General features: G+C 48.5%; 59 protein-coding genes and 1 riboswitch (2 of these 60 cut by a window edge). Of the genes, 41 read left to right on the plus strand and 18 right to left on the minus strand.

Translation table 11 applies throughout. The features are described 5' to 3' along the window. Positions 1–86 carry the 3' portion of a terpene cyclase/mutase family protein gene (locus EDC32_RS02175; protein ID WP_158283194.1) on the plus strand. Its footprint begins 1,789 nt before the window's first position, so only the last 86 of its 1,875 coding nucleotides appear in the window; its start codon lies beyond the left edge, outside the window; the stop codon is at positions 84–86. A gap of 194 nt (positions 87–280) precedes the next feature. On the opposite strand, the gene EDC32_RS02180 is transcribed toward EDC32_RS02175, so the two are convergent. The 3 genes from EDC32_RS02180 to EDC32_RS02190 form a co-directional block, all read right to left on the minus strand. Next, positions 281–1,123, minus strand: a complete 843-nt coding sequence (locus EDC32_RS02180) for a DegV family protein (protein WP_132219840.1) — start codon at positions 1,121–1,123, stop codon at positions 281–283. Positions 1,124–1,299: 176 nt separating this feature from the next. Beyond that, complete coding sequence (locus tag EDC32_RS02185; RefSeq protein WP_132219841.1) at positions 1,300–2,595, minus strand: ABC transporter substrate-binding protein; 1,296 nt, start codon at positions 2,593–2,595, stop codon at positions 1,300–1,302. 209 nt (positions 2,596–2,804) lie between these two features. Further along, a complete protein-coding gene (locus EDC32_RS02190; RefSeq protein WP_132219842.1) occupies positions 2,805–3,581 on the minus strand; it encodes an SDR family NAD(P)-dependent oxidoreductase in 777 nt (258 codons plus the stop codon). A 248-nt stretch (positions 3,582–3,829) separates the two neighbouring features. Between EDC32_RS02190 and EDC32_RS02195 the strand changes: the two genes are divergently transcribed. Next, positions 3,830–4,015, plus strand: a complete 186-nt coding sequence (locus tag EDC32_RS02195; protein WP_022735788.1) for a hypothetical protein — start codon at positions 3,830–3,832, stop codon at positions 4,013–4,015. Positions 4,016–4,110: 95 nt separating this feature from the next. Here EDC32_RS02195 and EDC32_RS02200 read toward each other — a convergent pair whose 3' ends face one another. Both EDC32_RS02200 and EDC32_RS02205 read right to left on the minus strand, forming a co-directional pair. Beyond that, positions 4,111–4,410: a hypothetical protein gene (locus EDC32_RS02200; RefSeq protein ID WP_022735789.1), complete on the minus strand. Its 300-nt coding sequence runs from the start codon at positions 4,408–4,410 to the stop codon at positions 4,111–4,113. A gap of 1 nt (position 4,411) precedes the next feature. After that, a complete protein-coding gene (locus EDC32_RS02205) occupies positions 4,412–4,819 on the minus strand; it encodes a hypothetical protein (protein ID WP_022735790.1) in 408 nt (135 codons plus the stop codon). 139 nt (positions 4,820–4,958) lie between these two features. Here EDC32_RS02205 and EDC32_RS16205 point away from each other — a divergent pair, with 139 nt between their 5' ends. From EDC32_RS16205 to kynB, 5 genes are all read left to right on the plus strand, one after another. Continuing rightward, the gene (locus EDC32_RS16205) at positions 4,959–5,123 is read left to right on the plus strand and encodes a hypothetical protein (RefSeq protein WP_158283195.1); all 165 of its coding nucleotides are present in this window, start codon (positions 4,959–4,961) and stop codon (positions 5,121–5,123) included. 103 nt (positions 5,124–5,226) lie between these two features. Further along, a complete protein-coding gene (locus tag EDC32_RS02210; RefSeq protein WP_132219843.1) occupies positions 5,227–5,721 on the plus strand; it encodes a hypothetical protein in 495 nt (164 codons plus the stop codon). Between the two features lie 153 nt (positions 5,722–5,874). Then, positions 5,875–6,714, plus strand: a complete 840-nt coding sequence (gene kynA / locus EDC32_RS02215; protein WP_132220893.1) for a tryptophan 2,3-dioxygenase — start codon at positions 5,875–5,877, stop codon at positions 6,712–6,714. Then, positions 6,695–8,011 (plus strand): kynureninase, encoded by a 1,317-nt coding sequence (gene kynU, locus EDC32_RS02220; RefSeq protein WP_246026823.1) that lies wholly within the window; start codon positions 6,695–6,697, stop codon positions 8,009–8,011. Before kynA ends, kynU begins: the two co-directional genes overlap by 20 nt. Further along, positions 8,012–8,632, plus strand: coding sequence for an arylformamidase (gene kynB, locus EDC32_RS02225; RefSeq protein WP_132219844.1), 621 nt, complete (start codon positions 8,012–8,014; stop codon positions 8,630–8,632). Between the two features lie 65 nt (positions 8,633–8,697). On the opposite strand, the gene EDC32_RS02230 is transcribed toward kynB, so the two are convergent. The 3 genes from EDC32_RS02230 to mgtE all read right to left on the minus strand — a co-directional run bounded on the left by EDC32_RS02230 (position 8,698) and on the right by mgtE (position 12,936). Then, complete coding sequence (locus EDC32_RS02230) at positions 8,698–9,687, minus strand: zinc-dependent alcohol dehydrogenase family protein (RefSeq protein ID WP_132219845.1); 990 nt, start codon at positions 9,685–9,687, stop codon at positions 8,698–8,700. Positions 9,688–9,946: 259 nt separating this feature from the next. Next, positions 9,947–11,221 carry a M14 family metallopeptidase gene (locus tag EDC32_RS02235; protein WP_132219846.1) on the minus strand — a complete coding sequence of 425 codons (1,275 nt, stop codon included), beginning with the start codon at positions 11,219–11,221 and terminating at the stop codon, positions 9,947–9,949. A gap of 365 nt (positions 11,222–11,586) precedes the next feature. After that, on the minus strand, positions 11,587–12,936 hold the full coding sequence (gene mgtE, locus EDC32_RS02240; protein ID WP_022735798.1) for a magnesium transporter: 1,350 nt from the start codon (positions 12,934–12,936) through the stop codon (positions 11,587–11,589). 95 nt (positions 12,937–13,031) lie between these two features. Continuing rightward, positions 13,032–13,194, minus strand: a riboswitch (M-box (ykoK) riboswitch). Between the two features lie 556 nt (positions 13,195–13,750). Here mgtE and EDC32_RS02245 point away from each other — a divergent pair. Both EDC32_RS02245 and EDC32_RS02250 read left to right on the plus strand, forming a co-directional pair. Next, positions 13,751–15,166, plus strand: a complete 1,416-nt coding sequence (locus EDC32_RS02245) for a SpoVR family protein (RefSeq protein ID WP_132219847.1) — start codon at positions 13,751–13,753, stop codon at positions 15,164–15,166. Positions 15,167–15,350: 184 nt separating this feature from the next. After that, positions 15,351–16,391, plus strand: coding sequence for a C40 family peptidase (locus tag EDC32_RS02250; RefSeq protein WP_132219848.1), 1,041 nt, complete (start codon positions 15,351–15,353; stop codon positions 16,389–16,391). 28 nt (positions 16,392–16,419) lie between these two features. Here the strand turns inward: EDC32_RS02250 and EDC32_RS02255 are convergent, their stop codons facing one another. Genes EDC32_RS02255 through EDC32_RS02275 form a run of 5 tightly spaced genes read right to left on the minus strand, consistent with a single transcriptional unit; the run spans position 16,420 to position 22,088 of the window. Continuing rightward, positions 16,420–16,890 carry a GNAT family N-acetyltransferase gene (locus EDC32_RS02255; RefSeq protein WP_132219849.1) on the minus strand — a complete coding sequence of 157 codons (471 nt, stop codon included), beginning with the start codon at positions 16,888–16,890 and terminating at the stop codon, positions 16,420–16,422. Then, positions 16,872–18,164, minus strand: coding sequence for a YheC/YheD family endospore coat-associated protein (locus EDC32_RS02260; RefSeq protein WP_132219850.1), 1,293 nt, complete (start codon positions 18,162–18,164; stop codon positions 16,872–16,874). Before EDC32_RS02260 ends, EDC32_RS02255 begins: the two co-directional genes overlap by 19 nt. Positions 18,165–18,179: 15 nt before the next feature. Continuing rightward, entirely contained in the window at positions 18,180–19,547 is a 1,368-nt protein-coding gene (locus tag EDC32_RS02265) for a YheC/YheD family endospore coat-associated protein (RefSeq protein WP_158283196.1), read from the minus strand. Between the two features lie 10 nt (positions 19,548–19,557). Beyond that, on the minus strand, positions 19,558–20,655 hold the full coding sequence (locus EDC32_RS02270; RefSeq protein WP_158283197.1) for a YheC/YheD family endospore coat-associated protein: 1,098 nt from the start codon (positions 20,653–20,655) through the stop codon (positions 19,558–19,560). Continuing rightward, the gene (locus tag EDC32_RS02275; RefSeq protein WP_132219853.1) at positions 20,652–22,088 is read right to left on the minus strand and encodes a YheC/YheD family endospore coat-associated protein; all 1,437 of its coding nucleotides are present in this window, start codon (positions 22,086–22,088) and stop codon (positions 20,652–20,654) included. Before EDC32_RS02275 ends, EDC32_RS02270 begins: the two co-directional genes overlap by 4 nt. Before the next feature lie 410 nt (positions 22,089–22,498). Between EDC32_RS02275 and EDC32_RS02280 the strand changes: the two genes are divergently transcribed. The 13 genes from EDC32_RS02280 to EDC32_RS02335 all read left to right on the plus strand — a co-directional run bounded on the left by EDC32_RS02280 (position 22,499) and on the right by EDC32_RS02335 (position 33,572). Continuing rightward, entirely contained in the window at positions 22,499–23,179 is a 681-nt protein-coding gene (locus EDC32_RS02280; protein WP_132219854.1) for a metal-dependent hydrolase, read from the plus strand. Positions 23,180–23,759: 580 nt separating this feature from the next. Next, positions 23,760–24,329: a hypothetical protein gene (locus tag EDC32_RS02285; protein WP_054096088.1), complete on the plus strand. Its 570-nt coding sequence runs from the start codon at positions 23,760–23,762 to the stop codon at positions 24,327–24,329. A gap of 903 nt (positions 24,330–25,232) precedes the next feature. After that, positions 25,233–25,832: a hypothetical protein gene (locus EDC32_RS02290; protein ID WP_132219855.1), complete on the plus strand. Its 600-nt coding sequence runs from the start codon at positions 25,233–25,235 to the stop codon at positions 25,830–25,832. 136 nt (positions 25,833–25,968) lie between these two features. After that, entirely contained in the window at positions 25,969–26,292 is a 324-nt protein-coding gene (locus EDC32_RS02295) for a hypothetical protein (protein ID WP_132219856.1), read from the plus strand. Positions 26,293–26,388: 96 nt separating this feature from the next. Further along, positions 26,389–26,559, plus strand: a complete 171-nt coding sequence (locus EDC32_RS16210; protein ID WP_158283198.1) for a hypothetical protein — start codon at positions 26,389–26,391, stop codon at positions 26,557–26,559. Between the two features lie 80 nt (positions 26,560–26,639). Continuing rightward, positions 26,640–27,602, plus strand: coding sequence for a primosomal protein DnaI (dnaI, locus tag EDC32_RS02300; protein WP_132219857.1), 963 nt, complete (start codon positions 26,640–26,642; stop codon positions 27,600–27,602). A 170-nt stretch (positions 27,603–27,772) separates the two neighbouring features. Further along, positions 27,773–28,366: a hypothetical protein gene (locus tag EDC32_RS02305; RefSeq protein WP_211341882.1), complete on the plus strand. Its 594-nt coding sequence runs from the start codon at positions 27,773–27,775 to the stop codon at positions 28,364–28,366. 213 nt (positions 28,367–28,579) lie between these two features. After that, complete coding sequence (locus tag EDC32_RS02310) at positions 28,580–29,167, plus strand: hypothetical protein (protein ID WP_132219859.1); 588 nt, start codon at positions 28,580–28,582, stop codon at positions 29,165–29,167. 351 nt (positions 29,168–29,518) lie between these two features. Then, on the plus strand, positions 29,519–30,460 hold the full coding sequence (gene dnaI, locus EDC32_RS02315) for a primosomal protein DnaI (protein WP_132219860.1): 942 nt from the start codon (positions 29,519–29,521) through the stop codon (positions 30,458–30,460). A 428-nt stretch (positions 30,461–30,888) separates the two neighbouring features. Next, the gene (locus EDC32_RS02320; protein WP_132219861.1) at positions 30,889–31,503 is read left to right on the plus strand and encodes a DedA family protein; all 615 of its coding nucleotides are present in this window, start codon (positions 30,889–30,891) and stop codon (positions 31,501–31,503) included. Between the two features lie 58 nt (positions 31,504–31,561). Beyond that, positions 31,562–31,747 (plus strand): hypothetical protein, encoded by a 186-nt coding sequence (locus tag EDC32_RS02325; protein ID WP_132219862.1) that lies wholly within the window; start codon positions 31,562–31,564, stop codon positions 31,745–31,747. Between the two features lie 47 nt (positions 31,748–31,794). Further along, a complete protein-coding gene (locus EDC32_RS02330; RefSeq protein ID WP_132219863.1) occupies positions 31,795–32,064 on the plus strand; it encodes a hypothetical protein in 270 nt (89 codons plus the stop codon). A gap of 197 nt (positions 32,065–32,261) precedes the next feature. Continuing rightward, positions 32,262–33,572, plus strand: coding sequence for a DRTGG domain-containing protein (locus EDC32_RS02335; RefSeq protein WP_211341883.1), 1,311 nt, complete (start codon positions 32,262–32,264; stop codon positions 33,570–33,572). A 42-nt stretch (positions 33,573–33,614) separates the two neighbouring features. Here EDC32_RS02335 and EDC32_RS02340 read toward each other — a convergent pair whose 3' ends face one another. The 4 genes from EDC32_RS02340 to EDC32_RS02355 all read right to left on the minus strand — a co-directional run bounded on the left by EDC32_RS02340 (position 33,615) and on the right by EDC32_RS02355 (position 35,108). Then, positions 33,615–33,935: a YtpI family protein gene (locus EDC32_RS02340; protein ID WP_132219865.1), complete on the minus strand. Its 321-nt coding sequence runs from the start codon at positions 33,933–33,935 to the stop codon at positions 33,615–33,617. A gap of 66 nt (positions 33,936–34,001) precedes the next feature. Continuing rightward, positions 34,002–34,190 (minus strand): YtzJ family protein, encoded by a 189-nt coding sequence (locus EDC32_RS02345; protein ID WP_106342030.1) that lies wholly within the window; start codon positions 34,188–34,190, stop codon positions 34,002–34,004. A 47-nt stretch (positions 34,191–34,237) separates the two neighbouring features. After that, entirely contained in the window at positions 34,238–34,777 is a 540-nt protein-coding gene (locus EDC32_RS02350) for a sporulation membrane protein YtrI (RefSeq protein WP_132219866.1), read from the minus strand. Position 34,778: 1 nt separating this feature from the next. Further along, positions 34,779–35,108 carry a YtrH family sporulation protein gene (locus EDC32_RS02355; RefSeq protein WP_022735822.1) on the minus strand — a complete coding sequence of 110 codons (330 nt, stop codon included), beginning with the start codon at positions 35,106–35,108 and terminating at the stop codon, positions 34,779–34,781. A 176-nt stretch (positions 35,109–35,284) separates the two neighbouring features. Here EDC32_RS02355 and EDC32_RS02360 point away from each other — a divergent pair, with 176 nt between their 5' ends. The 12 genes from EDC32_RS02360 to EDC32_RS02415 all read left to right on the plus strand — a co-directional run bounded on the left by EDC32_RS02360 (position 35,285) and on the right by EDC32_RS02415 (position 49,009). Then, on the plus strand, positions 35,285–38,722 hold the full coding sequence (locus EDC32_RS02360; RefSeq protein WP_132220897.1) for a DNA polymerase III subunit alpha: 3,438 nt from the start codon (positions 35,285–35,287) through the stop codon (positions 38,720–38,722). A 90-nt stretch (positions 38,723–38,812) separates the two neighbouring features. Continuing rightward, positions 38,813–39,358, plus strand: a complete 546-nt coding sequence (locus tag EDC32_RS02365; protein ID WP_132220899.1) for a phosphatidylglycerophosphatase A family protein — start codon at positions 38,813–38,815, stop codon at positions 39,356–39,358. Between the two features lie 202 nt (positions 39,359–39,560). After that, the gene (locus tag EDC32_RS02370) at positions 39,561–40,022 is read left to right on the plus strand and encodes a hypothetical protein (RefSeq protein WP_132219867.1); all 462 of its coding nucleotides are present in this window, start codon (positions 39,561–39,563) and stop codon (positions 40,020–40,022) included. A 379-nt stretch (positions 40,023–40,401) separates the two neighbouring features. Further along, on the plus strand, positions 40,402–40,803 hold the full coding sequence (locus EDC32_RS02375) for a hypothetical protein (RefSeq protein ID WP_132219868.1): 402 nt from the start codon (positions 40,402–40,404) through the stop codon (positions 40,801–40,803). Between the two features lie 171 nt (positions 40,804–40,974). Further along, positions 40,975–42,213 carry an NADP-dependent malic enzyme gene (ystJ, locus tag EDC32_RS02380; RefSeq protein ID WP_132219869.1) on the plus strand — a complete coding sequence of 413 codons (1,239 nt, stop codon included), beginning with the start codon at positions 40,975–40,977 and terminating at the stop codon, positions 42,211–42,213. A gap of 15 nt (positions 42,214–42,228) precedes the next feature. Beyond that, positions 42,229–42,906 carry a FadR/GntR family transcriptional regulator gene (locus EDC32_RS02385; protein ID WP_132219870.1) on the plus strand — a complete coding sequence of 226 codons (678 nt, stop codon included), beginning with the start codon at positions 42,229–42,231 and terminating at the stop codon, positions 42,904–42,906. 69 nt (positions 42,907–42,975) lie between these two features. Further along, complete coding sequence (gene accD, locus EDC32_RS02390) at positions 42,976–43,818, plus strand: acetyl-CoA carboxylase, carboxyltransferase subunit beta (RefSeq protein WP_132219871.1); 843 nt, start codon at positions 42,976–42,978, stop codon at positions 43,816–43,818. 15 nt (positions 43,819–43,833) lie between these two features. Further along, on the plus strand, positions 43,834–44,802 hold the full coding sequence (locus EDC32_RS02395; protein WP_132219872.1) for an acetyl-CoA carboxylase carboxyltransferase subunit alpha: 969 nt from the start codon (positions 43,834–43,836) through the stop codon (positions 44,800–44,802). 136 nt (positions 44,803–44,938) lie between these two features. After that, the gene (pfkA, locus tag EDC32_RS02400) at positions 44,939–45,898 is read left to right on the plus strand and encodes a 6-phosphofructokinase (protein ID WP_132219873.1); all 960 of its coding nucleotides are present in this window, start codon (positions 44,939–44,941) and stop codon (positions 45,896–45,898) included. A gap of 28 nt (positions 45,899–45,926) precedes the next feature. Continuing rightward, positions 45,927–47,681, plus strand: a complete 1,755-nt coding sequence (gene pyk, locus EDC32_RS02405; RefSeq protein WP_132219874.1) for a pyruvate kinase — start codon at positions 45,927–45,929, stop codon at positions 47,679–47,681. Between the two features lie 489 nt (positions 47,682–48,170). Then, positions 48,171–48,611, plus strand: a complete 441-nt coding sequence (locus tag EDC32_RS02410) for an acyl-CoA thioesterase (protein WP_022735832.1) — start codon at positions 48,171–48,173, stop codon at positions 48,609–48,611. Between the two features lie 5 nt (positions 48,612–48,616). Then, the gene (locus EDC32_RS02415) at positions 48,617–49,009 is read left to right on the plus strand and encodes an FxsA family protein (protein ID WP_029071719.1); all 393 of its coding nucleotides are present in this window, start codon (positions 48,617–48,619) and stop codon (positions 49,007–49,009) included. Positions 49,010–49,091: 82 nt separating this feature from the next. Here the strand turns inward: EDC32_RS02415 and ytvI are convergent, their stop codons facing one another. Beyond that, entirely contained in the window at positions 49,092–50,231 is a 1,140-nt protein-coding gene (gene ytvI / locus EDC32_RS02420) for a sporulation integral membrane protein YtvI (RefSeq protein WP_022735834.1), read from the minus strand. Between the two features lie 533 nt (positions 50,232–50,764). On the opposite strand from ytvI, the gene citZ reads away from it, so the two are divergent. The 7 genes from citZ to EDC32_RS02455 form a co-directional block, all read left to right on the plus strand. Further along, positions 50,765–51,880, plus strand: coding sequence for a citrate synthase (gene citZ / locus EDC32_RS02425; protein WP_132219875.1), 1,116 nt, complete (start codon positions 50,765–50,767; stop codon positions 51,878–51,880). 88 nt (positions 51,881–51,968) lie between these two features. Next, entirely contained in the window at positions 51,969–53,264 is a 1,296-nt protein-coding gene (icd, locus tag EDC32_RS02430; protein ID WP_102991868.1) for an NADP-dependent isocitrate dehydrogenase, read from the plus strand. Positions 53,265–53,285: 21 nt separating this feature from the next. Then, complete coding sequence (mdh, locus tag EDC32_RS02435; RefSeq protein WP_022735837.1) at positions 53,286–54,224, plus strand: malate dehydrogenase; 939 nt, start codon at positions 53,286–53,288, stop codon at positions 54,222–54,224. Between the two features lie 120 nt (positions 54,225–54,344). Next, a complete protein-coding gene (locus EDC32_RS02440) occupies positions 54,345–54,818 on the plus strand; it encodes a hotdog family protein (protein ID WP_158283199.1) in 474 nt (157 codons plus the stop codon). Between the two features lie 182 nt (positions 54,819–55,000). Then, on the plus strand, positions 55,001–55,714 hold the full coding sequence (locus EDC32_RS02445) for a response regulator transcription factor (RefSeq protein WP_022735839.1): 714 nt from the start codon (positions 55,001–55,003) through the stop codon (positions 55,712–55,714). After that, a complete protein-coding gene (gene pnpS, locus EDC32_RS02450; protein ID WP_022735840.1) occupies positions 55,711–57,468 on the plus strand; it encodes a two-component system histidine kinase PnpS in 1,758 nt (585 codons plus the stop codon). Before EDC32_RS02445 ends, pnpS begins: the two co-directional genes overlap by 4 nt. A 120-nt stretch (positions 57,469–57,588) precedes the next feature. Then, positions 57,589–57,671 carry the 5' end (the start) of a PstS family phosphate ABC transporter substrate-binding protein gene (locus EDC32_RS02455; protein ID WP_132219877.1) on the plus strand. 850 nt of this gene lie beyond the right edge of the window, so the window shows 83 of its 933 coding nt (coding positions 1–83); the start codon lies at positions 57,589–57,591; its stop codon lies off the right edge, out of view.

The raw sequence follows: 57,671 nt of genomic DNA on the forward strand, positions 1-57,671 counted from the left end.
CGGGACAATTTTATGCAACGTACCATAGTTACCCATTGATCTGGCCGTTGCAAACACTGACCCGGTATCTTGAAAAATGGGGCTGACATTTGGGTGGAAAGCGGGTGAGTGAACGAACAAAAACCATCCTTTCTCTCACAGAGATGGATGGTTCAGGCGATAAACAACCCTGACAAAGGGTCTGATATGATATGTGAGCGAAGTGATGAACGAACTGCCTCCCGATTTGCGGAGGTAGGCCTGACCATCCCTTTCGTTCGCAAAAGGCAGAAGGCTTCAGCTATTCTTCGCCTTTGATGACGATGCCGAGCAATCCCGGACCGGCATGCACGGACAAGGCGGGGCCGATGGAGCTGATGTGCAGATGGAGTATGTTCTCGTATTCCTGCAATTGTTTTTTTAACGCCTCCGCTTCTTGTTCGGCTTTGCTGTGCACGATGGCGATGCTTGCTTTGGCCTGTTTGATCTGCTCAGTAATCGGCTCCAACATTTTCTTCAACGCTTGCTTTTTGCCGCGCGCCATGGTGAGCGGGGTGAGCTTCCCTTCATGGTCAAAGGTGATGATTGGCTTAATATTGAGCATGGAACCAAGCGCCGCGGCCACTTTGCCGATCCGTCCGCCTTTTTGCAGATACTCAAGTGAATCGACGATAAAGATGCCTTTAATACGCTCTTTCACTTCTTCCAAACGGTTCAGAATATCCTGGTAATGCCAATTTTCCTGGACGAGCTTGGCCGCTTCCAATACGAGGAAGCCGATGATCCAGGAAACACCTTTGGAATCGATTACATCGATTTTCATGGAGTAATCATTAGCCATCAATCGGAAGGTATTGTATGTGCCGCTTAAGCTGGGGGACACGGGGATGACGATACAATGGGTGAATCCGTCTTGCTCCAATTGTTGGAACAATCGGGCCATGTCTGCAGGCGAGGGCATGGAGGTGGTAGGTATTTCTTGGTCTAACCGTTCTACCACATCTTCAGGAGTAATGTCGATCCCATCACGGTATTCGCCGTGCTGGTAAATGACGCGCAACGGAACAACATGTATATTGAATTTTCTTGCAAATTCTGTCGATAGGTCTGCCGAACTATCCGTCACAACTGCGATTTTTTGCATTAGAATCCCCCTTTTGGTACATCCAGTATACTTCTAGTTTAAGTGGTATGCAAGCGTAATAGAATGGTTTTATTATGAAATATATATTATTATGTGTAAAAATAATAAAAATCGGAAACGATGGGGACAGTGGAAGAAGCCAAAGCGATCCCAATTTGAATCGCTTTGGCTTTTGCTTATTTCGTTGTGCCAATCTGGTTTGCGCGCGCCGCTTGTTTGAAGGCGGAGAGCGCAACGTCTACATCCCCGTCGGCTGCAAAGCGTTGAAGCAATTGGTTCAAAGTAGTTAAAAACGCAGGGGGAACGGCCGATCCATGAGCGAGGCTGGGGGAGAAATGATTCTGTTTGAAATCTTCCATGGCTTGTTTGCTGTAGGCGTCGTACTTTTTCATATCGGCATCCAAACGGGTGGGAATCGATCCTTTGTGCAAATTGAGTGCGTCTTGCCCGTCGATCGACCCAGCCACTTCCAGGAACTTTTTGGTGGCGTCGGGGTGCTTGGCTCCTTTGGGCAGCCCGAAAGCATCCACGACAGCTACGAAGATTCCTTTGGTGTTGGGGGCGGTGGCAAAGCCGATCTCCTCGTTTACTTTTAATTTTAGCTCGTGGGATAAATACGCTTTGGCCCAATCGCCCATGACGGTCATCGCGGCTTCCCCTTTGCCTACCATCTGTACCGAGGCGCGCCAATCACGGGTGGCGTGATCGGGATTGACGTAAGAAAGCATCTTTTTGTAAGTGTTGAATGCTTGTTCGATACGGGGATCATCTAAGGGGATGTGACCGCTCCACAATTTATTGTAATCAATCGGACCCAGGGTACCCACCAGGACGCATTCAAATAGCTGGGTGGCAGGCCACGTCTCTTTGCTACCCAAGGCCAAGGGTGTCACCCCTTTTTGCTTGAGTTGCTCAGCTACCTCGAAGAAATCATCAAATGTAGTTGGTGGTTTCAATCCATATCGGCTGAAAACGGATGCGTTGTACCAAAGCACGTTGCTACGGTGGACATTGACGGGAATAGCGTAGATATTGCCTTCTTTGCTGACCATTTGAACAAGGGAAGCAGGAAAGGTGTCGATCCAGCCCTGTTGAGTGAACAACTCGTTAAGGGGCTCCAGTTTGCCAGCAGCCGCCAAGCCAGCGGTCAGCTCCGCCCCACCATGGACTTGAAAAGTATCAGGAGGATGATTGTTGTTTATGCGGGCAGCGATCTTCGTTTGGAAACCGGTACCCGCACTTCCCGGTACCCCCGACTTGGTTACTTTGACATCGGGATGTTGCTGATTGAACACCTGCAACAAGGCATTTAAGCTCGCTTCTTCGTGTGGTTCGGTCCACCAACTGTACAATTCCAATGCTTTCGACTGCTCAGGTGATTCTGGAGCAGAAGTGGCCGCCGGTTGGCTACAAGCTGTTAATACCAGTGTGAAAGCAACGAGAAGAGCAAGATTGAACTTCACCTTTCGCAAATGAGCACCCTCCTTGTGCGGTTTACTGAAAAGTTTTCAATTATCAAACTAGAATTATTATCTAATATTTCGGAATAAAAGTATATAGTTTTGTTGGTAGGGGCTGATCTGCCTTTGGTCTAAGGCATGCCTAAATAGTTTGGCGCTGATATGGAAAAGATGTCTCCGCCGCCTTGCCTGCGTCAGCTTGCAAGATCATCAGACATATTTTACAGGCGTTGCTTTTGATTAAAGTGGACAATGCGAGCGATCCAACCGCGTGGCAGAAACCGGCAGATGAAGATAAAGAAGCGGTAAGCTAGTCCAGGGATAACCACAGTTTGCCCTTTCATCATGCCATTAAAGCCCGCCTGTGCCACCCGGCGGACATCGAGAGTGCTTTTGTCCACATGCGGTGGGTTGTTCATCTTGGCGCGATGTTTAAATTTCGTATCAGTGGGGCCGGGACACAACGCGGTAACAGTAACACCCGTGCCGCGGAGCTCTTCTTGTAGCGCCTCGGAAAAAGAGAGCACGTACGCTTTCGTCGCGTAATAGACGGACATTAGCGGCCCCGGCATGAAAGATGCCAGCGATGCCACTTGTAGGATGCGGCCGGATCGGGATGCCACCATATGTGGCACAAACAGTTTGGTTAATTGCGTCAGGGCGGTCACATTGACTGTGATCATGTCGGTTTCCACAGACAGGTCGGTGGTTGTGAAAGGGCCTAATAAACCAAATCCGGCATTGTTCACCAGATAATCAATGGCCCACCCGTTTGTTTGGCATGTTCGATACACTGTTTCTGCTGCGTGCGGTTGGCCGAGATCTTGGACAATGATATGTGCTTGAATGCGATAGCTCTTTTTTAAAGATTGGGCCACAGCGTGCAATTTGGCTTGATCGCGCGCAACCAAGACCACGTCATGTCCGGCGGCGGCAAATAGTGTGGCCAATTCTCTGCCAATGCCTTCTGAAGCTCCAGTGATTAAAGCGATACCCATTATCTGTTCCTCCGCTTTGAGGTTTTCTAAATGATGTTGATATGATTCTCGCAGTCATCTTACTACATTTCGCTGACTTTCAACAATTTTCATATGGAGCGGTGTTTACCACATTTGTTGTTGGCGGGTGTAAGGTTTTGTCATCGATGGCGCGAGTCCAGTAACTTACAAAAAATGACAGTTCCCACTTGTTTCCATAATTGTCAGAATGTTATAATTATATCAGGAAAAGCAAGGGGGGAAACGTAATGACAGGCTTAGTGAGATTACAGGCAGTTATTGCGTTTTGGGATCGCGACGGGGTGGGGAAAAAGAAAAAAGTCGACTTGTGTCCATGTTGTCATGCGCCAGGTGGCCAAGTAGAAAAAGTGGGAGAAAAATGGTTGTGCCACATTTGCGAGACGGTAATGAGCGAAACAGAGCTAGGCATATAGACATAACCCTGTGATGTTGTATTTGCTGGTATCAAGCGGGCCAAATTGCTTTCAGTTGACAAAACCCCCTTCACATGCGGGTGAAGGGGGTTTTGTCAACTCCACGTATTGCGGCTCCGGCCGGCTTGTCTGGCGTCGGAGTCACGGGCGAGAAAAGCAGCTTCTTCTTGTTTGGCCAGTTCAAGGCGTTGTTCGGCTTGAATCAGGTCGCGGGTGCATTCGCGGAGTTTGCGTTCCCAACGCAATTGCTCCTGCCTGTGAAAACGTTCGATTTCCGTTTCTCCGTGCCGGTGGGCGCGTTGCATTTCATCCTGATGAAAGGCGATCTGCCGCTCGCAGTCTTGGATATCGCGCTGGATGAGCAAGATTTCTTGTTCAAATCGATGTGTGAACATATCATACCTCTTCCAATTTGGGATAAGTGAAGATTTCTTCTTGTCTTTTGGCGATAAACATGCCACCATATGTATGTTCATGGATCTCATCAAAGGTGAAGCTTGTTAATACTTCAAACTGGGTTGCATGGTCTTTGGTCCAGCAATTCAGGCGCTGGATTTCCCCGCGCCGCCATAGGTCTAACGCATCCCACTTGGTGAAAAGGTGAATTTGGCTGGTTGCATTCGGTTTTTTTTTGCTGATGATAAACAGGCCTTTGTCCGTCATTTCGCCGATGTAGGAAGCATCAAATTCAACCGACACCTCGTAAGGACCGGCATGCTCCTCAGTCCAGGCCGGAATGGCCGAGCCATGGGCGTGCCAGCTTTTCCAGTAATCCCAAGTAGTGAATAAAAGAAGTTTGTTCATGTCTCCCCGCCCTAACATTGGATGGATATCTCTCTAATCCTATTTTAAGTGATAATATCCAAATTATTCAATTTATTTTGGCGAGCTACTGAAGTCGTCGCTATCTGGAGAGAAATTCGCGAAAGAAAAGAGGGAATCGATGGAACGGAGATGGTTTACTTGGTCATTGGTGACTCTGCTCATCTTGCTCATGCTGGTGATGAAGTTACTGCGCCTCAGCGCGTTTCTAATTTTGTTGTTGCTCTTGGTTATTGGGGGAGGCTGGATCATTGGCCGACTATGGAGCAGTGGCAAACGGAAATAACAGCGGGGTCGGCAGGGCAGCTACTTCAATATGGACATCTTGGGCTTGCCTTTCATTATAATGGAGAGAGAAGACAGAACGAACAGGAAGTAGAAGTGATACTGTGTGGAAAAAAGAAGCGTATCTGTTGCGGCGGTTGTTTGTGTCGGATGTGGAGATCCCTTTTTTGTTTGCACAATTGATCTATGACTACAAAGAGCGGTCGGGACATGTGGAAGTGTTGTTGGACGAAGTGACAGATCAGACCCAAACCGTCCTAAGTCATCAGGAGAAGTTTAAGCTGCCTGTTGCCTGCGTTACGCAAGAATTTTACCGGATCAGAGGGTTGGCGCGGTGCATGGAGATGTACGACAAGCGTTACCAGTTGCAGTTTGCGTTGGAGACGCCGCTGGAGAAGAAGCCGTTTGCGCTGGGGGAATTAGTGAAACCTTATGATATGGTGTCTGTTGAATATGCTGGGACGGTGGTGAAAGGGTTTATCGTCAACTTTTCCAATGACGGGAGTTTTTTGGCACTTCGGGATCCCGATACGCTTCAAATTCAGCTTTTTCCGGTCGCTCAATGTAAAATCACGTTGCTGGATTCGGGGATCAAGTGACGTAAAGGGGAGCGTTGCCGCTTTAACGTGTCATCGCCTGTGTTTGGAGGGAATGTTGCCAATATTGTAAAATAGGGTGGAGCGTAGCATAGCGTAGTTGATGGAGAACGAAGAGTCAGTGGAAGCTGAGTGATGAACCGGGGAGACGAAGATATGGAACACAGGGAGCGACATACGTTGGACGAACAGATTGTCATCGACTTCAGAGAGCGCATGACTTATGGAGAATATCTTCGATTGGACCGTTTGCTGTCCAGCCAGACTCCGTTGTCGGAGCATCATGACGAAATGCTGTTCATCATTATCCATCAGACCAGTGAATTATGGATGAAGTTGTTTTTGCACGAATTGACATCAGCAATCACCCGGATCAATGAGGATGACTTGGCCACCGCTTTCAAGATGTTGAGTCGCGTATCCAAAATCCAGTCACAAATTATCTACGCATGGGATGTGCTGTCCACCTTAACGCCGACCGAATATCTGGCGTTTCGCGACAAATTGGGTCAAGCGTCGGGATTTCAGTCTTTTCAGTATAGGGAAATCGAGTTTCGCTTGGGCAACAAAAACGCCGAACTATTGCGGATATATGAGAAAGACCCGGCGTTGCTGGAACGGTTGACCCAGGTTTTGCACGACCCGTCCATCTACGACGCGGCGATTGGGGCTTTGGCACGAGCGGGATTTTCCATCGATCGCGCCGTGTTGGAGCGGGATGTCACTCAGCCGTATCAAGCAAACCAGAGCGTCGCTGCCGCCTGGATGGCCGTGTATCAAGATGTACAACAGTATTGGGAGCTATATGAGTTGGCGGAAAAATTGATGGATGTGGAAGACGGATTGCAGCAATGGCGCTTCCGCCACATGAAGACAGTGGAGCGCATCATCGGCTTTAAACGGGGAACCGGTGGATCATCCGGGGTTCCTTATCTTAAAGGGGTACTGGAACAACGGATTTTTCCGGAGCTGTGGGATGTTCGGACACAATTCTAACGAGCGGGGTGATCGCATGGCAAGAGATCCGCTGACACGCGAATGGGCGGAGAAAATGGATCAGACAGACGAGCTGTCCAGCTTTCGCCAAGAATTTTACATCCAAGAAGGCACCATTTATCTGAACGGCAACTCGTTGGGGCTGATGTCCAAACGGGCGGAAGCTTCCTTGCATGCCCAGTTGGAGTCATGGCAACGCTACGGCATTGACGGTTGGACGCAGGGCAAACGACCTTGGTTTTTCCTGGCTGAATCGTTGCGGGGCGGCTTGGCTCCCCTCGTCGGTGCCAAAGAGCATGAAGTGATTGTAACCGGATCGACGACGGTGAACATTCACCAATTGCTTGCGACATTTTACCGCCCACAAGGCAAACGTACCAAAATTGTGGCCGATGCCCTCACGTTCCCTTCGGACATTTATGCACTACAAAGCCAACTGCGGCTGTTTGGGTTGGACCCTGAAACGCATCTGATTCAAGTCCAAAGCAGGGATGGCCGCCTGTTGGATGAAGAGGAGATCATTCGCCAGCTGACAGATGAGGTGGCGTTGGTCTTATTGCCCACGGTTTTGTATGGGAGTGGTCAGCGTTTGGACATCGAGCGGGTGACAAAAGCGGCGCATGAGCGGGGAATCGTGATCGGGTGGGATGCTTGCCATTCCATCGGAGCCATGCCGCATGAGTTTCACCGCTGGGGTGTCGATTTCGCTGTCTGGTGTTCGTATAAATACTTAAACAGTGGACCCGGCAGCGTGGGCGGGTTGTTTGTCCATGAAAAACATTTGCCGGCATTGCCAGGTTTGGCGGGTTGGTTCGGCTCAGATAAAGAGCGCCAATTTGACATGGAGCACACCTTTATCCCGGCAGGGGATGCGGGAGCGTTTCAAATTGGCACTCCCCATATCCTGAGCATGGCGCCCATGGCGGGATCGCTCGAATTGTTTGCTGAGGCAGGCATAGATCGGATTCGGGCTAAGTCGCTCCGCCTCACCGGCTACTTGATGGCATTGGTAGATGGGTGGCTTACGGGGATGGGGTTTGAGATTGCCAACCCCCGGGAGGATGAGCGGCGGGGAGGCCATGTTGCACTGGTGCATTCTGATGCTGTCCGGATTTGCAAAGCGTTGAAAGAGGAGGGAGTTATCCCCGATTTTCGCGCGCCTGATGTGATCCGCTTGGCACCGACGGCCCTGTACACCTCTTTCGTGGAAGTATGGGAAGCGGTCAATCGGCTGAAGCGAATCATGACAGATAAGACATACGAACAATTTCCCAACGAGCGAGGAGTCGTGGCATAAATGGATTGGTATGATATTTCTGTGCCCCTTGTCAATGGCATGCCGGTGTGGCCGGGGGATACCCCCTATCAGTTTGGCTTACAATGGACTAAAGATGAAAGCGGATCGGTCAATGTCGGAAGGTTGACACTCAGTACCCATACCGGTACGCACATCGATGCACCTTATCATTTTGATGAAGATGGGAAAAAAACGCATCAACTCGATTTGTCCGTTTATATGGGGCCAGCGCGCGTCATCTATCTGCCGGATTGCGCCCGCATCGGCAAAGCGGAGTTGTCCGCCCATGACTTGCGGGGAGTGGAGCGGCTGCTCATCCGTACGGACGCTTGGCAGGAGAAGGAGACGTTTCCCCATGTGATTCCTCATGTGAGTCCTGACGCGGCGCATTACTTGAAAGAAAGTGGCGTACGGTTGCTGGGGGTGGACGTTCCTTCAGTCGATCCGATTGATAGCAAGGAGTTGGAGGCGCATCACGCGTTACATCAGCAAGGCATTCACATATTGGAAGGAATCGTTCTCAGCCACGTCCCTGACGGGGATTACGAACTTATCGCCTTACCCTTGCCGATTATTGACGGCGACGCCAGTCCAGTGCGGGCCATACTCCGGGTGAAGTGAATCATAACTCATAAATAAACAGACATCCCCTTGGCTTATAGGGGGATGTCTGTTTGTGTGGTGGCCTATGCGTGAAACCGTTCATTGGCCAGCGTGATTTTGCCCAAAGCTTGTCCACTAGCCAAGCGCTGGTGCGCCTGAGCGACATCGCGGAATGTGTAGGATGTGCCATCGAGCAGGGGCTTCACCTGCCCTTGTTCCACCAAGGGGACGAGCTCGCGCAGCACTTGTCCGTGCCGCTCCAATCCCTTTCCGGAGAGGAGGGGCAACATCAGAAAAATGACATGCAGCGTAAGGCCCTTGTTATGAAGCGGGGTCAAGTCATGCGTCGACCGCGCTGCGATGGCTACCACGGAACCGCCCGTTTTTACCGCGGCGAAGGAACGATCGAGATTCTCCCCTCCCACCGTGTCGAAAACCAAGTCAAAGCCGGTGCCGTCTGTGTATTTGTTGACATATTCGTCTACCGTTTCCTCACGATAGTTGATGACTGCGTCAGCACCCAGTTCCTTGGCGATTTGCGCTTTCTCGGGAGTGGAGACAGTCGTGTGCACCACAGCTCCTGCCGCTTTGGCCAATTGCACGGCGACGTGGCCGACACCACCCGTTCCGCCGTGAATCAGGATGCGTTGGCCCGCTTGCAAGTTTAATCGGTCAAACAATGCTTCCCATGCCGTGAGAGTCACCAAGGGCAAGGCGGCCGCTTCCTCAAATGAGAGGGAAGGTGGTTTTTTGGCGACGGAAGCGGCTGGGACGAGGAGATAGTCTGCCAAAGCTCCGTTTCGGGTACAGGCGTAGACTTCATCACCTTCTTGCAGATGGGTGACGCCCTCCCCCACTTCTTCCACTACTCCTGCCACATCCCCATGCAGGATCGCAGGGAACGGCGGAGCCAGATGGGGCACTGCACCTGCTCGAATTTTGGTGTCGATGGGGTTAACGCTGGTGGCGGCGACACGAATCAGAACGGAATTCGGCGTGACCGTGGGTCGCGACTGTGTCATTTCTTCAAAAACGTCTGGCCCACCAAAGTGACGGATGACCATTGCGCGCAAAGAAAATCCCTCCTCCGTTTTTTTTCAATATAGCACACATTTTGCCTCCATCCTCATTCAATATGGTTACATAGGTTGTTTACCACTTTTACTTGCTAGAGCGTGTCTGATGCATAGGCCGGCGGCTCCAATCCCCTTTTCTCATTCACTATACTTGTGCATCTGCGCTCACTCTCAGACAAAAAATTTTTTTCGTCGCTTCTTCCCCACAAAAAATGCGCCGGACTCCATTAGGAGCCCGGCATTGGCTGTCGAAAGGTCATTTGGTGCTACAGGATTTACCGATGACGCTGTACGGGCAGTCTGCCTTTTCAGCGACATACAAGACCGCCTCTTTGTTGCGGCTGGTTTCCCGCTCGATCACTTCATCTGGCGGGTAGAATCCAGGATTGTAACTGGTTGGGTACATTTCAAAGGTGAAGGCAAAGATTTTGTGCTGTCCATAGGCCCAGTCGGTCATATCCCCATCGGTGATGTAGAGATCACTCGATTGTTGTGGGGTGTATCCGTTGGTCCGTGCCATCGTGTTGGCCATGGTTTTGAATACATTGAAGTCGTCTTGTGTCATGTCGCTCGGGACATCGGTATAGGTGTAGCCGTAGGGATACAAAATCAATTCGCTGTAGGTGTGGAATGTAATCAGTGTTTTGATCTGTTGCTTGCCACCGACGACGCGGCTGTTGATGAAGTCACGCATGGCGGCGGTTTCCGGTGCGGAGAAGGCTGAGCGCCCGCGATAGGTTTCACTGGAAGGACTACTGCTGGAACCGCCGCAGCAACCCCATTTGTAACCATAGTTGCGGTTGAGGTCGGTGCCTACATAGCTGGACCCGGAGTTGGGTTGACGGTTCTTGCGCCAGGATTTGTAACTGCCACTGGAGATGTCGTATTCTCCACCGTCGGGATTGATGTTAAACACAATATAAATCTCGCGGTTGTTCACCAGATTGGTGATGCGAGAATCACGGTTGTAGTTTTGAGTGAACAAGTCGAGGGTGTAAAGTGCCATTTCGACAGTGAGGTGTTCACGGGCATGATGGAGGGCAGTGTACAGCACTTCTGGCTCGTTTTCGTCTGTGCCGACATTGTCGCTGATTTTCACAGCCCACAGTTCGCGCCCTTCATAAGATTTGCCGATGCTGAACTTTTTGACGATGTTTGGGTAATTGGAAGCTACGGTGTTGATCTTGTTGACCATTTCGTTGTAGTTATGGTATCCGGAGTCGTAAGAGGGAAAATCTTGTGTGGTCAATGAGGTGTCTACAGTAGCGGTAAATCCTTTTTGCTTGATCTGCTTGGCTTCGGCGGGCGTAGCCAGCACTTTGACGTAATTTTTGCCCACCTCTTCAATCGCCGCACCGGTTGAGGCGATCGCTGAACGCTGTTCTTTGGTGCTGACGCCGTCAATTTTATAGAGCTTGATGCCCAAATCGAAAATGGAAGGGTTTTCGATATTCTGGCTGAAACCGAGCGCGGGCACGCATGCGACGATCAACACAAGCACCAATGACAACGAAAGCCATTTTTTTCTCATGTTGATTCCTCCTGAAGTAATAAAGTGATGAACAAAAAGTTGAAAATTCACTCCTTTCCGGTGAGGAGTTGGTCGATCGGTAGACATTGTTGGAATGGATAAATTGTGTGTTAAGGGGGATTTACTTTAGATATACTATTCTGAATATAAAATGAATTTCTATCTCATTTCTAAATAATCCTTCTTTATAGTAAAAAATTATCCTTTTAATTAAGAGATAAAACAGGACGTGCAAATTGCTTTCTAAATGCAGATAAGGCAGGTACGGCTTGCGTCCTATCCGTCCAATCGGAAAGGTCAAGCGGTACCTGCCTTACTCTTCTGCTCAGTACTCAAAGGTTCATCAACCTCAATTCGTTTAAGTTTCATATGTTGAGAATCACTTTGGCAATGCTGAGATAAATAATCAAGCCAGTGCCATCAACCAACGTGGTGATCAGCGGTCCCGAGACGACAGCCGGGTCAATTTTGAGCCGGTGGAGAACCAAGGGCAAAATCGCGGAAACGATGGAAGACCACAAGACGATAAACAGTGCGGACAAAGCCACCACATAGCCAATCGATGTTTCCACACCCATCATCGCAGCACGGATGAGGCCGATCACGCCGAGGGAAAGCCCTAAAAACAGGCCGGTCAACATCTCCTTGCGCATCACCCGAAAAAGGTCGCCAAATTTGACTTCGCCGATGCCAAGGGCTCGAACCAGGGTGCTCACGATCTGAGAACCGGTGTTGCCGCCAGTGCCGATCAGCAATGGAATGAAAAACGAAAGGGCGACGACTTGATCCAATGTGCTTTGGTAACTCTCCAACACGGTCGCGGTATAAGCGCCTCCGACAAACAGGATCATCAGCCAGACAATCCGTTTTTTGTACAAGCTGAATATGGACGTTTTGAAATAGGGTTCATCCAAAGGTTGGCTACCGCCCAGCTTGTGGATGTCTTCGGTGGCTTCTTCATGAATGACATCTACCACGTCATCGTAAGTGATGATACCGATCAATCTCCGTTGGTGGTCAACGACAGGTAGGGCATAGAAGTTATAGCGTGACAAGATTTGGGCTACTTCTTCTTGCTCCATCTCGGCCGGCACGGAAATAAACTCCGTGGTGGCGATGTCGATGAGGTGTGTCTGTGGTGGGGCAAGGATGATTTCTTTTAAGGAGACGATGCCCATCAATTCCCCGCGCGTGCCAGTGACATAGATGTAAGAGACGATCTCCGCTTCGTGTCCGACTTTGCGGATATGGTTGATCGTGTGTTCTCCAGTCCAATAAGCACGGGCTGAAATGTAGTCGACCGTCATCAAGCTTCCGGCGGTGTATTCGGGGTAGCTCATCAAGTTGTTTATCTGTTCCCGATAATCGGCGGGAAGCAGGCGGAGCATTTTTTCCGCTTGCAACGGATGCACCGCAAGCAACATGTCTACTACCGTGTCACTGGACATCTGTTTCAACAGCGGCGAGGCGATGTCATCGGACAAGCGGTTCAAGAGGCTGTATTGCAATTCCGGCTCCAAGTATTCAATGGCTTCTGCGGCGTCCGTCAAGGGCAAGTGGGTAATCAATTCCAAGCGAGCCGCTTCATCCAATTCCCGCAACACTTCCGCAAGGTCGAAAGGTTGGAGTTGATCCAACAGACCGAGCAAACGTTCCGTGTCTAGCGGGCTTTTGAGCGTTAGTTCAATTTCGCTTCTCAGCAGGGCATTGTTCATGCAGTCCCCCCCTTTTTCAAACAATAAAAAAACCCACTCCATTAGGAAGAGGGGTGCAAGGCAAATAAGCCCATAGCAAAAATGAGCTTCGCTTTGCTTATCTCCCTCATTGAGCTTTGGCACTGAACGGCATAGGCTAAGCCAGCTACGTTAGAAAAGACCTTCGTTCCGATCTTTCCTGCTGACCCATTGGTGTCTCTCGACATTTTTGGGCAGTAGCGTCTCTCCGATCAGGAGCCTCACCTAATAGAGATAAGAAAAAAGGATGTAGTTATTCAACGTAGTCAGTATAACTTCCGCGAAATCAAATTGTCAATTTATTTTATGACGGCGGAGGTAAATGTGTCCATCGTGGATTGGCGAGCGGAAGGGCGGTCGCTTGAATTTTAATAGAAAATTCTGTATAATTATATTGGACGACCGTATACCCCTCATCGTAGCACTTCCGGTTTCCCACCTACCTCCCTCTTTCCATCATATCACCGGTTTGCTCTAGAGCGTGTCTGATGAACAGGCTCACGGTTCCAAAACCATTTTCTTCTTCGTTTCATATGTGCATCGGCGTTCCTCGGGAAGAGGTTTTTCCGCCGCTTCTTTCCTACCAACTTGATTCAGCAGACGCGCCTTAGCACAAGTGCATATACCAATTCTCACACCATTGCATTTAATAGATAAAAGCAAAGATAGAGTCATATAAGGGAGGGTGCGCCGTCTTTAGATTCGTATTTTGCAAATGGATGGATGAACGGACAATGCGAAGGCTTGGATCGTAAGGCGGCTAAGACGATGATTGTTGGAAAGGGGATGAGCGTTGATGCAGGATAGAAAAGCATTGGAACGGTCGATTGCTGAGATTACGGAGATCGCCAAAGGATTTGGCTTGGACTTTTATCCCATGCGATATGAAATCTGTCCGGCAGACATTATCTATACATTTGGCGCATATGGCATGCCGACAAGGTTTTCCCATTGGAGCTTCGGGAAAGCATTTCACAAGATGAAACTGCAATACGATTTAAACCTGAGTAAAATCTATGAGCTGGTGATTAACTCCAATCCATGTTACGCGTTTTTGCTCAAAGGAAACAGCTTGGTGCAAAACAAGCTGATTGTAGCGCATGTACTGGCTCACTGCGACTTCTTTAAAAACAATTGCCGCTTTTCAAATACCTCGCGAGACATGGTGGAAAGCATGGCAGCGACTGCGGAGCGGATTCGGTTTTATGAATTGAAATATGGCAAAGACGTGGTGGAAGATTTCTTGGATCATGTCTTAGCTATCCAAGAACACATCAATCCCAGCCTGCTTGATGCCAGACGGGGCCACCGGTGGTCGGAGCGAAAAGCGGAGGCGGAATCCAAGCGTAAACCTCCCTCCCCGTATGAGGATTTGTGGAAGCTGGATCGCGACGTCCAACAGGAAACGCGTCCTCTCCCCCGCAAAAAGCGTTTTCCAGAGGAGCCGGAAAAGGATTTGTTGTTGTTCCTGATGCATCACAGTCGCATTTTGGAAGATTGGCAACAGGATATCATGACGATGTTGCGGGAGGAGATGTTGTATTTTTGGCCACAGCTGGAGACCAAGATCATGAACGAGGGCTGGGCTTCATATTGGCACATCCGCATCATGCGGGAATTGGACTTGGATGAGGCGGAAACGATTGAATTCGCCAAGTTGAACGCTTCTGTCCTGATGCCGTCGAAAACGTCGATTAACCCGTATTACCTTGGTTTAAAAATGTTTGAGGACATCGAGAAGCGCTACAACCATCCGACAGAGGAAGAACTGCGGGAACTAGGAAGGGTGCCCGGCCAAGGGCGGGAAAAGCTGTTTGAAGTGCGGGAATTGGAGTCGGATATCTCCTTTTTGCGCAATTATTTGACCAAGGAACTGGTTGAAGAATTGGATTTGTACGTGTATCAGCGGCAGGGAAATGAATGGACGATCACGGATAAAAACTGGGAGCATGTGCGGGATGAGTTGGTAATGAGCCGGATCAACGGGGGGCATCCGGTGATCGTGGTTCAAGATGGCGACTACCTTCAAAACGGGGAGTTGTATCTGGTGCACCGGTATGAAGGGGTTGAATTGGATTTGAAGTATCTCGAGAACACCTTGCCGCATGTTTATGCGTGCTGGGGGCGTTCTGTTCACTTGGAAACGGTAGTTGAAGGGCGGAAAGTGGTCTTTTGTTACAATGGAAAAAAATGCACGCGCAGGTTTGTGTGATTATTGGTCACTGCTGTAAAAGCCAAGCGTCATCAAGCTCTGGAGGGAATCTCCAGGGTTTTTTCTTTTGTTTGTTGTTTTGAAAAGGAAATCATTGCATAATCCTAAATTTGTCTTTTGTGTTAACATGAGGTCGTTCGCAGGGTAACAGCCTGTCCAATTTAAATTTGACAAGGGGGATTCGATGTTAACCAAAAAACATCTGACCAAAGTCACAGGTACACTTGCGGTAACGACCATGCTTTCGGTTGCGGTTCCGTTTAGTGCATCTAATGTCGTCACAGAAACAGGAGAAAAAGGTTTTTGGCAAAATGTTTTAGTGAATATTGGCATTCAAAAAGCAAATGCTGCGAGTAACGAAACTCAGAATATTCAAGCTTTTGGTGACAAGATTATCCAGACTGGTCAAAAATATTTGGGTACTCCGTATAAGTACGGGGCGCGTTCCGGTGACACCCGGTATTTTGACTGCTCTTCTTTTGTGCAACATGTGTTTAAACTAAATGGCGTTTCTTTGCCGCGCTCTTCCCGTCAGCAGGCAACGGTCGGCAAGAGTGTAGCCAAGTCCCAACTGCAAAAAGGGGATCTCCTCTTCTTTAAACTCCGTTCTTCTGGCGGAAAAATTGCCCATGTGGGTATTTATGCAGGTAACAACAAAGTGTTGCACACCTATGGTAAAGGTGGCGTGCGCTTTGATTCATTGTCTACTCCATGGTTGGAATGGGGTCTTGTTTCAGCGAAGCGTGTCGCACCAGCTGGCGTGGATAATACCAATGCGGGCAACCAAGTTGCGGACAAGCCCGGAACAAATCTAGAACAATCAAATGAAGAAGCACAACGACTTGCACTTGCAGACAAAATCATTCAAACAGGGCATAAGTATTTGGGCACACCATACGAATTTGGTGCCAAAGCGGGACAAACCGCCACGTTTGATTGTTCTTCCTTTGTTCAATATGTGTACAAGCAACACGGTATTTCCTTGCCACGTTCTTCCCGCCAACAGGCGACAGTTGGTCAAACGGTATCCAAATCCCAATTGCAAAAAGGGGATCTGGTCTTCTTCACCCGTAAAGATACTGCACCTAATGTAGGCCATGTAGCCATCTATGTCGGGGATGGCAAGATTCTCCACACCTACGGTAAAGGCGGCGTGCGCTATGACAGCCTGTCCACAGAATGGTTGGCTAAATCGTATGTTACCGCTAAACGTGTAATTAAATAAATCGGATACAAAACAGCCCTTTGCCAATTTACGGCAAAGGGCTGTTTTCTATTTCTTGCGGATCAAAGTTCCCACCACCCAGCCATAACGTGGGTTTTCCGGTCGGCCCTTTGAAGAGGTCGAAGGCAACCAACCCGCAACGGAAGCAAAGCTTTAAACTGGCTGTGTTGTCACAGGCGACTCGAGTATAAAGTTTGCCTATTCGCTCCAATGTGTGGCGCACCAAGGATTCGCCCACCCCTTGTTTTCGGAAGTCGGGGTGTACGGCGATAATGGCTTCTTGTAGGCCATAGTGCCCGATGGCGATAACCCCGGACAGTTTCCGTTGGTGTAGCGCTACTGCTATAAGAGTGCCTTCCGGCTGAGCCGCCGTGTTTAACTGTTTTAGCCACCGCAGCGCGCGATGAGTGATGCGCCCGTCGCCATAACGTTTCATGAAGTTTAACACGGCTGGCAGATTGGCCGCCAACTGCCGGGGGGTCAAGTTTCGGATGAGCATGTTTTCATGGCCTCCCCTGTCAATTGGTAACCACTCAAGTAAAGTGCATATTCAAGTATGCGCATGAGGGAGAGTCGCCGAATGTCGGGTTCGTCGAATTTCATCGGTTTGGCATTGGCTTCAAAAAACCAGAGGGTGCCGTTTTCTTCGATACCTAAATCAATTGACATTTCCCCTAAGGCGGAGGATTGTTTGGATTCGATGTATTTGGCTAGCTCCAAACCGGTTATTTTGATTTTGCTCAATATCTCAGGTGCTTTTTCCTTAAAGGTATGACGGATTACCCGATGCAGGCTTTCAATGCGGCCACCCATCGGGACGTGAGTAGAGATCGACGTTGGTCCAGCGACCCGAACCCCGGCCCCCGTCAATCCCCACTCTCCCTGATTGTTTTTTTGCAACAGCATGCGCACATCAAACGGCCGTCCTTCAAAAGTGGCCAAGGGGATCCCTTGTTGGATCAAATAAGGAAGTTGTTGTGTCAACTGCTGAACGGTTTGGCTCAATGCATCAACACTGGTAAATGTTTTTCGCGTCTTCTCTTTTTTGTCTTGGTAAATGAGTTCAATTCCATTTTTCATGCGGGATATGCGCATCATGCCAATCCCCGCTTTTCCGTCCACTTGCTTTAGGTACAAGCGGGGATATTTTTTTAGAAGTTCGTCAAGTTGCAAGTTGGGTGTCCACTTCAAGGTGTAGGGAACCAGCTTTTTTAATGTGTCTGACGCGGCTAGTTGCTGATGGAGGGTCCACTTGTCAAAAAAGTGGGGGTTAAACAAATGGACGCCTGGCATATCGGAAATAGTTTTTATCGCCTTTTGCACGGCAGGGCTTTGTTCAGCGCGCCGGTTGGGCACCCGATTGTATACCACATTGGGGATGGGAAGTTTGGCCCGAATCCACTTCAACCCTGGGGCTGCGGGATCTAGCAGATAGCCGGTCACGGTGGTTTCGGTTCGGGAAGCCAACCCGCTTGGGGTCAAGACATAGACGGTGATTCCCATTTTGCGCCCGGTTCGGATCAGGTCGGCAAAATTGGCGTGGTTACCTTGGAATGGTTTGCCCCCGTCAGAGGTCAAGATGGCGATAAATGGGCCCAACGATTGCTTGCTTTGGTAAAGTCGCTCCAATTGTGCCCCTCCGCGGCTTTCGTCAACAGAGGAGGAGGGGGGAGACTGATAGTTGAGCGTGGCGTCAAGCATGCCCGGAAAGACTGAAGACCTCTTTTTTTTCGATGTCGCAGTGGTGCGTTTGCGTTTGTGTGGGGGGTTCACGATACCTCCTCCTTTTTAGATGAAATTGGCCAAGTTCAGGCTGTATTCGGTGACCATTTTCGCCGAGCGGTGGCCGGCATGCACTAAGCTGGGATGGTGGAAAATGTGGCGTCCCGGTTTGGAATTCACTTCAAACAACCACACTCGGCCGCTTTTGTCGACGCCCATGTCCATGCCCAACTCCCCGAGCGGACCGTTTACGTGTTGTTCCAACGTTTCTGCGATGGTAATGCTCGCTTTCTTCACCCCAGCTTCGACCATTGGCGCATACTCATGGAACACATCGCGTAGAATCTGATCGGTAGGGATGATTTTCCCGCCGGTACGCACATGCGTAGTCACGCTGCCTGGACCGGCCGCTTTGGAGCCGATGGCAACCACGGTCCATTCCCCAAACCGGTCTTTGTGCAGATGGACGCGGAAATCGACGGGTCGTTGATCTCTGTGCTTAATCAGGCGAATCCCTTGTTGTACGATATATTTTTGAAAACGGGTTGGCTCTTTTGCAAAATAATGGTGCACCAATCTGTGCAAGGAACGGAACCTGTGCAGGACATTGCGGTCTCCTTCTCGGAAGCGGCAATAGTAGCCTAATTCAGGATCGTAGGTGATGCGAAAGATCCCTAAACCCAAGCTCCCGCCGCTCGGCTTGAGGTACACCATTTGGTGCCGATCTAACATCTGTTTGATGGTGGAGATGGATGGGGACAGATACGTTTCCGGCACCAAGTTTGCGGTGTGTGGGTGACTGCTTAGCCACTGGTGAATTTTCCATTTGTTAAAAAAGCCCTGGTTGAAGATCGGGCAGTTGTATTCTTTCTTGAATCGGTTCAGACATGCTTGCACATAACCGCGCGCTTCAATGGTGCGGTTAGGTATTCGTTCATAGATGACATCGGGGAAGGGAGCCTTGATTTGTTTCCACTTGTTTCCGACGATATGCCAACCGTAGATGAGGCGGTTTTGCCAATCCACCAGATCAGGGGTGAATGCATAGATGATCGGATGTTCTTCCAACCCCGCCTTGATAAACTCTTTAAACAGAGGTGAACGCTTTCCAAAAGGTTGATCCGCGTTACCTGAGAAACTGGTGGTAAAAATGCCGATCACAGGCCCCAGCTTCAGGGAGCGGTTTTCATAACGCGCGCGAAACTCATTTGAATAGGGGAGGGCCAAATATTTGGCGGTGTCCCTGGAAATCAAAATTTTTTCGCCCTGATGGGGAATACGGCGCGCTTGGGTAATGATGCTGCGATTTCCTAATTCCACTTTGATGGACTGCCCGTTTATACAACCCCATCGCTCCATGAGTGATTGGCTGAGGCCGATCGCTTGATTTAGCCCTTGAGTTGAGATTTTGACTTTGCACATGATTGAATTCATGGTGACCCTCCTACTGCTCGAGTAAAGCGCGTGCATAGCGGATGGGAAGTTGAACAGCTCGCTGGCGAAGTTGCAACTCGCCTGTTTTTAAAAAAATGGTGCGGCCCGGTTTGGAGTTGACTTCCAGAATCCAAATGCGTCCTAGCCGGTCGATACCGATGTCTAAGCCCAATTCGACCAATGTTCCGTGGTGGGCTTCAATTGTGTGTGGCACCGTTTCGCTGATCTGGTGCAACTGAGTAAGAATAAGATCCATCTCTTGCTGTCCATAGTGGGTTTCCAAGAAACTATGAATGTTCATCGCTTCCCCGCCACCGTGGAGGTTGGAAGTGATGGATTTCGGTTTGCCGGTACGGACGGCCATGCCGGTGATTTCCCACTGCATGTGTTCGTTTTTCTGAATCAAAATGCGAATGTCAAAGGGGCGGCGATCGGAAGTGTATAAAGAAAGATAAGGCTGAACGATGTAACGGGACTGCCGGATGAAGGAGTCCAGCCAACTCGACAGTTCCCTATCGTTCTTGAAATAGCGGGACACAATCAGGTTCTGTTGGTCGCGGCCGCGCACCAGATATCCTTCCTGAGCGGGGATGATCGCGACGACACCACGGCCATGGCTTCCACCGTTGGGCTTCGTCACAGCCCCACGATATTTGGCGATACATTCGAACACATCCGCCGGGGATTGGTACAAACGGGTGGGAGGCAAGAAAGGATGAAGCTCCGGGTTTTGTTTCAGTATGTCATATGTTTGCAACTTCCCTTTTAGCGGTGTGCCGAGCAACCGGACCTTTGGGTCGGAGCAGAGGCGTTTGATGTAAGGTTGATAAAAATGGTATTCTCGCAAATTGTGATAATAGCAACGATCGTATATCAAATGGGGGAGCGGTCTGACTGCCTTGACCCATGTGTCGTCGAACCGGACAGTCCACCCAGTCGCGGTTCGTTCATCCCACTTGATGTCCGTCGGGACAAATACGAAAATATCCATCCCCCAATTGCGGGCCTCTTGCGCGAGTTGCAGAAAATAAGGTGTTTCGTAAAACGGAGGCGTTTTCTTCACACCCGTTTCCCGGCACACGATGATGCCTAACGTCTGTTTCATCATTGATGTTTCCTCCTTCGTGATGTCCAGTGGGGTGCATGTGAAGGAGGGGCATGTGCATGGCGCCGGTACAACACAAGATACTGCACATAATCGATCAGTCTGGCGACGGAAGGCCTCGTTTGCGAAGAGGGATTGATGACCGTGTCGTCCGTTTTGGACGGCTTGGAGTTGATCTCGATTAGCCATATTTTCCCTTTGGTGTCGATGCCGAGATCGATGCCCAATTCGGCGTAATGTCCGCCGACCCACTCTTCAAACGAGTGGATGATTGATAAGGCGGCGTGCTGAATGTCGTTGATGCTGGGTTTGGTGGCCAAAGGCAATTCATTCAGCAATTCGCCAGTTTTGCGAATGGTGCCGCCTCGCGCCAAGTTGGACACGATGTGTTGATCGTTGGCGATGCGGCCGACAGAAGAGGTGATGCGCCATTTGCCTTGAATGTTTTTCTGTGCGAGGACGCGGAAATCCACTTGCCGCCGTCCGAGTTTGACCAAGTTCAGTCCTTGTTGCATGATGTAAGGTTGTTTTCTTATTTTTTTGTCAAGAAGGTGGAGGAGTTCCTTTTTGGAAGGCACCGTTTTGGAAAGCGTGCCATTGGGCGTCGCTGATTGGTAAAGCCATTGTCCGCCGCCGGATCGCTCCACGCGGATGATCCCCTGCCCCAGACTGCCATTGGTCGGTTTTAGGTAAACGACAGGATGGCGGGAAAGAAACTCTCTGCATTTGTCGGTGTGGTAGGTGTAGGTTTCTGGCAGGTACTGGTGCATGCGCTCGTCTTTGGACAGGATCTGGTACACTTCCAGCTTGTTGAGAAACCGTTCGTTGAAGATGGGGATGTGAAACTGGTGTTTCAAGCGAGCCAATTTGGCTTGAACGGATTCCTTTTCCTCGATCTTGCGTGAAGTGATGCGGTTGTAGATGACATCAGGCAGCGGGAGTGCGGCAGCCAGCCAACGGTTGTTCGCTTTAATCCACCCTTTGATTCCACGACGGTCCGGATCGATCATGTCTGCCAACACAACGGCTACTCGGATCCCCTGGTTCATTGCGGCGGCATCGCATTCGTCCAGGAAACGGGTGATCGGTCCGAACAATTGGTCGTCGTTATCCGTTTGGGGGATTTTGCTGATTAAGATGCCGAACAACGGAGCGAGGCGCAAACGGAGAGAACGGGAGTCAAAATGCACAACCGTGTGCGGCTGCGCGGGCAGGAGCAATTTGTTGGCCAAATAACTGCTGATAAAGATAACCTTGTGGTTGGCGCGTCTCAGCCGGCCGATAACACCTGTGGTGACGGAGCTGCCGAAAGAGACCCATAGCATGTCGGTGTGGATATTCAGTTTTTTAGCCAATTGATCGCTCATCATGATATTGATGTGTTCGGGAAACTGCTGATTGGGTAGTATCTGAATTTGAACTTTTGCCAGCCCCATGGTAATCCCCTTCCGCCTGAATTAACTAATGTATGGTATGTAGGCCAATATGCGGGAGTGAATAAAACAGGCTTGGCAACGCGGGTTTGTGCGTTTGGCGAATCACGGCTTGTCACTTGGCGCCATTGTGAAAAACGTGTTACGATGGGCAAGGGAGATGGAAACCCATGGTCTATTCATATGATAGTGCCCATCGGCTGGCGTTACATGCCAAGCATCTTACATAAGATGTGAGCGGAGATGAAGACACTGGGCTTGGCGATTCAGGGAGTTGGCTTAGAGGGCATACCTCGAAACAGACCGGCGTTTCCAAGTCTTCCTGTCGGATATCAAACGATCAAACGCACCATCATCGTACCGTGCAAGAATTGTGGAAGAAGCGTAACCAGATTAGAGGAGGGGACGATGGCATGAAAGTAACATTTCACGGCCATTCATGCTTTGAAATCGAACATCGTGGCACACGTTTGTTGATCGATCCGTTTATCACTGGCAATCCACAGGCCAAAGTGAAGGCGGAGGAACTCAACCCTGATTATATTCTCGTCACCCATGGCCACGGCGATCATGTGGGGGACACGGTGGCCATCGCCAAGCGCACCGGCGCTACCGTTATCGCTGCGCACGAACTGTCGGTGTGGCTGGGGAAACAGGGCGTCAAAGCGCATGGTATGGCATTGGGCGGCGGGCACGCCTTTCCGTTTGGCCATGTAAAAATGGTGCTGGCCCTGCATGGTTCAGGATATGAAGCAGACGATCAAATCATCTATATGGGACCTGCGGCCGGCTTTGTACTCACTCTGGATGGCACCACCATCTACCATGCCGGAGATACCGCGCTCTTCTCTGACATGAAGCTGATTGGCCGCAAACCGATCGACCTGGCTATGTTACCCATCGGCGACAATTTCACCATGGGACCGGACGATGCCCTCTTGGCAGCTGAATGGCTTGGCGCCAAACGGGTAATTCCGATGCACTACAACACCTTCCCGCTGATCAAGCAAGATGGTGAGCACTTTATCAAGCAGCTCGCCGAGAAGGGGATCGAAGGCCATGCTCTCGCACCAGGCCAATCGTTTGAATTGTGACATATCTATTTGTAACGGTTCTGTAACGTGGTTGTAATGGTTTTCATCTAAAATGATTACAGGATGAAAACCCCCTTTGGTAGAGACGGCCCCGGAAACCGTCTCTTTTTTTTTGTGCAAAAATGGCTGGTAAAAGGCTGTGGCGTACTCTGCCCATGAGATAGGAAGAATAAGCGGAAAGTGGGTGGAACATTTCCAAGTTAACCTCCAACTTAGAACGATCTCATAATCGAACTGTATCCAGATTATGCATGAATATTTAGAATATATTATAATTAGGATATGCAGAAAATAACAAAAACCTATCTGTCCTACCTAATTTGCCGACTTCGGAAGAAGGGAGGTAATAGGTATGAGTAGAAAATTTGTTCTGGTTCGTAATAAAGCACCTAAACCGTCACAATGTCACGTTTGTAAAAAAGATGACCAACTGTCTTGGAGTAACGGAGAGTGGAAGTGTTCCCGGTGTTCTGTTGTAGTTGAGCCAGATTAACCACTCATTAGACAAAATGTTCTGTAGATAATACACTCCCTATTAAGTTATACTAGCTTTACACTCTTAATAGGGAGGCGTCTTCTTTTGGGTAAAAGGTACGAGCAAGCATTTTTAGACGGTTACAAACCAGTGGTACTCGGGTGGAAAGGTAAGCTATTCAACGAAATTTACTATGAACAGCTTATTCGTTACCCATACATCAATCCGTATGAGGGCAACGCTAATGGGTATATTTTTTTTCAAGACGACCGACTTAAAGAGACGTATTTAGAACGCATGAAAGCCGCAAAAAACAAGTATGAGAAACACATTGTTTTGGGGAAAATGTTGGGTTTCCCACCGCAGTCAGTAAAAAGGTATGCTGAGATGCGTATATTGGAGGATGAGTTAGGGGAGTACCCGGAAATAGAGCGTAAGCAAGCTGTAAGCGTGGATTGGGCTGGTTTTTATTTCACTACATATCTAGATTTTATTGAAAGTGAAATTAAATGGTTATGGGACACATACCAACATCCAAAAGCGGTAAACAATCCGCTATGTCTGTGGAGTAGAGATATAGACGCAATGGAAATGACATATGGTGATTATGATGCAATTAATGAAGCAGTACAATTTATTAAGGAAAAAAGAAATTTGGTACCGATCAACGTATAATAAACTGTCATTTAGACAGTTATTTTTTGTCAGTAGACCGTCGGGAATTCTTACAAAACATATATATGGACGTCGCACATTCTCAGAAACTGTCGCTTTTTTTGTGCATAATGGTTGGTTGACGGCTATGGCACACAGGACAGGATGATGCGAAATATAAATGAGCGACTACCGCGTTTACGGGTAGCCGCTTTAGTTTTAAAAAACTATTGTTCTGTATCATCATCTCCGCCAACGAAGGTATTATACAACATATAAATCACCCTCACTTCTTAGGTTTAATTGTGTTTGGATTTTGATGAGTTTTCTTTCGCTTATACATACTTATACACCTATTGCATGTTATCATAATATTCTGTTAAATGGAAAAAGGCCGTGTGTTGCCGTTGCTTAAATTTGTCTTCCTCTGACAGTCTTTCTGCTTCATTGAAAGTGAAAATTAATTAGTTATCAAAACAGCCGTTTTTAATTGATGTAATTTAATAGTGATGTTATTTAGCGGTCAGTGTCTCCGTCATCTTCACCATCAAGGTATAAATGAAACAACATCATAAAATCAGTCCTCTTTGTTAAACAATATTAAAGATTGCCGTTTTCTGACCGTCTTAAGCCAATAGTTTTCTAGATGCATATTATCGAAATTTTCTGATATAAGCAATGATTACTTAGATTACTTTTTCTGTCTTGTGTTATTTCTGCAAATTCAACTGATCCTTTTAGCTCAAAAAGGGAAAAAGCCATCTCCATAGCGCTGGAAATGGCTTTTAAAAATTAGTTAGTCGTATCACATTGTTCTCGTCGGTGAAGTTATAACAGGTAAAATCTTATTATTGTGGCTATCTTTGAAGGTAGTCGCAATTTTTTATTGTATACTCTAATTGTGGTGAAAGGAGTGTATTTGTAATGAAGAAATCATTACTTGATTACGAAGTGTTTTTAATGGGTTTAAAGCCCGCGATATATCAGAGTGCAAACAATGTCACGTTTCAAAAGACTGTCCACCTTTACAGACATTACCCATGTGTCACAGAAGGCATTCATTTACATGATGAAGCTGATTTTTTCCTTTTCTTTCAAACGGAACAAATGAAAGAAGACTTTTTAAGGAAGCTAGCTACAGTAAAACGTCTTTCACCCGAATTTCACGAACTAATAGGGGTTACCATTGGTTACCCACCATTAGCGGCGAAATATTTCGCGGAGTGCCGACGCTTGAAAGAGGTAGAAAAACGGATGGATGACTACCAAGAATTGTTCAAACACAAAGTATCTTTCATCTATTCTGGTATCAGATGTAATGGACACGTGAATGACTTAGTAGAAAATAGCGTTTGGTTGTGGGAGCGGTATTACATTAAAGATGAGCCGTTTAAGATCGGAATAATTGAAGGGGACGTTATGAAGCATTATGAAGTCAAGCCGTATGATTTCGATGAACTGGAACGGGTAAAACAACGTAAATTGGAACTCATATCAAGAGCAAAAGAGGAAGCCACTCTATAAAAGCCCGTAAGCGGCTTTATTTTTTTGTTAGTAAACTGTCGGAAAGTTTACACAAAACATATTTAATTTTCGAATTTTAACTACATCAGTATTTCTGCTATTAGGGGTAGGGTACGGTAACCAAAACGAAACAACGGTGACGAATCCGGCGCCTCAGGAAAAGGCGGAACCAGCCGTACATAAGCCGGAGGAATCCACGAAACCCAATGAAAAGAAACCGGAAGCACCTAAAACGAATAAAAATTGCGAGATGAAAGGCGAAGAGTTTATACAAAAGAGCAGGGAAGAACGTCAGGCAGTGATAACGGGTTGCTTGCTGGATTATCCGCAAAAAGAGAAAGTCGATGATGTACAAAAAGTGTTAGACAAGGCAAACAAGTATTTTACGAATAGCGAAGCGTGGGAAGCACCAGTAACCAAGTTTTTAGACGATTATGTGGCGTGGAAAACAAGTAAATAAAATTTGTGCAAAACGGCAACTAGACCGGGATTCGACCGATGGTTTGACAGGCATGAATGACGAGGAAGCGTATGCGTTGTTACTTGGAGGGTTGATATGAGAGCTGTTACTGTCGGTAACGTTGCGGTAGACAATCGGGTAACACCTGTACATTTGCTTACGAAAAACGGACCGAAAATCACGATTCACATGATTCATTTGGTGGTAGAGGAGCTGGAAGATGGAAAGCGGGTATTATCGGGGCGTTGCTTTGATATTTTCGGTTGACCAAATAAAAAAGAGCCATGTAGTTAACACACGGCTCAAAAGAAAACAAATAACAAAAACAGTAGGAGGGACGTAGGCCAATGAAGCGCATCAATAACGTTTTAACTAAAAACAAGTTTAGCACTAAATTAATTGATAAGCGGGTTGAAGCTATAACGAAACATCCATATGTGGTTAAGTTTTTAATAGAAAACGAGGGTGAAATTTCTCAATCACAGCTCAGACCCTTTTTGTCCAAATTAAATCAGTACATTCGTGAGCTAGACAATTGTAATGAGTGCCCTGGTCTTGAACAGTGTCCTAACTTGATGCGTGGCCATTACCCGTCCCTTAAAGCATATATGGGAAACATTGATATTACTATGAATCAATGTGTGAAATTGAAAAACGATTATGCTGAACAAAATAGAAAAACACTCATTCAATGCCATGCTATACCGAAAGATGTACAAACAGCTACTTTTAATACAATAGAAATGGATAACCATCGACTGAAAGCAATTGACCTTGCCATTACATTCTGTAATGAACTGATTATGGGGAGCAAACTAGGTGGGCTATATCTGCACGGGGCATTTGGGGTAGGGAAAAGTCACATTGCTGGAGCTATTGCTAATACGTTGGCTGATGGCGACATACCTGTTCTCATGGTGCATACCCCGTCTCTCGTTAACGAAATGCGGGACGCAATTGCAGAAGCCATGCGAGGAAACAAACTAAGTGCGACAGTTAGCAAAAAACTAGAGTTATTAAGCTCTACACCTGTACTAATATTAGACGACATCGGCACTGAAACGTATTCTAGTTGGATACGAGATAATGTGTTTGGCGTGATTTTGCAAAATCGCGTTTCAAAACAACTATCTACTATTTACACTTCTAATCTAACCCTAGATGAATTGGAGCAGGCATTATCGTGGATTAGCCATAAAGGGCAAACATATGAGGATAAAGTAGGCGCTAGAAGGATAATGGAACGTATTCGTCCTTATGTGATTCCGGTGGATGTGGGCGGAAGAAATCGTAGATATGACAAGAAATAAAAAGCGTCCATTGACACTGCCATCAGGCAGTAATTTTTTTCTCTATGTACGTCGGAAAGTTCTTACAAAACATATTTCATACCGAAGATAATTCAATGGGACAGTCTGCTAATTAGCAGGCTGTTCCTTGTTATTTAGCGTATACTTTATACCGTGAAAGAGGGGGGCATATGGTGAAAAAGCCACTAGTCGATTATCAAACGTTTCTGATAGGACGTAAACCGGCATTGTATGGAAACACAGGTAGTCCGACATTCATGAAAAATCTTCATTTGTTTGAGCATTACCCATGTGTTACGGAAAACATCGATATATTTGACGGTGAGGATTTCTACTTGTTTTTTCAGAATGAAGAGTTGAAAGAGACGTTTTTATCTAAGTTACGCGATGTTAAACCACGTTCACCCGAATTTCATCGATTATTAGGTGTTACGCTTGGTTATCCTCCCCTGGCTGCACAATTCTTTGCGGAATGCCACCGATTGGAAGAGGAAAAGCACATAGACGAGTATGAGCGGTTGTTTAAACAAAAGGTATCCTTTTACTACTCCGGGATCCGATGTAATGGACATGTCAATGACTTAGTAGAAAATAGCGTTTGGTTATGGGAACGGTACTACATCGAGGATGAACCGTTTAAAGTCGGAATGATTGAGGATAACATTGTGAGGCTTTATGAAGTTAAGCCGTATGACTTCGATGAGCTGGAGCGAGTGAAGCAACGGAAACTAGAGCTCATAACAAAGGAACAAACGCATGTATAAAAGCCGTATGTGGCTTAATTTTTTTTTGCACGACAATGAATACGCGGTGAGTTATCCGAGTATAGATCAGATCTATTAACGATCAGATGAGATTGTTTTTGGAAAGGAATTGTTTTTCGATTGGCGGCTACGGTGGTTGTTGTATTTTCCACTTATAGGTAGTCGCCCTTTTTAATGTATACTTTAATTGAGTGTATGAAAGGGGTACATGTAATGAAAAAGCCGTTACGCGATTACGAAGCGTTCTTAATGGGGCTAAAACCGGCACTATTGGATAGTTCCAATTGTGTTACATTTCAAAAAGTATCTCACCTATACAAACACTACCCATGTGTCACAGAAGGTATTCATTTACACGAAGAAGCTGATTTTTTCCTTTTCTTTCAAACTGAGCAAATGAAAGAAGAATTTTTAATGAAGCTGGCTACTGTAAACCATCTCTCACCGGAATTTCACGAGTTATTAGGCATTACCCTAGGTTATCCACCGCTAGCGGCGAAATATTTTGCTGAGTGTCGCCGATTAGAAGAAGTGGAAAAGCGCATAAACGAATACGAGGAACTGTTTAAGCACAAAGTATCTTTCGTTTACTCCGGGATCCGATGTAATGGACATGTCAATGACTTAGTAGAAAATAGCGTTTGGTTATGGGAACGGTACTACATCAAGGATGAACCGTTTAAAATCGGAATGATTGAAGATAACATTGTGAGGTTTTATGATGTTAAGCCGTATGACTTCGATGAGTTGGAACGAGTGAAGAAACGGAAACTAGACCTCATAATGAAAGAAAAAACGTAGGAATGAATGAACACAATGTGCTATATTTTATTGTCATGTGCTAGTTGATTGCTCTAAAAAAGTGATTTACGTTGTAAGGAGTTACGCTAGAATTTTCATAGCCTGATAGGATAGATGGTAAGTTAGAATGGAGTAAAGACTCAGGTTTAATGATAGATTTATATAAATTAGAAGAAAACATTGGCCAATAGATAGCGGAGGAGGCAAAATGCGGCAAATGTTCGCTGATGCTTCCTCGTTGCTTTTGTGATAAGATAAGTCTTGCTTATCATCTGGATAAAACAATGACATCTTGCGTCTGTTTATACATTTTATGTAGGATAATCGGGAACGAGGGGAGGAAGCTAAGCGTTGAAAAAGGCAGGCAACGTGATTTCCTCAAAGATGAAAGAGCGGATCGACCCAAGCAAAATAGAAAAACAATTAAGCACGCTACTGAAACATCCGCTGGTGGTTAAGTATATGGTTGAAAATGATGTTCCCCAGTCATCTTTAAAAAACTCCTATTCCCAGCTTAGCCAATTTGTACAGGAAAATGAGAATTGCAAGCATTGCTTCAGTCTGAACGCATGTCCGAACTTGATCAAAGGGCACTATCCTTCCTTGCGGGAGTACGGAGGATATGTGGAATTGGCCATGCACGAGTGCAGCAAATTGAAGGCCAAAAAAGAGGAAGAATGGCGCAAGAGTTTGATCCAATGCCATGACATCTCTTTGGATGTGCAGAAAGCGACATTTGAAGCGATCGAATTGGACAGTGGCCGGGCCAAGGCGCTTGACGTGGCGCTGGAGTTCTGTTTGAAAGTGGCCAATGGTCAACCCACCAAAGGGATTTACTTGTGGGGACCGTTTGGGACGGGCAAAAGCTACATCGCTAGTGCCATATTAAACACCCTTGCCGAACATGGCATTTCGTCGCTGATGGTGCATATGTCCGCGCTTGCTTCGGAGATGAGGGATGCGGTCGCCAACAATAAAGCTTCGGTCAACAGTAAGCTTGAAGCGTTGAGCAGTGTGCCCATTTTGGTCATGGATGATATCGGCGTGGAAAACTTAACCCCTTGGTTGAGAGATGGAGTGCTGTCGGTGGTGCTTCACAGCAGAGCGTCCAATCAACTTCCCACGATCTACACATCTAATCTCACATTGGACGAGCTGGAGGAGTGGCTTTGCTACACCCAGGTAAACGGATATGACCAGCATGAACCGTTGAAAGGGAAACGAATCATGGAAAGAATTCGGCCATATGTGATTCCGGTTGAGGTAAAAGGGAGAAATAGAAGGTATTCTTGATGACCAATATCTGAATGATATTGGTTTTTTATTAAGTGATTATAGCTGAAAATTGACAGAATAATAGAAATGAGGTGCGGGGAGGGGATGCACTATACTTGCCCCGCACTTACGAAATGGACCGGCTTGAGTCCGCTTTCCATCTACCTGAAAAAGGATTTGTGAATATGTTTTGAGCATGGCGGATTCCATGACAAAAATGAGCGGATTCTTGTTACAATGAGAAAATGACATCGAGGTAATGGGGGATGAATCACGAGCCAAATCATCAAAAATATCGCGTTTTGCGCCAAAGGGCTGCTAACGCCCTGCGACGTACCAGGAGCCGGGAACAGGAAGCGGCTTAACCAACATCGACATATATGAGCTAATGCGAATGCTTGTGGGCATTCAACAAAGGAAGAATTGAGCAACTGGAGGGGATCAATGTGGAAAGCTGGATTACAGATTTCATGGAAGAGTTTGGTTATTTGGGAATTTTCTTGATGATTGCGCTAGAGAACCTCTTCCCGCCGATTCCATCGGAAATCGTGTTGTCGTTTGGCGGATTCATGACGACGCAATCTGATTTGACGGTTACGGGTGTGGTGATTGCTTCGACGCTGGGAGCTGTGGTCGGAGCGATTGCCCTGTTCTATATCGGTCGGTTGTTGGATGTGGAGCGGTTGGAACGCATTGTTGAGCGTTGGGGGCATCTCTTGAGAACCGATAAAGAGGACATACATAAAGCGAATGCTTGGTTTCACCGTTATGGTATCTGGACTGTGTTTTTCTGCCGGATGGTTCCGATCGTGCGCAGCTTGATTTCAATTCCGGCGGGGATGGCGAAAATGAATTTTCCGTTGTTCCTGTTGTTCACTACTGTCGGATCGTTGATTTGGAACATGGTTCTGGTAAATCTGGGTGCAGCCCTTGGCGCTTCTTGGTCCAAGGTGCTGGAATATATGAGCGTCTACCAAGATATTGTCATTGTCATCGTTGGTGCACTGCTGATTGTGGGTGCGGTGTGGTTCTTCCGTCGCAACCGTTCCCAAAAAGCATAAGGTTTTCGTCTACGGGTTTCTGTAGCGCCCGGTTTGGGAAATGTTGTGAGGGATGCGTATGATGTGGCTGGTGTCTGGCGTCATCCTGATGATCGTGGGTTTGACCATGGCTGTGTGCAACCTGACCGTCGTTTCGGGGGATCGGCGGTTAGGGAATATGGTTGATGTTTTCTGGAATCATCTTCACATTTGTGCCAGGCTAAAACCCCAGCGGCGGCCGCTGGAGCGCTTTTTTCGCACATGAAGTGTCCAACCCTTTCATAAATATAGTGAGTAGAAGGGGTGACGACGATGCGACAACGGGGTATTTATTTGTTGTGCGGGGCGGCTTGCTTCTGCCTGGGGCTGGCCAAGTTCCCCCTCCAACTACAAGCCGGGCTCTCTTCGCTGTTTGTGGTGGTATGGTTGACAGTGATGGGTTTGTTCTTGATCGCCAATTTGAACGACCTGATGCGGCAGGTTCGCATCAGACAGCGGAGAAAAGAGGCGGAGCGCAGACGGCAGTGGTTGGAAGCGGAACAACGGTGGAGACGGCGGCAGCGGTTGACGGTCCACCATTGATAGTTGCACAGAAGGCCGGCGGGACTTAAACCTTTTAAAGCGCCGGCTTTGTAGTCTCATTTTGTAAAAGTAAGCCAAAGAACCCGGTGCAGGGATCTTTGGCTTGTTTTTCTATTAAGGCCAGAGATAGGTTTTGTACGGAAATTATTGTAATATGAAAATGAAGTGGACAATCAGAGTAGATGGGAGGAAAGCCATTGTCAACGAAGCACGAGCAGATTTTGCAGTATATCGAAAAATTGGAGATCGGCCACAAAATATCTGTTCGACAAATCGCGCGGGATTTGAATGTGAGCGATGGCACCGCTTATCGTGCGATCAAAGAGGCTGAATCGCAAGGACTTGTTCACACAATTGAGCGCGTGGGCACGGTCAGGGTGGAGAAAAAGCAACGCTCGGATATTGAACGACTCACTTTTGCTGAAGTGGTCAACATTGTGGATGGGACGGTGTTGGGCGGAAAGGCAGGATTGCATAAAACGCTAAACCGTTTTGTCATCGGGGCCATGAAGCTGGAAGCTATGATGAGATACATAGAACCGGGAAACCTGTTGATTGTCGGAAATCGGGACAATGTGCATCGGATCGCATTGGAGAATGAGGCAGCGGTCTTGATCACAGGTGGGTTTGACACGACGCCAAATGTGAAGAAGTTGGCCAATGAGTTGGAACTGCCCGTGATCTCCAGCAGTTATGACAGCTTTACTGTCGCTTCCATGATCAACCGGGCGATTTATGATCGGCTGATTAAAAAAGAGATTTTGATGGTGGAGGATGTGTTGCCTAAGAACCACCAGCCTTACTATTTGCACCACAATGACACGATCGCCCGCTTCCACCAGTTTGTGCGGGAAACGGCGCACAGCCGCTATCCGGTGGTGGATGACCATGGTCGGGTGGTGGGGATGGTGACGGCCAAAGATGTGATGGGGTATGAGCCGCAAGATCCCATCGAGCGGGCGATGACCAAAAATCCGATCATGGCGACAACCAAAACGTCATTGGCTTCGGCTGCGCATGAGATGGTGTGGGAAGGTATCGAGCTGTTACCCGTCGTAAATGACCATCGTAAGCTGATCGGAGTGATCAGCCGACAAGATGTGATTAAATCCTTGCAATACATGCAGAAACAGCCGCAGATCGGGGAAACGATTCAAGAGTTGAGTTTTCGCGGCTTTCATGAAGTGGAAAAATCGGGACAGCCGCTGTTCCGTGGCCGGATTACCCCGCAGATGACAGATGCTTTAGGTCGGCTCAGCACAGGGGTGTGCACAACGCTGATCACCGAAACGGCGATGCGGATGTTGCGTCGGCAACGGCGTGGGGATTTGGCGATTCAGAACTTTACCCTGTATTTTTTAAAGCCGATTCAGATTGATACAGTTGTGGACATTTCGCCGCGCATTCTTGACTTGGGAAGAAAGCAGGCCAAAATGGATGTGGAGATGATGATCGACAATCAAGTGGTGGCCAAGGCGTTGGTTACTGCTTACACCATGGAGCGCTGATAACATGAGAAAAGCCGGTGACATTATCGTCACCGGCTTTTCTCATGAAACCGGGGAAGTGCGCTCTTGATGCTGTTTCACTTGATTGCTGTAAAAGCGATGGTGTTTAAATCCGTAATAAAGATTAAATAGGCCCACAGCGAGGATCAAACCGATGAAGAACAGGCGCAACACTGAATCGCTCGGCATCAGAAATTGCAATGACCCGATGGCCAAGAACATCAACCCCATAAACATGTTCATTCGCGCTTGGTAGATCCGTTTGGGCAGGCCGTCCGTTCTGCGTGCCAGCATGCTGTTGAAGAAAGTGCCGAAGACGGTGACGCAGATGACGGAAACCAAGATAATGCCAATGGCTTGCATGTTTATAAAACCCTCCTGGAAATAAGCGCCTCGATCAAATGATGGAGGCGCTCAAAAATACGTGAATTACGATTTAGATTGTTCCGGGATGAACCAACATCCGTGTTCAGTGCGGTCAATATGCACGTGAAGGTCCAACTTCTCCAATTCTTTTTCAATGAACTCCGCCACTTCTTGTGTTTCCGCAAAGGCGGAATATCCGTTTTTCAGCTTTTCCAATTTGGCGCGGGCCATTTCTTTGCGATTGATGATCATGGTGGTTCCCCCTTCCCTTAGTCGTGTCGAGTAGTAATTGCATACAACTATTTTACTATATCAGATACATCATCACTAGAGACGTCTTTTGTTTGAACCCAGATTTTTAATGTTTCGTCATAAAAAGACACATATTTAAGGTGTACTTCTACTTTTAATTTTTGTGCTTCATCTATCACTATTTGTTCTTTCTCCAAAATTAATTCAATCAGATCAGGATTGTTGCTGATCCATTGCATCGATTTGCCGAGAAAGGGAGTCAGTTTTTTCTCAAGCTGTTCTTTTACCAAATCGATAATCACGGATTGTTCACTGTCCACTTCTACGATGATTTTTTGGATGCGATCTTTGTTTTCCTGGTGTCGCTCTCCTTTGCGGGCCAACTGCAATGTTTCTTCCTGCAACTTCAGGATTTCTTTGTACTTTTGGTTGTTGGCGTAATACAGAGCGTTGCGCTCTGATAGCAGGCCGTCGATTTTTTGGCCGTATAGCAGAAGAAACAAGCCGTTGCCGAAAAGAAAGCCCAGCAGGAGCATCACCCATGCACGCCGGTTTTTTTTCAAGCCGGCAATGACGCCGCGCACCATGTCAGTATTCTCCTTGGATCATCCAGCGAATCAGGACGGTGCCGGTGTGGGCGCCCAAAAACGCGCTGATGATAAAGCACAATTGTTGCAGGGCGAGATTGATCTGACCGCCTAAAATGGTGATTTCAATGTTTTTGATCATGTCAAATGTGCCGCCGATGGCCGCTACCATTGCCCATATCTTTAATTGTTCTGCGAGGCGCAGCATTTTAAACATCGGATAGTCGTCGGCGAGAAATGCCCCCACACCGCCTAGCATCACACCGCCCAATACTACGCCGAGCGCGATCAGGAAATCGAGGATGACCGTTGTCCAAAATTGTTGTCCCATAGCCGATAACCGCCTTTGTCTAGCAAAAGTGTGTATTTGGTAAATATTGACTGATTTTCCTAAAGAATATGAAGGAGCGAGAGCAATTATGTGGACAATGGGTAGGGGGAAAGGATGTTCGGACAAGCCGGTTTCGTTATAATAAGAGGGAAAGAGGAGGGGTCGGCGTGGATCGGTTGAAAGACTTTGTTCATCTTCATGTGCATACGGAATTTAGTTTGCTGGACGGGGCCAGCCGGATCGAAGAGCTGGTGCGAACCGCCAAACAACTGGGAATGAAGGCGCTCGCCATCACAGATCATGGCGCGATGCACGGCGTGGTGCCTTTCTATAAAGCGTGTCAGGAAGCCGGCATCAAGCCTATCATCGGTTGTGAAATGTATCTGACAGCAGGGTCGCTCCATGATAAGCGGCCGCTCAGGGAGCAAAAGAATTACCATCTGTTGCTGATTGCCGAAACGGATGCAGGGTATCGAAATTTGCTGCGTTTGACAAGCGAGGCCCATCTGCGGGTGTTCCATTATAAGCCCCGTATTGACAAAGCGCTGTTGCGCCAATACCGGCAAGGGCTGATCGCTACCAGTTCGTGCTTGGGAGGGGAGATTCCGCAGGCGATTTTGGCGGGCGATTTGGCGGAAGCGAAACGATTGGTAATGGAGTATTTAGACATCTTTGGGCCGGATCATTTCTTTTTTGAATTGCAAGACCATCAGCTTCCGGAACAAGAACGGGTAAACCGCCAGCTGATTTCTTGGTCAAAAGAGCTGGGAGTGAAGCTGATTGCGACCAATGACGTGCATTATACACACCAAGGTGATCATGAAGTGCATGATTGCCTCCTTTGCATTCAGACTGGCAGCAAATTGGCCGATGAAGAGCGGTTGCGTTTTCCGACCAAAGAATATTACCTGAAATCGGCGGAAGAGATGCATCGGTGTTTTGGACATGTACCCGAGGCTTTGCATCACACGGTGGATATCGCCGAACGTTGCCAGGTTGAGATCCCTTTGGGTGGCCGCCTGTTGCCCAAATTTCCCTTGCCGGAAGGTGTGGAGGCTGGAGCTTATTTGCGGGAGCTTTGCCGCCAGGGGGCGATTGAGCGGTTTGGCCAGTTGACCCCCGAGGTGGTTGAGCGGTTGGACTATGAACTGTCGGTTATCGACCGGATGGGCTTTAATGATTATTTTTTGGTGGTGTGGGATTTTGTCCGGTTCGCCCATGAGCGGGGGATCGCAGTGGGACCGGGGCGAGGTTCGGCGGCGGGGAGTTTGGTGTCCTATGTCCTTCGCATCACCGATATCGACCCGCTGAAGTATCGGCTCTTTTTTGAACGGTTTCTCAATCCCGAGCGGATCAGCATGCCGGATATCGACATCGATTTCAACTATGAACGCCGCGATGAAGTGATCCGGTATGTGGTGGACAAGTATGGAGCTGAGCGGGTAGCGCAGATCATCACCTTTGGGACGATGGCGCCGCGGGCCGCAGTGCGGGATGTGGGCCGGGTGATGGGATTGCCTTACAGAGAAGTGGATCGCGCGGCCAAGCTAATTCCAGGAAGTCCCGGCATGACCTTGGCCAAAGCGTTTCAGCAGGAGCCCGCTTTGAAGGAATTGATGAAGAATCCGGCAACGGCGCAACTGATGCGGACGGTAGCCAAGATCGAGGGGATGCCCCGGCATGCTTCCACCCATGCCGCAGGAGTGGTTATCGCTAGCACACCCCTGACCGATCATGTGCCGCTCCAGGCGGGAAACGATGGAATTCCATTGACTCAGTACCCGATGGAGGTGCTGGAGGATATCGGATTGCTGAAGGTGGATTTTTTAGGTTTGCGCAACTTGACGGTGATCGAGAAGACGCGTGAGTTGGTGAGGGAAAATTCCGGGACCATCGTTTCATTTGACGGTGCTCGCTTCGATGATCCGGCGACGTACGCGCTGTTGTCCAAAGGGGACACCACCGGGGTGTTCCAAATGGAATCACCGGGCATGCGCAAGGTGCTCAAAGAGTTGAAGCCGACGCATTTTGAAGATATCATCGCTGTTTTAGCTTTGTACCGACCGGGGCCGATGGAGCAGATTCCGCGATATATCCGAGCGAAACACGGGTTGGAAAAAGTGACGTATCCCCACCCCGATCTGGAAGAGATTCTAAAAAACACGTACGGGATTATCGTGTATCAGGAGCAAATCATGCAAATAGCGGCCAAAATGGCTGGTTTTTCCCTTGGACAGGCTGATTTATTGCGGCGCGCGGTCGGGAAAAAGAAGAAGGAACTTTTGCATGAACAACGAAACGCTTTTGTAGGAGGCTGTGTGGACAAGGGATATGACGAACAGACCGGGCATCAGATTTATGATTTGATCGTGCGATTTGCCGATTACGGTTTTAATCGTAGCCATTCGGCCGCATATGGTGTGTTGGCTTATCAGACGGCTTATTTGAAAGCTAATCACCCGGTCGAGTTTATGGCAGCATTAATGACATCGGTGATGGGGAGCCAAGGCAAATTGGCGGAGTACATCGAGGAAGCCCGCCGGATGGGGATCGCTGTTTTGCCGCCCGATGTGCAGCGAAGTGAAGAAGCCTTTTCGGTGGAAGGGAAAGCGATTCGATTTGGCTTGGCGGCCATCAAAAATGTTGGCACCTTGGCCATTCGGGAGTTGATCAAAGGGCGGCAAGGACGCCCATTTGAAAACTTGGCCGATCTGTGCGCCAGGGTGGATTTGCGGGTGTGCAACAGGCGCGTGTTGGAGTCGTTGATTGAGTGCGGAGCCTGCGATTCTATGCCAGGCAGCCGCTCGCAAAACTTGTATTTGCTAGACGAAGTGCTGGAATGGGTTGCGGCGAACCGAACGCGTTCAGGCAAACAGCAGTTGAGCTTGGGCTTGGCCGATGAAGCGTTTGATTTTGCGCGTTTGTTGGAAGAGGCGCCATCCGCTTCGCTGACAGAACGCGACCAGTTGGATCGTGAACGGGAATTATTGGGCTTATTTTTATCCGGTCATCCGCTTGACCAGTACGCTCCGGTGATCCAAGAGCGGGCCACGCACCGTTTGCATGCCTTGATGGGATGCCGGGACCGGGAAGAGGTCAAAGTGGGCGCTTGGATCACGGATGTCAAACCGATTCAAACCAAAAAAGGTGAACCGATGGCCTTTGTCCAGATCGAGGATCGTAGCGGTACTTGCGAAGTAGTGGTGTTCCCCAAAGTGTTCCGCGCTGCTCGTACATTGTTGCAACCGGAACAACCGGTGTTCATCCGCGCGAAAGTGCAACTGCAAGATGAAGGAGTGAAGCTCATCGCCGATGAAGTGGCCGACCTGTCCCGTGTCGCGTTCGCATCCCGTCCCGCGCCGCCTTTGGTCGGTCCGGCGCAGAAGGTGTATATTCGCATTCCCCCCCAGCGGGAGACCGAGGAGCGGCTCCGGCGCTTGCAAGAGGTGCTGAAGTTACACAAGGGGGAGACGCCCGTTTACCTTTATTATGAACGGACTAAGAAAGTGCTGGCGCTTTCCGAAGAACGGTACGCGATCACACCGACTCCTGCATGTCGCCAACAAGTGGAAGTTATCATGGGAGCAAACAGTTTTCGCGTCACGCAAAAGTGACATACCTGCTGGCGGGGTGGCATATCTTTTAAGACTCCGCTCTTTTCGGCACCGACCTGAACGAGTCGATATCCAAAGAAGGTGAGAACCATATTCTACGATCATGTCATTAAGCTGCTCAATGAGCGCGGTGTGACCATTGAAGGGATTTCCCATATAGTGTACCAGTTGCAGGCGCCTTACAATAAAAATCTGACTTTGGAAGAATGCGTGAACAACGTGCATGCGGTCTTGCGCAAACGCGAGGTGCAACATGCTGTCATCACAGGGGTGTCCCTTGATGTGCTGGCGGAGAAGAAGCTGTTGCCGGAACCGTTCCAGCGCATCATGGAAGCGGATGAACCATTGTACGGGATCGATGAGATTCTCGCGCTGAGCATTACCAACGTATATGGGACGATTGGTTTGACCAGTTTTGGTTACTTGGATAAAAACAAAATTGGTCTGATGAAAAAATTGAACAATCACGACGAGCAGATCCATGTTTTTCTGGATGATCTCGTTGCAGGTATCGCGGCGGCCGCGTCTGCTCGTATCGCGCACCAGAACCCGGATGTGCGCCGCTATGCGGCTGACCGCGCAAGCGAGATGGGCCCGCTGGGGAAGCTGGAAACACCGGATGCTTTAACGGAGTAAATGGTTGATAGTTTGGTGTTTCCCCAATGGGCAAGTAACCCACGCCCAATGATGATTGCCGGCGTGGGCTTTTTTATGTGAAAACAGTGAATGATGGTTCGTTTTTTCATGAGTTAAGATTATAATAAAATTGTGATAAAAATTTGGTATATTTCTATTATTTCCATTTAACATGAAAATATTGTCAAGGAGCGAGCTGGGTATGAGAAGCGCATTGAAATGGTTGATTTCCAACCATGCCAAACGAAACATTGTGGATCCCATTACCAATCAGGAAATAGCCGTTTCGGGATTGGAAGACGGGAATATTCTCATTGACATGGGAACAACTTCGGCGCTTTGTGAAGATCGTGAAGAGGCGATGCGCCACTTGGAGCCGATCTATGACCGGTTTCGGTCAGACATGCCCTATTATCTTGAAAAAATCGTGAAATCTGATGCCCAATGGCGCTTTTTTGATGTTACCTTTGCAATGGACATCATTGTCCGGCTGGACGAAACGGGTCGGGGATGGCAGGTGTGGATGGGAGAAGACCTCAGCTTGCTGTCCGCCGACCCTGAGGAATTGCTGGCTTATCTGCGGGGGCTGGTTCTGGAATTAAACACCGAACGGGAAATCGAATTGCAACAAATGCATAGGCAAGCTGTGGGCATATTTCAATAGAAGGGCGTAAGCCCTTTTTTTCTGTGGTGAAGCATGAGAAAGGGGGAGGTCGCTTGTTGGCGTTTTTGTACCAATGTTTGGTGCTTGCAGGATTCCTTTTTTTTCTTTTTGTTGCTGTGGTCATGGCCAAAATCGGTGCCGGAAAAAAGGGAAATCGACAACAAAAAAGAACAAGAAAATAAATTTATGTAAGATTAATAGAGAAAACACGAAGATTAATAATGAAAATAAGAGGATTATTAAGGAATTGGTAAGTTTGTGCTATTGGTTAATTGATATATATAAATGTTAAATTATAGATGGTGCCAGCCTGTTGTCGAAGCGGCTGCGCCACGACTGCATAGGGCGGCATAGTTTTCAAAGAGTAAGGGGAAATGGGATGATGGAGTTACAATGGGGAAAAAAGTACCGTGTTTCCGCTTTTCTCTTATGCTTGATGGGGGTGCTGTTGAGCGCTTGCGCGAATAAATCGGTAAGTGGGCAATTGTCGGGGAAAAGCAAACATTGGGAAGTGGCATTGGCTTATCAGTATCACGATGATAGCGACGGTTCCGAAAAGGTTACGGTGAAATACTTAGGCAAAGATGTGTTAGTGGTGGGGAATGTGTTGGTCATGGTTAAAGACAGCAACAACACTACCAATCATCAAAATGTCATGTTGGATGAAAAGGGAACCGCTATCATTGAAAGCGTCGTGCAGCCAAATGCTAATCCCGAAAAGAAAAATGTGCAAGTAGAATTGCAATGGAACGGTTTTAAGGAAGTCGTTTCCTTAAAATAATAAACGTACCAGACAAGCGAAAAAGTGTGTTAAACGGCTACTGGAGGGGAAAACAGTAGCCTTTTTCTATTAGGCGCGCCTGGTCGTCCGTTTTCTCCTGGTTACAGTTTTGATATAATGTGATTTACCGGTGGTCAGACCACCAAGCGTGTAAAAAAGGAGCGAGATGTTTTGTCTACAATACGGGATGAAGCACTGAAATTGCATCAGGAGATGCAAGGAAAGTTAGCAGTGCATTCCAAAGTGCCGGTGCATGACGCACATGATTTGAGCCTTGCATATTCACCAGGCGTGGCCGAACCTTGTCGCGATATTTACGATGATCAAGGGAAAATCTATGATTACACGATGAAGGGGAATTTGGTAGCCGTTGTGTCCAACGGAACCGCCGTGCTGGGGTTGGGCAACATCGGTCCGCATGCGGCCATGCCGGTTATGGAAGGGAAAGCGGTGTTGTTTAAAGAGTTTGCAGGAGTGGATGCTTTTCCCATCTGCTTGGATACGGTGGATGTCGATAAAGTCGTAGACACGGTGAAGTTGATGGCGCCCACATTCGGCGGGATCAATCTGGAAGATATCGCTGCTCCCAACTGCTTCCTGATCGAAGAGCGCTTGAAGCAGGAGTTGGACATTCCTGTTTTTCATGATGATCAGCACGGCACCGCCATTGTGACCTTGGCAGGAATGATCAACGCCTTAAAAGTGGTGGGCAAGCGGATGGATGAGATCCGTGTCGTCACCAATGGGGCGGGGGCAGCCGGTATCGCCATCATCAAGTTGTTGCTGTCGCTTGGAGTAAAAGACGTGATTATGTGCGATAGTAAAGGGGCGATCTATGAAGGAAGGCCGTTTGGGATGAATCCGATTAAGGAACAGATCGCCAAAACGACGAACCGTGAGAAACGCCAAGGTGAATTGGAAGAAGTGATCACAGGCGCGGATGTGTTTATCGGCGTGTCGGTGGCCGGCGCGGTAACACCAGCCATGGTTCGCTCCATGAACAAAGATGCTGTCATTTTTGCCATGGCTAATCCTACTCCGGAAATCATGCCGGAAGAGGCCATGCGGGCCGGGGCGAAAGTGATCGGAACCGGCCGATCTGATTATCCAAACCAAGTGAACAATGTGCTCGCCTTTCCGGGCATTTTCCGTGGCGCGTTGGACGTCCGGGCGAAAGCGATTACCGAAGAGATGAAAATAGCGGCCGCGTATGCGATCGCAGGCTTGATCCAGGAACATGAATTGCGTCCTGATTATGTAATCCCTTCGCCTTTTGACAAGCGGGTTGCCGCCGTTGTCGCCAGAGAGGTGGCGCGGGTGGCGATGGAGACAGGTCAAGCGCGCATCCATATAGATCCGCAAGAAGTGTATGCAAAAACACTCAGCTTATCTGCAACAACGGTACGATAAGGGTGATAAGAAGACGTGGCAAGCGCGGAAACGAGTTACAGCAAATTCAAAGTAATATTGGAACGAATCCATGACATCATTGAAGAAGACGGATTGCGCCCCGGAGACCGGCTGCCTTCGGAACGGGAATTGTCCGAACGGTTGGGAGCGGGTCGTTCATCCGTCCGTGAAGTTCTCAGATCCTTGGAACTGTTGGGCTTGATCAGCACCAGAAGAGGCGAAGGCACTTATTTGGAACCTTATTATGCTCATCATATGGTTGATCTTCTGGCGCGCTTTATTTTGCAGGATGACAAGTCCAAACAGGGCTTGTTGGAGATGAGGGAACTGCTCGAGTTGGGCGCTATTCGATTGGCGTTCAGCAAACGGGTTGAACAAGAGGTCGCTTCGTTGGAAAAGCTGTTGGCTGAGATGAAAGCGGCCGTAGAGCAAAATGCCAACCCGTCCGCGCATATTGAACAGTTTCACAAGCGGATCATCCAGATGGCAGACAATTATTTGTTAAAACGCATCTGGGTGCCGATTACGAAATTTATCCAAGCCGTCGTGCCAGAGGACTGGGAATTGGACGAGGCCTGTTGGCACCGGTTATTGCCAAAATACGAACAATTGATTGAGGCCCTCAAAGAGCGTCGCCAAGCGCAAGCCTCTTTGTTATTGGTAGAAATATTGGACATGATCGCATATAACTGATCGGTCAACAATGGTATGATATTCATATCGGACAGCAAAAAAATTAAAGGACTCAGATGAGGTGTTATCGTGTTACGTGATTTGTTCAGAAAACCGAAGAAGTATGCAACGATCCCTTCTGAGCAAGTGAAGAAAGACATCCCCGAAGGGATTATGCAGAAGTGCCCTAAGTGCGGAACCATTTTGATCACAAAAGAGCTGGAGAAAAATTTAAAGGTGTGCAAAGCGTGTGGACACCATCTCCCCATGAGCGCACCCGAGCGTTTGCAATCGTTGGTTGACAATGGTGAATACCACGAATACGATCAAGAGCTCATCTCCAAAGACCCGCTGGAATTTCCGGATTACGTCAAAAAGGTACAAGCCGACATGAACAAGACTAAGCTGAATGAAGCAGTCGTGACGGCGGAAGGCAAAATCGGCGGATACCCTGCCATCATCGGGGTGATGGATTCCCGATTCCGCATGGGGAGCATGGGTTCGGTGGTTGGTGAGAAGATCGCCCGGGCGGCAGAACGGGCAGCGACCAAGAGAATTCCATTTATTTTGTTCTGTGCATCGGGTGGGGCACGTATGCAAGAAGGCGTACTGTCGTTGATGCAAATGGCCAAGACCAGCGCCGCGTTGGAAAAAATGCATCGTGAGAAAGTATTGTTTGTGTCTGTGCTGACCAATCCGACCACAGGTGGCGTATCGGCCAGTTTTGCATCGCTGGGCGACATCAATATCGCCGAGCCGGGAGCGTTGATCGGCTTTGCGGGGCGCCGCGTGATTGAGCAGACGGTTAGGCAAAAACTGCCGGATGATTTTCAAACGGCTGAATTCCTGTTGAAGCATGGGCAGTTGGACATGGTCGTTCCCCGGGGGGAATTGCGTGACACTCTTATCAAAATCTTGGAGTTTCACGCGTAAAGGAGGAAGCTTTCAATGAAACAGGGTTATTTGCCATTTGAAAAACCGTTGATGGAATTGAGAAACAAAATCGAGGAGCTCGAACAATTTACGAAAGAGAAGGACATTGATCTGTCCGAAGAGATTGCCACGTTGGAAGCTAAGGCCATTCGTCTGGAAAATGAGATTTACGGCAACCTCAGCACTTGGAACAAAATCCAAATCGCCCGCCATGCCGGCCGGCCGACCACCTTGCATTATTTGAAAACGGTGTTTGACGATTTCATGGAACTTCATGGCGACCGACTTTATGGCGACGACCCGGCGATTATCGGGGGCATTGCCAAATTAAACGGACTGACAGTGACAGTGATCGGCCATGAGCGCGGAACCGACACCAAAGACAAAATCGCCCGCAACTTTGGCTTGCCCCATCCCGAAGGATATCGCAAAGCGTTGCGTTTGATGCAACAAGCAGATAAATTTGGGCGGCCTATTATTTGTTTCATTGATACCCAAGGGGCCCATCCCGGGATCGAAGCAGAAGAGCGCGGCCAAAGTGAAGCGATCGCCCGCAACTTACGTGAAATGGCCGGTTTTAAGGTGCCGATTGTCTGCGTAGTGACAGGGGAAGGCGGAAGCGGCGGAGCCCTGGGAATCGGTGTGGGCAACCGCTTGTTGATGTTGGAACACGCCTATTACTCAGTCATTTCTCCAGAAGGCGCAGCGGCTATTTTATGGCGTGATGCTACGAAAGCGCAAGAGGCAGCGGAAGCATTGAAGATTACTTCCGACGATTTAAAAGCGCTCGGCGTGATTGATGAAATTATTCCAGAGCCAAAAGGTGGAGCTCATAGAGATCCCATGTTACAATCAAAATATATTAAACAAGCATTGATTGACCATTTGGATGAATTGTCTCCGATGAGTCCAGTAGAACTTGTCGAAGATCGCTACCAAAAGTTTGCGAGCATAGGTGATTTCACATCACTTGTTACCGTCTGAACCGGGAAAGGTTCAGAGGAGGTTAATTAGGATGCTTGTCCAAGTTGAAACCGTTCTGCACGGTTTCTCTTTTTGTCCCGGCTGGACGTTTTTTGTCCCTATGGGATAGGGAATTTTACATGTTGAGGTGATTAGGATGAAACGGATCGCGGTCTTAACTAGCGGTGGAGACGCCCCAGGAATGAATGCGGCTATCCGCGCCGTTGTGCGTAGCGGGTACTATCATGGATTAGAGGTGTATGGAGTTTATCGTGGTTATACAGGCCTCATCCAAGGGGATATTGAAAAAATGGAATTGGGCACGGTAGGAGACATTATCCATCGCGGAGGCACAGTGCTTTACAGCTCGCGTTGCGAAGAGTTTAAAACTGAAGCAGGGCGCCAAAAAGCGGTAGAGCAACTGAAAAAACATCAAATCGACGGATTGGTAGTCATCGGTGGGGATGGAAGTTTCCAAGGCGCCAAAAAATTGACTGCGCTCGGCTTCCCAACGATCGGTGTTCCGGGTACAATCGATAATGACATCCCAGCGACCGATTTCACGATCGGCTTTGACACCGCAGTAAATACAGTGGTTGAATGTATCGATAAAATTCGGGATACGGCGACTTCGCATGAACGTACGTATATTGTGGAAGTGATGGGTCGCGATGCCGGAGATATTGCTCTTTGGGCCGGTTTGGCTGACGGGGCTGAGTCCATCTTGATTCCGGAAGCACCTTACCAGATTGATGAAATCGTGGAGCGTTTGCAGCGAAGTTCGGAACGCGGGAAAAAGCACAGCATCATCATCGTTGCCGAAGGGGTTGGCAGCGGTCTGGATGTAGCCGATAAAATTACGGACAGATTGGGCTGGGAGACGCGGGTGACGGTGCTTGGGCATGTGCAACGCGGCGGTTCTCCAACTGCGTTCGACCGGGTGTTGGCTAGCCGCATGGGCTCCAAAGCTGTGGAACTGTTGCTGAGTGGCCAACGAGACATGATGGTGGCTATCCGCAACAATGACGTCATAGGAATCGATTTTGACGAAGCCCTTTCCCAAAAACACCAACCGCGCATGGAATTGTATGATTTGGCGAAGATTTTGTCCATATAATTGAGAAGCTAGAGGAGATGACAAAGAAATGCTCCGCAAAACAAAAATCGTATGTACAATTGGTCCGGCCAGTGAAGATGTGGCCACACTGAAAAATTTAATTGCCAATGGGATGAATGTGGCTCGCCTCAATTTCTCGCACGGATCGTATGAAGAACATGGAAAACGCATTGAAAACATTCGTCAAGCGGCTGCCGAACTGGGGCAAACGGTGGCGATTCTTTTGGACACCAAAGGGCCGGAGATCCGCACAGGCGAATTGAAAGATCCGTCAGTCGAATTGATTGCGGGCGAACAGATCATTTTGACTACTGAGCAGATTGAGGGAGATGCGAAACGGATTTCCATCTCTTATGCGGGCCTGGCTGCCGATGTTCACCCAGGTTCAATTATTTTGATCGATGACGGTTTGATCGGTTTGCGAGTGGAGAGCGTAGAGGGCACGGAAATCACTTGCACCATTTTGAACGGGGGAACGTTGAAAAGCCGCAAAGGGGTAAATGTGCCCGGAGTGAAAATCAATTTGCCCGGGATTACTGAAAAAGACGCCGCCGATATCCGCTTCGGTATCGAGCAAAAGGTGGATTTCATCGCGGCTTCGTTTGTGCGTAAACCGCAAGACGTATTGGAAATCCGCGAAATTCTGGAAGAACACGGCGCTGACATTCAAATCATCTCCAAGATCGAAAACCAAGAGGGTATAGATAATCTGGACGGGATATTGGAAGTGAGCGATGGCTTGATGGTGGCTCGCGGTGATTTGGGAGTGGAAATCCCGGTGGAAGAGGTGCCCGTGGTTCAAAAAGAAGCGATCCGTAAGTGCAACCAATTGGGCAAACCGGTAATCACGGCTACGCAGATGTTAGACTCCATGCAACGCAATCCCCGTCCGACCCGCGCCGAAGCGAGCGACGTGGCTAATGCGATTCTGGATGGCACCGACGCGATTATGCTCTCAGGTGAAACCGCAGCAGGGAAATATCCAGTTGAGGCTGTCAGCACGATGGCCCGTATCGCTGTGCGGACGGAAGCGACATTGCGCTATGAAGAGAATTTCAAGCAGAAGATGAGAGAAATCGATTACACCATCACTGAATCACTCAGCCAAGCTGTGGTACACACTGCACAAATGCTGAATTGTGCCGCGGTGCTGACCCCGACCGAATCCGGGTTTACGGCACGGATGGTTTCCAAGTACCGCCCACAAGCCCCGATTGTCGCAATTACGCGGAATCCAGATGTGGCCCGCAAATTGGCGCTCGTCTGGGGAGTATATCCGCTTTTGGGTACACGTGCTAACACCACGGATGAAATGTTCCACTCCACGATTGCTACCGCACTGGAGCATGGATTTGTCAATCAAGGAGACTTGGTTGTGATCACGGCAGGTGTACCTGTCGGCAAATCCGGCACCACCAACCTGATGAAAGTGCATGTGATCGGCGGATTTTTGGCAAGGGGGCAAGGGATAGGGAAACAGGTAGTCACCGGACCTGTCGTCACAGGGCGCACAGCGGCTGAGATCAACGAAAATATGGTGGATGGCGGCATCATCGTGGTGAAAGCTTCGGATAAAGAGATGATCGAATCCTTCAAACGGGCAGCGGCAGTCATCACGGAAGAGGGAGGGCTTACCTCTCATGCTGCGGTGGTTGGCGTAAGTTTAGGCGTGCCGGTCGTCGTAGGCGTGGAAAATGCATGTAAGCTACTTGCCAATGAGAAAGAAATCACGGTGAATGTGGATCGTGGCCATATCTATGCAGGCAAAGCCAATGTCCTGTAAAGAAAAAAGCGCTGGAAGTGTCCAGCGCTTTTTCTTTGGATCTTTTAGATGCAGGGCTTTATTGGTATATTGGATGTTAGAGTAACCGAAGACGGGGATAAATCCACCAACGCAGTTTTCTGCGTATTTTCTTTCTTTTTCTGAGGTTCATGTGTTTGTCTCTCCTTTCGTTGCAACGTTTATGTTCAACGGTGTTGAGCGGCGGGATCAGCCGATGGCGAATCAACACGTGAAATATGGTATCCATCAACGAGTCATTCTCATTATGTGAGAAACGACTGCGGAATATGTGCGAGCTGAGCTATTGCTATTATAAAGAACAACTCGTTTTTTTAACAATGAGCCAAAAGTCATGGATTGTTAACAAAGTGTCATTTTAAACATTGAACCCAAGCGGCATGGCGCTGGTTTTGTCCCTGGTTCCATTCAGGGAAAGACTCGCCACCGCATTCCATCCCAAAAAAGACCCAAAGCGTGGAGGTAGGAGAAATGGCCAACTATGCAAATGTGAGCGAGACTAAGATCCGAGTTCGTTATCAAGAAACAGACCAGATGGGAGTCGTGTATCATGCCAATTATTTGACGTGGTTTGAGGTCGGCCGAACAGAGTGGATTCGTTCATATGGGATATCCTATCAACAAATGGAACAAAAAGGATTGTTGCTTCCCGTTGTGGACATCCACTGTAAGTATATGCATCCAGCCAGATATGATGACGAAGTGATTGTTCGCACTTCGATTGCCGACTTGTCCGGTGGGAAAATCGCGTTTAAGTATGACGTGGTTCATGCGGAGACGGAGACGGTGCTATGCAAGGGGAGTTCTGTGCATTTATGGGTGAATAAAGAGATGAAAAGAGTGAATTTGAAACAGGCGTATCCAGAGTTGTATGGGACGCTTGCACAGATTTTCGCGGTAGAAAGAGGATGAGGTACGTGTTTTGGTTGATTTTGGGATTGATCATCGTAGTTCCTGCTATTGAACTGTGGGGGATGATAACAGTTGGTCAGTGGATCGGACCTTGGCCGACGGTATTTTTGGTCATTGCGACGGGTGTACTTGGTAGCTATTTGGCGAGGAAGGAAGGGTGGCAAACATACCGGTTGGCTCAATTGCAATTGCAAAAAGGTGAGCTGCCGGGCGAAGCGCTCTTGGATGGAGCATGTATTTTGGCGGGAGCGGTATTATTGATCACCCCGGGGTTTTTCTCTGATATTGTCGGGTTTGTGCTGGTTTTTCCATACACGCGTACATTTGTGAAAATCTTTCTCAAAAAATGGATTCAAACGAAATTAGCCCGTGGCGACTGGCACATCAGACGTTGGTGATAACATGAACGCAGCTCTTGGTCAAATCCGCTCCAAAGCGGTGCCAAGAGCTGCAACTGAGATATCCCCAACTTGATTAAAGCTATGCGGGGATATTGTTTTTTGGTGCTCCGATGATATATCTCCAGATATCCCGAAACACGTTGGTACGGTGGAGAGCCAAGCCTACCACCACGGTCACCGGCCCAATGACCAATCCGATGATCCCGAAAAGTTTCAGCCCGACAAACAAGGAGATCAGGGTGAGCAGTGGGTCGATGCCCACGTTGCTGGCGACCAATTTGGGCTCTAAGAACTGGCGAATAATGATGATGACCGCATAGACGATGCTCAAGCCAGTGGCCAATTGGATGTTTCCGATCAGGAACAGATAAATGACCCAAGGCACCAACACGGCGCCGACGCCCAGATAGGGCAACAGGTCCACCAACCCGATAATGAACGCCATGGTGAATGCGTATGGCACTTGCAAGATCATCAGCCCCGCAAACATGATGACAGCGGTGATGGAGATCAAGGTGAGCTGAGCTCTGACAAAGCCGAACAGCGCTTTTTTCAAATCCGCTGAGATCAGGCTGGCCGTTTTGTGGAAATGCTCAGGAACCCAGACCAACAGATTGCGGCTTAGCCGGGGCCAATCGAGCGAGATGAAGAAAGCGGCCAACGTGATAAAGACCAACACCGTGATGTAATAAGGCAAGTCCCCGAGGAACCGGCCGATGGCTGCTACGATTTCGGTGATCGACTCCGTCCCTTTGTTAGCGATAATGCCGATGTTCTCTTGGATGCTCTGGGAGATGCGTTGCTGGTGTTCCGGATTTTTCTCCAGATATGCTTGGACGCTCTCAATCAAGCGGCTGACACCGGTGGTTTCTTTTGTGAAGGTGTCTACAAACAGATTGCCCGCCTTATTCAGAAACGCGGGGAGAAAATCGGCGAGATGGGTCAGTTCTACAACCAACTCCGCGATGATAAAAATCAATAGCGACAGAAGTGAAGTGAGCAATAAGAATAGGATGAGTGTAACGCCGGCCCAGCGCGGAAGGCGTACTCGACGCTCAAGCCATTTCACCATGGGTTCAATCATCAGGGCGATCAGCCAGCCCAACACAAACGGATAAAGGAGCGGGAGCAAAAAGGACAAGATGTAAAAAGCGGCCACAATTGAGGCTAAGACGATCAGTGCACGTGCGATGGGCCCCAACCAGGCGGGAAATAACATGGAATAACCTCCCATCAGCTAAAATCCGTTTTAGGTTCCCAATAATTATACCATTTTTTAGAGAAACCAAAAGACAGCCGCACATCAGGCTGTGTGAGAACGATGGAAAAACTTTTTCTCTAGGAGCGCCGATGCACAAATGAAGCGAAGAAAAGGGTTTTGAAGCCGCTCGCCGTCCTACAGACTCTAACAAAGCAATGGCTTCGTTTGAAATAAATAAAAACACATTATGTGCGAATTTGTTCAATTTATGTTAAAATAAAAACGACAAGAAGAATGGGCACATATCCCGCTTCATACGCTAATCATGATCATGTTTAATCTTGCACTAAAACGTGAATATATTTACAGCGTTTGGAAATTTGCGGGAATGAAATTTGTGTAAGTGAGAACAAGCGTGTTCTTTTTGCCGCCAGTTATCTGTGTTGCCCGGCACAGAATGACGATTCATTCATTCCTCTGCTTTACAAATGAATATCTGTTATTAATGTTGTGCCCTTTCATATAGAAATCTAACAAGAGGAGCGATAGTGATGACGATTGCTAAAGGTTTAGAGGGTGTTGTTGCTTGTACTTCCGCGGTCAGTTCCATTATTGACGGAGTACTTACCTACCGGGGCTATAACATCGATGATTTGGCCGATCACGCTTCTTTTGAAGAAGTCGCCCATCTGCTGTGGTACGGTCATTTGCCGAACCGCACTGAACTGGAAGCACTGAAAAGCGAGTTAGCCCGCCATGCCGACATCCCGGATGAATTGCATCAATTGTTGAAAATCAATGTCAGCAATGTTCATCCGATGTCTGTGCTTAGAACGGCCGTATCCGCACTGGCCCTGTATGATGAGGAAGCGGAAGACAACAGCCTAGAGGCGAATCAGCGCAAAGCAATCAAATTAACTGCGAAAATTCCTACAATTGTAACCGCTTTTGCGCGCATTAGACAAGGGCTGGAGCCAGTGGCGCCAAAGCCTGAGCTCGGATTCGCGGCCAACTTCCTCTACATGCTGAACGGGCAAGAACCTTCCGATGTGGCAGTCAAGGCGTTTGATAAGGCGCTCGTGTTGCACGCCGATCATGAGTTAAACGCTTCCACATTTGCCGCCCGCGTGACCACAGGTACCTTGTCCGACATTTATTCAGCGATCACCACTGCGATCGGCACACTGAAGGGGCCATTGCATGGCGGCGCCAACGAGCAAGTGATGGTGACGCTGGAGTCGATCGGTTCGTTGGAGAACATCGCTTCGTCTATTCAACAAAAATTAGACAATAAAGAAAAAATCATGGGCTTTGGGCACCGCGTATATAAAAATGGCGACCCACGCGCCAAACATTTACGCGAAATGTCCCGCCAACTGGCAGATCAGACGGGCAACAAACTCTGGTACGAAATGTCAGTGGAAATCGAAAAAATCGTTGTGGATAAAAAAGGCATCAAACCCAACGTGGATTTCTATTCCGCTTCTGTGTACACTTATCTGGGCATTCCGCGGGATCTGTTTACTCCGATTTTTGCTATGAGCCGGGTGACGGGCTGGACCGCGCAAGTGTTGGAGCAATACGCTGACAACCGTCTCATCCGTCCGCGTGCGGAGTATACCGGGGAAATGAATCAAGCATATGTTCCAATCGACCAAAGAAAGTGAAATCGTATACAATGGGGAGAGGGGCGATTGATCCCGCTCCCTTTGTCCATCTGGGCTCGTGATAAATAAAAAGGGGTGTTATGATTCCATGGCGCAATTCAAAAATCTTGTAGCTCCTGCACACGGGGAAAAAATTACGGTAGAAGGCGGCAAATTGAATGTACCGGATCGTCCGATCATTCCATTCATTGAAGGGGATGGCACCGGTCCGGATATTTGGCGTGCTGCTAAACGGGTTCTCGATTCCGCAGTCGAAAAAGCATATAATGGAAAGAAAGAGATTGCCTGGTTTGAAGTGTTTGCCGGAGAGAAAGCGTACAACCAATTCGGCGAATGGTTGCCAGAAGATACGCTTGAAGCTGTGCGCGAATATTTGGTAGCGATCAAAGGGCCGCTCACGACGCCAGTTGGCGGAGGTATCCGCTCTTTGAATGTGGCCTTGCGTCAAGAGTTGGATCTGTATGTGTGCTTGCGCCCTGTCCGTTATTTTGAAGGAGTTCCTTCTCCAGTGAAACGGCCGCAAGATGTAGACATGGTCATCTTCCGTGAAAACTCCGAAGACATTTATGCCGGTATTGAGTGGGAAGCCGGATCGGAGGAAGTGAAGAAAGTGGTTCGTTTCCTACAGGAGGAAATGGGCGTGAAGAAGATTCGCTTCCCTGAAACCTCTGGCATTGGGATCAAACCTGTGTCGAGCGAAGGGACAGAGCGTCTGGTGAAAGCTGCGATCGAGTATGCGATTCGCCACAAGCGCAAAAGCGTGACCTTGGTACATAAAGGAAACATTATGAAGTTTACCGAAGGGGCGTTTAAAAACTGGGGCTATGAAGTGGCAGAGCGGGATTACAAAGACCATGTGTTCACATGGGCTCAATATGACCGCATTAAGGCTGAACAAGGCACCGAAGCGGCAGATCAAGCGCAGGCAGCTGCGATTGAAGCAGGCAAGATTATCGTGAAAGACGTGATTGCCGACGCATTCTTGCAACAAATCCTGACCCGACCGGCGGAATACGATGTGATTGCCACCCTGAACCTCAACGGCGACTATGTGTCCGACGCGCTGGCGGCACAAGTGGGCGGCATTGGTATCGCGCCGGGAGCCAATATCAACTATGTGTCGGGACACGCCATCTTTGAAGCAACCCATGGAACTGCCCCCAAATACGCAGGCTTGGACAAAGTAAATCCAGGTTCTGTGATTCTCTCCGGCGTCCTCATGCTGGAACATCTCGGTTGGCAAGAAGCGGCTGACCTGATCTATCAAGCGATGAGCAAAACGATTACGGATAAAACGGTAACGTATGACTTCGCCCGCTTGATGGATGGGGCTACGGAAGTGAAATGCTCTGAGTTTGCCGACCATCTGATCAAAAATATGTAATAGAATCAGGAGGCAATGACTATGGCTATCCGTCGTAGGAAAATAACTGTGGTAGGCGCCGGCTTCACCGGAAGCACGACAGCATTGATGCTGGCGCAAAAAGAACTGGGTGACATCGTGTTGGTGGACATTCCGCAAGCCGAAGACCCAACCAAAGGCAAAGCGTTGGATATGTTGGAAGCAAGTCCTGTGCAAGGATTTGACGCCAACATCATCGGCACGAGCAATTATGAGGACACCAAGGGTTCTGATATCGTGATCATCACTGCTGGCTTGCCCCGCAAACCAGGTATGAGCCGCGATGACTTGGTGACCACCAATGCGAAGATCGTCCGTTCTGTGACGGAGCAGGTCGTCAAGTATTCCCCGGAGTGTATCATCATTGTGTTGTCCAATCCGGTTGATGCGATGGTGTATGAGGCGTACCGCACTTCCGGCTTCCCCAAAAACCGCGTGATTGGGCAATCCGGTGTGTTGGATACAGCTCGCTTCCGCACGTTTGTGGCGCAAGAGTTGAATGTGTCCGTTGAAGACGTGACCGGTTTTGTGTTGGGGGGACATGGCGATGATATGGTTCCGCTCATCCGTTACTCTTACGCCGGAGGCATTCCGTTGCAACACCTGATTCCGCAAGAGCGGCTCGACGCGATCATCGAGCGCACACGCAAAGGGGGCGGCGAAATCGTCAACCTCCTGAAAACGGGTAGTGCCTATTATGCGCCAGCTGCATCCTTGGTGCAAATGACTGAAGCCATCCTCAAGGATAAAAAGCGGATTCTGCCAGCTGTGGCGTATCTGGAAGGGGAGTATGGCTATACCGATCTCTTTCTCGGCGTGCCGACCATTCTGGGCGGAAACGGCTTAGAGAAGGTTATCGAGCTGGAATTGACCAAAGAGGAAAAAGCGGCGTTGGATCGTTCGGCCGAATCTGTACGCAACGTCATGAAAGTATTAAAATAATAACCACAGGCAATATCATGCCCGGGAAGTTTCCCGGGCGTATTTGACCAAATTGTATATGGAAGATTGAGAAAATACGGCAAAATGAAAGCGGATACACCAGTGAAAGGGGTTGCCAACTTGCGTATAAGAGATATGAAATCCCAAGGGAAAACATATGAAACATTGTTGATAGGGGAACGGATCGAGGAGAGCAAAACGGTAGAGCGGCGCGATGTGTTTTCGTATCTCGGATTGGCGGACGACTTGAACCCGTTGTTTTCGCAGAGTGTTTACGCTGAGCGTACCGAATTTGAACAGGTAGTCGTGCCGCCGAGCCTGCTCGTCAACTGGTTTTCCGCCTTGGTGTCGATGAAATTGCCTGGTCCGGGAAGCTTGGTACAATCCATGCAGTTTGATTTTCCAGCTCCCTTGTTTATCCAGGATGAAGTGGTATTAATGTTGGAAATTAGCGACAAACTAGATCATGACAAGAAAGTCAAGTTGGTGGCCAAGGGGATGAGCGGGGACAAGATTGTGGCGGAAGGGGAACTGGTAGTATGTCCGCCGCGGCCGTTGAAACCGTTGTTCAAAGATGCGTTTGAAAATTTCTAGTAGGCTTTTTTATAGCATGGGGTGAAACAGAGGGAGAAGGCGGTTTCTTCCGTTTCACACCCATGCTGTTTTTTTATGGTGGGGATGCATCTTTACGGAATCTTAACTTTGTTGTGTTATGATTTTCTTTGGTAATAGAAGCACGATGATTAAGCAAGCATTTTTGAAAGCGAGGGCATAAGATGGGCAAGAAAATCTTGGTTGTGGATGATGAGGCTTCCATCGTGAAACTTGTGCAATTCAACCTTGAAAAAGAGGGTTTCCAAGTAGATGTAGCTTATGACGGCGAAATGGCTTTGGATATGATGAAAAACGGCTTTCCCGACCTGCTTATCTTGGACCTGATGTTGCCCAAGCTGGACGGTTTGGAAGTGTGCCGCCGGCTGCGCCAGGAGAAGAAGCACATCCCCATTTTAATGTTAACCGCCAAAACGGACGAATTTGACAAGGTGTTGGGATTGGAATTGGGTGCGGACGATTACATGACCAAGCCATTTAGTCCGCGGGAATTGACCGCCAGGGTCAAGGCGATTTTGCGCCGTATTGACGCTTTAAAAGGAATGGAGCAGACGGAAGAGAAAGAAGCGTTGATGCGTATTGGGGAATTGGTGATCGACCCCGAAGGTTATGTCATCACCAGGAACGGAGAAGAGATCGATTTGACGCCAAAGGAGTTTGAGTTATTGTTGTACATGGCCAACCACCGGGGGAAGGTGTTGTCGCGGGATCAGTTGTTGAATGCGGTTTGGAATTATGATTACATTGGCGACTCCCGTATCGTTGATGTGCATGTGAGCCATTTGCGGGAAAAAATTGAAACGGACTCGCGTAGCCCCGTCTATATTAAAACCGTCCGCGGGATCGGGTATAAATTTGAGGGGCCCAGACGGGGATGAGGTCACTGCGCGCTCGCATCACTTGGTCTTTTCTCCTTTTGATCGGTTGCTCCGTCTTGGGGACGGGGATTTTTGTTGCACTCTTACTCCGTTCCTCCTATATCGATTCCTTGACTACGAGGCTGGAGACGGAAGGGAGGATGTTGGCAGAAACGATCACTTGGACAGACTCCCACTCTTCACGGCGTCAGTTTCAACAGGTCGCTGAAGTTTATGGGAAAGCGCTAGATGCACAGATCACCATTTTCGACAAAAACGGGCGTGTACTGGGTGATTCTTCGGGCGATCTGTCGTTGAATTACAAGGCGTATCCCGAAGTGGAAAGCGCGTTGCAAAAGAAAAAGAAAGATCCGACGGTTATCAGAGACAATTTTTTGCACGCGGCTCTGCCAGTGGAGCGGGATGGTGACGTAGTGGGTGCCATCCGGATTTCACTGGAAATTCAAGAGGTGAACCAGTCATTAGAAAAGGTGTGGGTTTCCCTCGCTTTGGGACTGATGATCGCGTATGGTTTGGCAGGTTTCTTCAGCTCTCGCATCGCCAGCAGCGTTACCAGCCCGCTGGAGGAAATCACCCAAGTGGCCAGGGATATCGCCCAAAAGAAATTCCACCGGCGCGTACAACAGACAGGGAATGACGAAGTGGCCCAATTGGGGCAAGCGATTAACCGCATGGCCCACAGCTTGCAAAAACAGATGGAGACGATCAGGAAAAGCGAACGCCGCTTGCACAGCATCATCGAGTCACTTGAATCTGGATTGATTATGATTGACCCGACAGGCAAAGTGAGCTTGGTCAACCGTTCCTTTGAACGGCTGTTTGGCGTGCCGGCGCAAGACATCATCGGCCGCTCCTATACGAAATTGACCTATCCGTACGATTTGACGGATTGGATCACAGAGTGCGCGGAATCGGGAGAGCGGATGAGACATGAAATCCAGATTTATTTCCCGGAAGAACGAATGCTGGAAGCCAATTTGGCGCCCATGTGGGTGGAGCGAAACGGAGTGGGAGTAGTTGTCGTTTTGCATGACTTGACGGCGATCCGCCGCCTGGAACAGTTGCGCAAGGATTTTGTGGCCAATGTGTCGCATGAATTGAAAACGCCCATCACCTCCATTCGTGGGTTTTCGGAAACCCTTCTTGACGGGGCCATGGGCGATCCCGACACTTGCCGCGAGTTCTTGCAAATCATCAACGAAGAAAGCTTGCGTTTGCAACGGTTGATCGGGGAGTTGTTGGATTTGTCCAAAATCGAGTCAAAACAGATCAACTTGAAGAGGGAACGGATCCGTATCGATCAGATGGTTCAGTCGGTGATGAAGACCATGGAGGAACGGTTCCGCGCCAAACAACAAGCATGGAGTGTCAAGATTGCAGAGCCATTTGAGGTAGAGGTTGACAAGGACCGGTTCCGGCAAATCCTGCTGAATCTGTTGTCCAATGCAAGCAACTATACACCCCCCGGCGGGCGCATCACCGTCGAAGTGGAAAAGAGCGACGAGAGCTGGTTGTGCAAAGTGTCTGATACGGGCATCGGCATTCCCAAGGAAGACCTTCCCCGCGTGTTTGAGCGGTTTTACCGAGTGGACAAAGCCCGTGCGCGCGACTCCGGCGGCACCGGGTTAGGATTGGCGATTGTCAAGCATCTGGTTGAAGCCCATCAAGGAGAAATCGAGGTGACGAGCCAAATTGGGCAAGGCACCACTTTCACCCTCTCTTTCCCAATGACGAAAAAAGACAGGAATACTTAGGTGTTCCTGTCTTTTTCATTTACAAAACGTTTACATCCAATTTATTTTGCAATAAAAGTAAAGGCTTATAGTACAAGTGTCGAAAGGAAATTATTCATTTCTTTTAGGGGGAAAACGCTTATGTTGAAGAAGGGGCTTATTCTCGGCGCAGCATTCACACTCGCTTTTGGTGCCCTTGTTGGTTGCGGGGGGCAAAAACAAAG

It is taken from the genome of Laceyella sacchari (assembly GCF_004343255.1).
In the GTDB taxonomy this organism is placed as follows: domain Bacteria; phylum Bacillota; class Bacilli; order Thermoactinomycetales; family Thermoactinomycetaceae; genus Laceyella; species Laceyella sacchari.

Excerpts from the sequence above, each read along its gene's own strand:
- EDC32_RS02265 (WP_158283196.1), bottom strand. The coding sequence starts at position 19,547 with ATGAATTCAATCATGTGCAAAGTCAAAATCTCAACTCAAGGGCTAAAT.
- kynA (WP_132220893.1), top strand. The coding sequence starts at position 5,875 with ATGGAACACAGGGAGCGACATACGTTGGACGAACAGATTGTCATCGAC.
- EDC32_RS02205 (WP_022735790.1), bottom strand. The coding sequence starts at position 4,819 with ATGAACAAACTTCTTTTATTCACTACTTGGGATTACTGGAAAAGCTGG.
- EDC32_RS02190 (WP_132219842.1), bottom strand. The coding sequence starts at position 3,581 with ATGGGTATCGCTTTAATCACTGGAGCTTCAGAAGGCATTGGCAGAGAA.
- EDC32_RS02395 (WP_132219872.1), top strand. The coding sequence starts at position 43,834 with ATGAAACAGGGTTATTTGCCATTTGAAAAACCGTTGATGGAATTGAGA.
- kynB (WP_132219844.1), top strand. The coding sequence starts at position 8,012 with ATGGATTGGTATGATATTTCTGTGCCCCTTGTCAATGGCATGCCGGTG.
- EDC32_RS02200 (WP_022735789.1), bottom strand. The coding sequence starts at position 4,410 with ATGTTCACACATCGATTTGAACAAGAAATCTTGCTCATCCAGCGCGAT.
- EDC32_RS02310 (WP_132219859.1), top strand. The coding sequence starts at position 28,580 with ATGAAAAAGCCGTTACGCGATTACGAAGCGTTCTTAATGGGGCTAAAA.
- EDC32_RS02290 (WP_132219855.1), top strand. The coding sequence starts at position 25,233 with ATGAAGAAATCATTACTTGATTACGAAGTGTTTTTAATGGGTTTAAAG.
- pyk (WP_132219874.1), top strand. The coding sequence starts at position 45,927 with ATGCTCCGCAAAACAAAAATCGTATGTACAATTGGTCCGGCCAGTGAA.
- EDC32_RS02245 (WP_132219847.1), top strand. The coding sequence starts at position 13,751 with ATGCAGGATAGAAAAGCATTGGAACGGTCGATTGCTGAGATTACGGAG.
- EDC32_RS02340 (WP_132219865.1), bottom strand. The coding sequence starts at position 33,935 with ATGCAAGCCATTGGCATTATCTTGGTTTCCGTCATCTGCGTCACCGTC.
- EDC32_RS02235 (WP_132219846.1), bottom strand. The coding sequence starts at position 11,221 with ATGAGAAAAAAATGGCTTTCGTTGTCATTGGTGCTTGTGTTGATCGTC.
- EDC32_RS02410 (WP_022735832.1), top strand. The coding sequence starts at position 48,171 with ATGGCCAACTATGCAAATGTGAGCGAGACTAAGATCCGAGTTCGTTAT.
- EDC32_RS02180 (WP_132219840.1), bottom strand. The coding sequence starts at position 1,123 with ATGCAAAAAATCGCAGTTGTGACGGATAGTTCGGCAGACCTATCGACA.
- pnpS (WP_022735840.1), top strand. The coding sequence starts at position 55,711 with ATGAGGTCACTGCGCGCTCGCATCACTTGGTCTTTTCTCCTTTTGATC.
- mgtE (WP_022735798.1), bottom strand. The coding sequence starts at position 12,936 with ATGAACAATGCCCTGCTGAGAAGCGAAATTGAACTAACGCTCAAAAGC.
- EDC32_RS02255 (WP_132219849.1), bottom strand. The coding sequence starts at position 16,890 with ATGCTCATCCGAAACTTGACCCCCCGGCAGTTGGCGGCCAATCTGCCA.
- EDC32_RS16210 (WP_158283198.1), top strand. The coding sequence starts at position 26,389 with ATGAGAGCTGTTACTGTCGGTAACGTTGCGGTAGACAATCGGGTAACA.
- EDC32_RS02345 (WP_106342030.1), bottom strand. The coding sequence starts at position 34,190 with ATGATCATCAATCGCAAAGAAATGGCCCGCGCCAAATTGGAAAAGCTG.
- EDC32_RS02375 (WP_132219868.1), top strand. The coding sequence starts at position 40,402 with ATGATGGAGTTACAATGGGGAAAAAAGTACCGTGTTTCCGCTTTTCTC.
- mdh (WP_022735837.1), top strand. The coding sequence starts at position 53,286 with ATGGCTATCCGTCGTAGGAAAATAACTGTGGTAGGCGCCGGCTTCACC.
- EDC32_RS02350 (WP_132219866.1), bottom strand. The coding sequence starts at position 34,777 with ATGGTGCGCGGCGTCATTGCCGGCTTGAAAAAAAACCGGCGTGCATGG.
- citZ (WP_132219875.1), top strand. The coding sequence starts at position 50,765 with ATGACGATTGCTAAAGGTTTAGAGGGTGTTGTTGCTTGTACTTCCGCG.
- EDC32_RS02325 (WP_132219862.1), top strand. The coding sequence starts at position 31,562 with ATGATGTGGCTGGTGTCTGGCGTCATCCTGATGATCGTGGGTTTGACC.
- EDC32_RS02195 (WP_022735788.1), top strand. The coding sequence starts at position 3,830 with ATGACAGGCTTAGTGAGATTACAGGCAGTTATTGCGTTTTGGGATCGC.
- dnaI (WP_132219857.1), top strand. The coding sequence starts at position 26,640 with ATGAAGCGCATCAATAACGTTTTAACTAAAAACAAGTTTAGCACTAAA.
- EDC32_RS02275 (WP_132219853.1), bottom strand. The coding sequence starts at position 22,088 with ATGGGGCTGGCAAAAGTTCAAATTCAGATACTACCCAATCAGCAGTTT.
- EDC32_RS02370 (WP_132219867.1), top strand. The coding sequence starts at position 39,561 with ATGAGAAGCGCATTGAAATGGTTGATTTCCAACCATGCCAAACGAAAC.
- pfkA (WP_132219873.1), top strand. The coding sequence starts at position 44,939 with ATGAAACGGATCGCGGTCTTAACTAGCGGTGGAGACGCCCCAGGAATG.
- EDC32_RS02270 (WP_158283197.1), bottom strand. The coding sequence starts at position 20,655 with ATGATGAAACAGACGTTAGGCATCATCGTGTGCCGGGAAACGGGTGTG.
- EDC32_RS02250 (WP_132219848.1), top strand. The coding sequence starts at position 15,351 with ATGTTAACCAAAAAACATCTGACCAAAGTCACAGGTACACTTGCGGTA.
- EDC32_RS02280 (WP_132219854.1), top strand. The coding sequence starts at position 22,499 with ATGAAAGTAACATTTCACGGCCATTCATGCTTTGAAATCGAACATCGT.
- EDC32_RS16205 (WP_158283195.1), top strand. The coding sequence starts at position 4,959 with ATGGAACGGAGATGGTTTACTTGGTCATTGGTGACTCTGCTCATCTTG.
- EDC32_RS02445 (WP_022735839.1), top strand. The coding sequence starts at position 55,001 with ATGGGCAAGAAAATCTTGGTTGTGGATGATGAGGCTTCCATCGTGAAA.
- EDC32_RS02330 (WP_132219863.1), top strand. The coding sequence starts at position 31,795 with ATGCGACAACGGGGTATTTATTTGTTGTGCGGGGCGGCTTGCTTCTGC.
- icd (WP_102991868.1), top strand. The coding sequence starts at position 51,969 with ATGGCGCAATTCAAAAATCTTGTAGCTCCTGCACACGGGGAAAAAATT.
- ytvI (WP_022735834.1), bottom strand. The coding sequence starts at position 50,231 with ATGTTATTTCCCGCCTGGTTGGGGCCCATCGCACGTGCACTGATCGTC.
- EDC32_RS02305 (WP_211341882.1), top strand. The coding sequence starts at position 27,773 with ATGGTGAAAAAGCCACTAGTCGATTATCAAACGTTTCTGATAGGACGT.
- EDC32_RS02355 (WP_022735822.1), bottom strand. The coding sequence starts at position 35,108 with ATGGGACAACAATTTTGGACAACGGTCATCCTCGATTTCCTGATCGCG.
- kynU (WP_246026823.1), top strand. The coding sequence starts at position 6,695 with ATGTTCGGACACAATTCTAACGAGCGGGGTGATCGCATGGCAAGAGAT.